The sequence below is a fragment of the Halogeometricum rufum genome, from assembly GCF_900112175.1.
Classification (GTDB): Archaea; Halobacteriota; Halobacteria; order Halobacteriales; family Haloferacaceae; genus Halogeometricum; species Halogeometricum rufum.
In genome coordinates this window covers 990,394-1,043,412 of sequence record NZ_FOYT01000002.1, presented here as the reverse complement: position 1 = coordinate 1,043,412, position 53,019 = coordinate 990,394, and the positions used below count along the sequence as shown (strand labels likewise).

Annotated in this window: 60 protein-coding genes and 2 tRNA genes (2 of these 62 cut by a window edge); 24 read left to right on the top strand and 38 right to left on the bottom strand. The window is 69.6% G+C overall.

Features of this window, described 5'->3' with window-relative positions; all coding sequences use genetic code 11:
* On the top strand, positions 1 to 1,312 hold the 3' portion of the coding sequence (locus BM310_RS15055; protein ID WP_089809094.1) for a M28 family peptidase. It extends 32 nt beyond the left edge of the window; 1,312 of the gene's 1,344 nt are visible here — the last part of the coding sequence; the start codon falls outside the window, past its left edge; the stop codon is at positions 1,310 to 1,312.
* Positions 1,313 to 1,325: 13 nt separating this feature from the next.
* Here BM310_RS15055 and BM310_RS15050 read toward each other — a convergent pair whose 3' ends face one another.
* From BM310_RS15050 to truA, 4 genes are all read right to left on the bottom strand, one after another.
* Positions 1,326 to 1,628: a hypothetical protein gene (locus BM310_RS15050; RefSeq protein ID WP_177232642.1), complete on the bottom strand. Its 303-nt coding sequence runs from the start codon at positions 1,626 to 1,628 to the stop codon at positions 1,326 to 1,328.
* A complete protein-coding gene (locus tag BM310_RS15045) occupies positions 1,625 to 1,858 on the bottom strand; it encodes a hypothetical protein (RefSeq protein WP_089809092.1) in 234 nt (77 codons plus the stop codon). Before BM310_RS15045 ends, BM310_RS15050 begins: the two co-directional genes overlap by 4 nt.
* 67 nt (positions 1,859 to 1,925) lie before the next feature.
* The gene (locus BM310_RS15040) at positions 1,926 to 2,573 is read right to left on the bottom strand and encodes an HAD family hydrolase (RefSeq protein ID WP_089809090.1); all 648 of its coding nucleotides are present in this window, start codon (positions 2,571 to 2,573) and stop codon (positions 1,926 to 1,928) included.
* A gap of 75 nt (positions 2,574 to 2,648) precedes the next feature.
* Positions 2,649 to 3,509 carry a tRNA pseudouridine(38-40) synthase TruA gene (gene truA / locus BM310_RS15035; RefSeq protein WP_089809088.1) on the bottom strand — a complete coding sequence of 287 codons (861 nt, stop codon included), beginning with the start codon at positions 3,507 to 3,509 and terminating at the stop codon, positions 2,649 to 2,651.
* A gap of 171 nt (positions 3,510 to 3,680) precedes the next feature.
* Between truA and BM310_RS15030 the strand changes: the two genes are divergently transcribed.
* Positions 3,681 to 5,129, top strand: a complete 1,449-nt coding sequence (locus BM310_RS15030; protein ID WP_089809086.1) for a sulfatase — start codon at positions 3,681 to 3,683, stop codon at positions 5,127 to 5,129.
* A 28-nt stretch (positions 5,130 to 5,157) separates the two neighbouring features.
* Here the strand turns inward: BM310_RS15030 and BM310_RS15025 are convergent, their stop codons facing one another.
* Positions 5,158 to 6,588, bottom strand: coding sequence for a sulfatase-like hydrolase/transferase (locus BM310_RS15025; RefSeq protein WP_089809084.1), 1,431 nt, complete (start codon positions 6,586 to 6,588; stop codon positions 5,158 to 5,160).
* Positions 6,589 to 6,695: 107 nt separating this feature from the next.
* On the opposite strand from BM310_RS15025, the gene BM310_RS15020 reads away from it, so the two are divergent.
* The gene (locus tag BM310_RS15020; RefSeq protein ID WP_089809082.1) at positions 6,696 to 7,127 is read left to right on the top strand and encodes a universal stress protein; all 432 of its coding nucleotides are present in this window, start codon (positions 6,696 to 6,698) and stop codon (positions 7,125 to 7,127) included.
* Between the two features lie 3 nt (positions 7,128 to 7,130).
* Here BM310_RS15020 and BM310_RS15015 read toward each other — a convergent pair whose 3' ends face one another.
* From BM310_RS15015 to BM310_RS15000, 4 genes are all read right to left on the bottom strand, one after another.
* Positions 7,131 to 8,333: an inorganic phosphate transporter gene (locus BM310_RS15015; protein WP_089809080.1), complete on the bottom strand. Its 1,203-nt coding sequence runs from the start codon at positions 8,331 to 8,333 to the stop codon at positions 7,131 to 7,133.
* Positions 8,334 to 8,528: 195 nt separating this feature from the next.
* Positions 8,529 to 9,824, bottom strand: a complete 1,296-nt coding sequence (gene hisS, locus BM310_RS15010; protein WP_089809078.1) for a histidine--tRNA ligase — start codon at positions 9,822 to 9,824, stop codon at positions 8,529 to 8,531.
* 76 nt (positions 9,825 to 9,900) lie between these two features.
* Positions 9,901 to 11,103: an outer membrane protein assembly factor BamB family protein gene (locus BM310_RS15005; RefSeq protein WP_089809076.1), complete on the bottom strand. Its 1,203-nt coding sequence runs from the start codon at positions 11,101 to 11,103 to the stop codon at positions 9,901 to 9,903.
* Positions 11,104 to 11,154: 51 nt separating this feature from the next.
* On the bottom strand, positions 11,155 to 12,075 hold the full coding sequence (locus BM310_RS15000) for an EamA family transporter (RefSeq protein ID WP_089809074.1): 921 nt from the start codon (positions 12,073 to 12,075) through the stop codon (positions 11,155 to 11,157).
* Positions 12,076 to 12,199: 124 nt separating this feature from the next.
* Between BM310_RS15000 and BM310_RS14995 the strand changes: the two genes are divergently transcribed.
* Positions 12,200 to 12,643, top strand: a complete 444-nt coding sequence (locus BM310_RS14995; RefSeq protein ID WP_089809072.1) for an NUDIX domain-containing protein — start codon at positions 12,200 to 12,202, stop codon at positions 12,641 to 12,643.
* 34 nt (positions 12,644 to 12,677) lie between these two features.
* Here BM310_RS14995 and BM310_RS14990 read toward each other — a convergent pair whose 3' ends face one another.
* The 4 genes from BM310_RS14990 to BM310_RS14975 all read right to left on the bottom strand — a co-directional run bounded on the left by BM310_RS14990 (position 12,678) and on the right by BM310_RS14975 (position 15,328).
* A complete protein-coding gene (locus BM310_RS14990) occupies positions 12,678 to 13,268 on the bottom strand; it encodes a DUF7411 family protein (protein WP_089809070.1) in 591 nt (196 codons plus the stop codon).
* Between the two features lie 5 nt (positions 13,269 to 13,273).
* On the bottom strand, positions 13,274 to 13,633 hold the full coding sequence (locus tag BM310_RS14985) for a DNA-binding protein (protein WP_089809068.1): 360 nt from the start codon (positions 13,631 to 13,633) through the stop codon (positions 13,274 to 13,276).
* 100 nt (positions 13,634 to 13,733) lie between these two features.
* Positions 13,734 to 14,189: a 30S ribosomal protein S19e gene (locus BM310_RS14980; RefSeq protein WP_089809066.1), complete on the bottom strand. Its 456-nt coding sequence runs from the start codon at positions 14,187 to 14,189 to the stop codon at positions 13,734 to 13,736.
* A gap of 101 nt (positions 14,190 to 14,290) precedes the next feature.
* A complete protein-coding gene (locus tag BM310_RS14975; protein ID WP_089809064.1) occupies positions 14,291 to 15,328 on the bottom strand; it encodes a lysylphosphatidylglycerol synthase transmembrane domain-containing protein in 1,038 nt (345 codons plus the stop codon).
* Between the two features lie 120 nt (positions 15,329 to 15,448).
* On the opposite strand from BM310_RS14975, the gene thiL reads away from it, so the two are divergent.
* A complete protein-coding gene (thiL, locus tag BM310_RS14970) occupies positions 15,449 to 16,327 on the top strand; it encodes a thiamine-phosphate kinase (protein WP_089809062.1) in 879 nt (292 codons plus the stop codon).
* Positions 16,328 to 16,374: 47 nt separating this feature from the next.
* Here the strand turns inward: thiL and BM310_RS14965 are convergent, their stop codons facing one another.
* From BM310_RS14965 to BM310_RS14955, 3 genes are all read right to left on the bottom strand, one after another.
* Complete coding sequence (locus tag BM310_RS14965) at positions 16,375 to 17,514, bottom strand: site-2 protease family protein (protein WP_089809060.1); 1,140 nt, start codon at positions 17,512 to 17,514, stop codon at positions 16,375 to 16,377.
* A gap of 185 nt (positions 17,515 to 17,699) precedes the next feature.
* On the bottom strand, positions 17,700 to 17,960 hold the full coding sequence (locus BM310_RS14960) for a DUF7123 family protein (RefSeq protein ID WP_089809058.1): 261 nt from the start codon (positions 17,958 to 17,960) through the stop codon (positions 17,700 to 17,702).
* A 310-nt stretch (positions 17,961 to 18,270) separates the two neighbouring features.
* Entirely contained in the window at positions 18,271 to 19,056 is a 786-nt protein-coding gene (locus BM310_RS14955; protein WP_089809055.1) for a molybdopterin synthase, read from the bottom strand.
* A 126-nt stretch (positions 19,057 to 19,182) separates the two neighbouring features.
* On the opposite strand from BM310_RS14955, the gene pyrH reads away from it, so the two are divergent.
* Together pyrH and lysS are read left to right on the top strand one after the other, a co-directional pair.
* A complete protein-coding gene (gene pyrH / locus BM310_RS14950; protein ID WP_089809053.1) occupies positions 19,183 to 19,902 on the top strand; it encodes a UMP kinase in 720 nt (239 codons plus the stop codon).
* Positions 19,903 to 21,558, top strand: a complete 1,656-nt coding sequence (gene lysS, locus BM310_RS14945) for a lysine--tRNA ligase (protein WP_089809051.1) — start codon at positions 19,903 to 19,905, stop codon at positions 21,556 to 21,558.
* 37 nt (positions 21,559 to 21,595) lie between these two features.
* On the opposite strand, the gene BM310_RS14940 is transcribed toward lysS, so the two are convergent.
* On the bottom strand, positions 21,596 to 22,132 hold the full coding sequence (locus tag BM310_RS14940) for an LURP-one-related/scramblase family protein (RefSeq protein ID WP_089809050.1): 537 nt from the start codon (positions 22,130 to 22,132) through the stop codon (positions 21,596 to 21,598).
* Between the two features lie 159 nt (positions 22,133 to 22,291).
* Here BM310_RS14940 and BM310_RS14935 point away from each other — a divergent pair, with 159 nt between their 5' ends.
* Positions 22,292 to 22,561 carry a hypothetical protein gene (locus BM310_RS14935; protein ID WP_089809048.1) on the top strand — a complete coding sequence of 90 codons (270 nt, stop codon included), beginning with the start codon at positions 22,292 to 22,294 and terminating at the stop codon, positions 22,559 to 22,561.
* 69 nt (positions 22,562 to 22,630) lie between these two features.
* Positions 22,631 to 24,445: a site-2 protease family protein gene (locus tag BM310_RS14930; protein ID WP_089809046.1), complete on the top strand. Its 1,815-nt coding sequence runs from the start codon at positions 22,631 to 22,633 to the stop codon at positions 24,443 to 24,445.
* A gap of 48 nt (positions 24,446 to 24,493) precedes the next feature.
* On the opposite strand, the gene BM310_RS14925 is transcribed toward BM310_RS14930, so the two are convergent.
* Positions 24,494 to 25,018, bottom strand: a complete 525-nt coding sequence (locus tag BM310_RS14925) for a PadR family transcriptional regulator (RefSeq protein WP_089809044.1) — start codon at positions 25,016 to 25,018, stop codon at positions 24,494 to 24,496.
* 249 nt (positions 25,019 to 25,267) lie between these two features.
* On the opposite strand from BM310_RS14925, the gene BM310_RS14920 reads away from it, so the two are divergent.
* On the top strand, positions 25,268 to 26,812 hold the full coding sequence (locus BM310_RS14920) for a heme-binding protein (RefSeq protein ID WP_089809042.1): 1,545 nt from the start codon (positions 25,268 to 25,270) through the stop codon (positions 26,810 to 26,812).
* 115 nt (positions 26,813 to 26,927) lie between these two features.
* Here the strand turns inward: BM310_RS14920 and BM310_RS14915 are convergent, their stop codons facing one another.
* From BM310_RS14915 to BM310_RS14900, 4 genes are all read right to left on the bottom strand, one after another.
* The gene (locus tag BM310_RS14915) at positions 26,928 to 27,368 is read right to left on the bottom strand and encodes an SHOCT domain-containing protein (protein WP_089809040.1); all 441 of its coding nucleotides are present in this window, start codon (positions 27,366 to 27,368) and stop codon (positions 26,928 to 26,930) included.
* A 41-nt stretch (positions 27,369 to 27,409) separates the two neighbouring features.
* Positions 27,410 to 28,195: a GHMP family kinase ATP-binding protein gene (locus BM310_RS14910; protein WP_089809289.1), complete on the bottom strand. Its 786-nt coding sequence runs from the start codon at positions 28,193 to 28,195 to the stop codon at positions 27,410 to 27,412.
* A 111-nt stretch (positions 28,196 to 28,306) separates the two neighbouring features.
* A complete protein-coding gene (locus tag BM310_RS14905) occupies positions 28,307 to 28,513 on the bottom strand; it encodes a hypothetical protein (protein ID WP_089809038.1) in 207 nt (68 codons plus the stop codon).
* A gap of 5 nt (positions 28,514 to 28,518) precedes the next feature.
* Complete coding sequence (locus BM310_RS14900) at positions 28,519 to 29,613, bottom strand: aldo/keto reductase (RefSeq protein ID WP_089809036.1); 1,095 nt, start codon at positions 29,611 to 29,613, stop codon at positions 28,519 to 28,521.
* A gap of 153 nt (positions 29,614 to 29,766) precedes the next feature.
* Here BM310_RS14900 and BM310_RS14895 point away from each other — a divergent pair, with 153 nt between their 5' ends.
* Positions 29,767 to 32,016: a GH32 C-terminal domain-containing protein gene (locus tag BM310_RS14895; RefSeq protein ID WP_089809034.1), complete on the top strand. Its 2,250-nt coding sequence runs from the start codon at positions 29,767 to 29,769 to the stop codon at positions 32,014 to 32,016.
* 24 nt (positions 32,017 to 32,040) lie between these two features.
* Here BM310_RS14895 and BM310_RS14890 read toward each other — a convergent pair whose 3' ends face one another.
* Complete coding sequence (locus tag BM310_RS14890) at positions 32,041 to 33,339, bottom strand: glycoside hydrolase family 68 protein (protein WP_089809032.1); 1,299 nt, start codon at positions 33,337 to 33,339, stop codon at positions 32,041 to 32,043.
* Positions 33,340 to 33,500: 161 nt separating this feature from the next.
* Between BM310_RS14890 and BM310_RS14885 the strand changes: the two genes are divergently transcribed.
* The 4 genes from BM310_RS14885 (at position 33,501) to BM310_RS14870 (ending at position 36,306) form a co-directional block, all read left to right on the top strand.
* Entirely contained in the window at positions 33,501 to 34,460 is a 960-nt protein-coding gene (locus BM310_RS14885; RefSeq protein WP_089809030.1) for an acyltransferase, read from the top strand.
* Between the two features lie 89 nt (positions 34,461 to 34,549).
* The gene (locus tag BM310_RS14880; protein ID WP_089809029.1) at positions 34,550 to 34,876 is read left to right on the top strand and encodes a DUF7577 domain-containing protein; all 327 of its coding nucleotides are present in this window, start codon (positions 34,550 to 34,552) and stop codon (positions 34,874 to 34,876) included.
* A gap of 90 nt (positions 34,877 to 34,966) precedes the next feature.
* Complete coding sequence (locus BM310_RS14875) at positions 34,967 to 35,770, top strand: Nmad3 family putative nucleotide modification protein (protein WP_089809027.1); 804 nt, start codon at positions 34,967 to 34,969, stop codon at positions 35,768 to 35,770.
* 65 nt (positions 35,771 to 35,835) lie between these two features.
* The gene (locus tag BM310_RS14870) at positions 35,836 to 36,306 is read left to right on the top strand and encodes a hypothetical protein (protein WP_089809025.1); all 471 of its coding nucleotides are present in this window, start codon (positions 35,836 to 35,838) and stop codon (positions 36,304 to 36,306) included.
* Positions 36,307 to 36,412: 106 nt separating this feature from the next.
* On the opposite strand, the gene BM310_RS14865 is transcribed toward BM310_RS14870, so the two are convergent.
* Positions 36,413 to 36,913, bottom strand: coding sequence for an MOSC domain-containing protein (locus tag BM310_RS14865; RefSeq protein ID WP_089809023.1), 501 nt, complete (start codon positions 36,911 to 36,913; stop codon positions 36,413 to 36,415).
* A gap of 284 nt (positions 36,914 to 37,197) precedes the next feature.
* Positions 37,198 to 37,268: transfer RNA gene (locus tag BM310_RS14860), tRNA-Gly, on the bottom strand.
* A 193-nt stretch (positions 37,269 to 37,461) separates the two neighbouring features.
* Between BM310_RS14860 and BM310_RS14855 the strand changes: the two genes are divergently transcribed.
* On the top strand, positions 37,462 to 38,295 hold the full coding sequence (locus BM310_RS14855) for an NAD+ synthase (protein ID WP_089809021.1): 834 nt from the start codon (positions 37,462 to 37,464) through the stop codon (positions 38,293 to 38,295).
* Between the two features lie 20 nt (positions 38,296 to 38,315).
* Here BM310_RS14855 and BM310_RS14850 read toward each other — a convergent pair whose 3' ends face one another.
* On the bottom strand, positions 38,316 to 39,050 hold the full coding sequence (locus tag BM310_RS14850; protein ID WP_089809019.1) for an enoyl-CoA hydratase/isomerase family protein: 735 nt from the start codon (positions 39,048 to 39,050) through the stop codon (positions 38,316 to 38,318).
* A gap of 60 nt (positions 39,051 to 39,110) precedes the next feature.
* Between BM310_RS14850 and BM310_RS14845 the strand changes: the two genes are divergently transcribed.
* On the top strand, positions 39,111 to 39,791 hold the full coding sequence (locus tag BM310_RS14845; RefSeq protein WP_089809018.1) for a DUF7114 family protein: 681 nt from the start codon (positions 39,111 to 39,113) through the stop codon (positions 39,789 to 39,791).
* Between the two features lie 79 nt (positions 39,792 to 39,870).
* Positions 39,871 to 39,942 (top strand) — tRNA-Thr (locus tag BM310_RS14840).
* Between the two features lie 205 nt (positions 39,943 to 40,147).
* On the opposite strand, the gene BM310_RS14835 is transcribed toward BM310_RS14840, so the two are convergent.
* Positions 40,148 to 40,771 carry a hypothetical protein gene (locus tag BM310_RS14835; protein ID WP_089809016.1) on the bottom strand — a complete coding sequence of 208 codons (624 nt, stop codon included), beginning with the start codon at positions 40,769 to 40,771 and terminating at the stop codon, positions 40,148 to 40,150.
* A gap of 167 nt (positions 40,772 to 40,938) precedes the next feature.
* Between BM310_RS14835 and BM310_RS14830 the strand changes: the two genes are divergently transcribed.
* The 3 genes from BM310_RS14830 (at position 40,939) to BM310_RS14820 (ending at position 43,421) form a co-directional block, all read left to right on the top strand.
* Positions 40,939 to 41,544, top strand: a complete 606-nt coding sequence (locus BM310_RS14830; protein WP_089809014.1) for a hypothetical protein — start codon at positions 40,939 to 40,941, stop codon at positions 41,542 to 41,544.
* Between the two features lie 110 nt (positions 41,545 to 41,654).
* A complete protein-coding gene (locus BM310_RS14825) occupies positions 41,655 to 42,320 on the top strand; it encodes a potassium channel family protein (protein WP_089809012.1) in 666 nt (221 codons plus the stop codon).
* Between the two features lie 240 nt (positions 42,321 to 42,560).
* Positions 42,561 to 43,421 carry a dihydrodipicolinate synthase family protein gene (locus BM310_RS14820; protein WP_089809010.1) on the top strand — a complete coding sequence of 287 codons (861 nt, stop codon included), beginning with the start codon at positions 42,561 to 42,563 and terminating at the stop codon, positions 43,419 to 43,421.
* Between the two features lie 40 nt (positions 43,422 to 43,461).
* Here the strand turns inward: BM310_RS14820 and BM310_RS14815 are convergent, their stop codons facing one another.
* The 4 genes from BM310_RS14815 to BM310_RS14800 are packed head-to-tail and all read right to left on the bottom strand — an operon-like array spanning position 43,462 to position 46,850.
* Entirely contained in the window at positions 43,462 to 44,169 is a 708-nt protein-coding gene (locus BM310_RS14815) for a TOBE domain-containing protein (RefSeq protein WP_089809008.1), read from the bottom strand.
* Positions 44,170 to 44,214: 45 nt separating this feature from the next.
* Positions 44,215 to 45,048 (bottom strand): amino acid ABC transporter ATP-binding protein, encoded by an 834-nt coding sequence (locus BM310_RS14810; RefSeq protein WP_089809006.1) that lies wholly within the window; start codon positions 45,046 to 45,048, stop codon positions 44,215 to 44,217.
* Positions 45,045 to 45,797, bottom strand: a complete 753-nt coding sequence (locus tag BM310_RS14805; RefSeq protein WP_394328062.1) for an ABC transporter permease — start codon at positions 45,795 to 45,797, stop codon at positions 45,045 to 45,047. The genes BM310_RS14810 and BM310_RS14805 overlap by 4 nt, the downstream gene beginning before the upstream one ends.
* Before the next feature lie 24 nt (positions 45,798 to 45,821).
* Positions 45,822 to 46,850 carry a substrate-binding domain-containing protein gene (locus BM310_RS14800; protein WP_089809004.1) on the bottom strand — a complete coding sequence of 343 codons (1,029 nt, stop codon included), beginning with the start codon at positions 46,848 to 46,850 and terminating at the stop codon, positions 45,822 to 45,824.
* Between the two features lie 258 nt (positions 46,851 to 47,108).
* On the opposite strand from BM310_RS14800, the gene BM310_RS14795 reads away from it, so the two are divergent.
* Positions 47,109 to 47,585: a DUF7384 family protein gene (locus BM310_RS14795; RefSeq protein WP_089809002.1), complete on the top strand. Its 477-nt coding sequence runs from the start codon at positions 47,109 to 47,111 to the stop codon at positions 47,583 to 47,585.
* Positions 47,586 to 47,637: 52 nt separating this feature from the next.
* Positions 47,638 to 47,889 (top strand): hypothetical protein, encoded by a 252-nt coding sequence (locus BM310_RS14790; protein WP_089809000.1) that lies wholly within the window; start codon positions 47,638 to 47,640, stop codon positions 47,887 to 47,889.
* Positions 47,890 to 48,010: 121 nt separating this feature from the next.
* Here BM310_RS14790 and BM310_RS14785 read toward each other — a convergent pair whose 3' ends face one another.
* Both BM310_RS14785 and BM310_RS14780 read right to left on the bottom strand, forming a co-directional pair.
* Positions 48,011 to 48,649, bottom strand: coding sequence for a non-canonical purine NTP pyrophosphatase (locus tag BM310_RS14785; protein WP_089808998.1), 639 nt, complete (start codon positions 48,647 to 48,649; stop codon positions 48,011 to 48,013).
* A 122-nt stretch (positions 48,650 to 48,771) separates the two neighbouring features.
* On the bottom strand, positions 48,772 to 49,056 hold the full coding sequence (locus tag BM310_RS14780) for a DUF5808 domain-containing protein (protein ID WP_089808996.1): 285 nt from the start codon (positions 49,054 to 49,056) through the stop codon (positions 48,772 to 48,774).
* 120 nt (positions 49,057 to 49,176) lie between these two features.
* On the opposite strand from BM310_RS14780, the gene BM310_RS14775 reads away from it, so the two are divergent.
* On the top strand, positions 49,177 to 49,722 hold the full coding sequence (locus tag BM310_RS14775; RefSeq protein ID WP_089808995.1) for a hypothetical protein: 546 nt from the start codon (positions 49,177 to 49,179) through the stop codon (positions 49,720 to 49,722).
* Between the two features lie 37 nt (positions 49,723 to 49,759).
* Here BM310_RS14775 and BM310_RS14770 read toward each other — a convergent pair whose 3' ends face one another.
* The 5 genes from BM310_RS14770 to BM310_RS14750 all read right to left on the bottom strand — a co-directional run.
* The gene (locus BM310_RS14770) at positions 49,760 to 51,385 is read right to left on the bottom strand and encodes a bifunctional N(6)-L-threonylcarbamoyladenine synthase/serine/threonine protein kinase (RefSeq protein WP_089808993.1); all 1,626 of its coding nucleotides are present in this window, start codon (positions 51,383 to 51,385) and stop codon (positions 49,760 to 49,762) included.
* Between the two features lie 34 nt (positions 51,386 to 51,419).
* Entirely contained in the window at positions 51,420 to 51,737 is a 318-nt protein-coding gene (locus BM310_RS14765; protein WP_089808991.1) for a 30S ribosomal protein S24e, read from the bottom strand.
* Between the two features lie 108 nt (positions 51,738 to 51,845).
* The gene (locus BM310_RS14760; protein WP_089808989.1) at positions 51,846 to 52,373 is read right to left on the bottom strand and encodes a GTP-dependent dephospho-CoA kinase family protein; all 528 of its coding nucleotides are present in this window, start codon (positions 52,371 to 52,373) and stop codon (positions 51,846 to 51,848) included.
* A gap of 4 nt (positions 52,374 to 52,377) precedes the next feature.
* Positions 52,378 to 52,575, bottom strand: coding sequence for a transcription elongation factor subunit Spt4 (gene spt4, locus BM310_RS14755; protein ID WP_089808987.1), 198 nt, complete (start codon positions 52,573 to 52,575; stop codon positions 52,378 to 52,380).
* Positions 52,576 to 53,019, bottom strand: the 3' portion of a protein-coding gene (locus BM310_RS14750) for a DNA-directed RNA polymerase (RefSeq protein WP_089808985.1). Its footprint extends 135 nt past the window's final position; the window shows 444 of its 579 coding nt (coding positions 136-579); its start codon lies beyond the right edge, outside the window — the gene reads right to left on this strand; its stop codon occupies positions 52,576 to 52,578.

Below are 53,019 nucleotides of genomic sequence, written 5' to 3'. Positions count from 1 at the left end.
CGGACGGATGGACGCCGCACTCGGACGAGTGTGGACCGACGACGAACCGTGGGAGTTTCTGACGCGACTGACGCGCATCGGCAATCGGATGGGCGGTAGCGACGGCGAACGCCGCGCGGCCGAACTCGTCGCCGACGCCTTCGGCGACGCCGGCGTCCGCGACGTGCGCGAGGAGTCGTTCGAGATGCAGGCGTGGACCCGCGGGTCGTCGGAACTCACCGTCGAAGCCGACGACAGGGCGTTCGAAACCGTCGCGCTCCCGTACTCGCCGGCCGGCGACGCGACGGGGGAACTCGTCTCCGTGGGCCACGGGACGCCGGACGAGATAGACGACCACGACGTGGCGGGCAAGATAGCCGTCGCCTCCACGACGACGCCGCCGGGCGGGCGGTTCGTCCACCGGATGGAGAAGTTCGGCTACGCCGTCGACGCCGGCGCGGAGGCGTTCGTCTTCGTCAACCACGTCCCCGGGCAACTCCCGCCCACGGGGTCGCTGAAGTTCGGCGAGGAGGCCGCCGCCCCCGCCGTCGGCGTGAGCAAGGAGGCCGGCGCGTGGTTGACCGACTACGCCGACGAGGGAGTGGAGGCGCATCTGACGGTGGACGCCGAGACGACGCCCGGCGAGAGCCAGAACGTCGTCGGCCGCCTCGGCCCCGACACCGACGAGGAGATTCTCCTCCTCGCCCACTACGACGCCCACGACATCGCGGAGGGAGCCCTCGACAACGGGTGCGGCATCGCCGTCGTCGTCACCGCGGCGCGCATCCTCTCGCAGGTGGACCTGCCCGTCGGCGTCCGCGTCGCGGGCGTCGGTTGCGAGGAGACGGGACTGACCGGGGCCGAACGCCTCGCCGAGGAACTCGACCACGACCGACTGAAGGCCGTCGTGAACGTGGACGGCGCGGGACGATACCGGGACTTGGTCGCGATGGCGCACACCTCCGAGGCGACGGCGGCGGCGGCCGAACGCGTCGCCGACGAGACGCGACACCCAATCCAGACGGAGACGGAACCGCACCCGTTCAGCGACCAGTGGCCGTTCGTCCGCGCGGGCGTCCCCGCCGTGCAACTGCACAGCGACAGCGGCGAACGCGGGCGCGGGTGGGGACACACTCACGCCGACACGCGGGACAAGGTGGACGACCGGAACGTCCGCGAACACGCGATGCTGACCGCGCTTCTCGTCCGCGAACTCGCCGAGACTGAGGAGATTCCGCGCCTCGCGGCCGACGAACTCGCCGCCGCGTTCCGCGCGGCCGACTTCGAGACGGGGATGCGCGCGGCGGACCTCTGGCCCGGCGCGTGGGAGTGACTCGCCGGGACGGCTACCGAACGTCGGCGACGACGAGAGCGACGCCGCGGAGGAACTGCCGCGCGGCGAGGTAGACGGCCGGGACGAGGACGAGGGCGTACGCGAGGACGCCCAAATCGAGGATGCTCACGGCCTCGGCGATTCGGCCGGCGACGAACTGACCGACCGCGAACACGACGAACGCGGCGGTGAGGTGGTACGCGCCGCCCCTGACGGCCGACTCCGAGACGACCGGTTCGCGGGCGGCGGCTCCTGTCGGCGCGTCTCCTGTCGGTGCGTCTCCTGTCGGCGCGTCCGCGGGCGAGTCGTCGCTCACCGCGCCTCACCCGCGGCTTCGACGACGAGTTCGACGGCGACGGCGACTTCCAGACTGCCGAGGTAGACGCCGAGCAGCGTCGCGACGAGGGCGACGACGATTCCGCCCCCACCGAGCGACGCGCCGACGACCGACCCCACGCCGGAGACGAGCGCGAAGATGCCGGCGCCGACGGTGACGTGGTACGCGAAGTCGCGGTGCGTCCGCGTGGCGGATTCGAGGAGGGCCATACCGCCCGGTTCGCCGACGGCCGACAAAAGTGTAGCCGATTCTGTACGTCTTGGTCGGGGGGACGGCTCAGCAGAGCGAGGCGACGTCGGCGAGCGACTGCACCTCGTACGTCGGGTCGCCGGCCAGTCGGTAGTCCTCTCGGTGGGGGCGACGGACGAACGCGGAGTCGGCACCGGCGCGACTCGCGGCGAGCACGTCCACGTTACTGTCGCCGACGTAGAGGACGCGTTCCGCGTCGAGTTCGTCGATGGCGCGTTCGAGGTAGTGCGGCGACGGCTTGCGGTTCCGGTAGCCCTCCACCGTCGGGTCGCGGCCGTACGCCACCTCGAACAGGCTGTCCAGTTCGAACGCCTCCAGAATCGTCTCGACCGTCTCGTGCTGGTTGTTGCTCACCAGCGCCAGCGTCCGGTCGAGGTCCACGAGGGCGGAGACGTCGTCGTACAGGGTCTTCTCGCCGCGTTCGATGGCGGCGGCCTGCGCGGCGGCGGCGTTCGCCTCGTGGCGGGGCCAGAACTCCTCGTAGTCGACGCCGTGCACCTCGCAGACGCGCCGGACGTGCGTGAGACTCCCGTGGACGACGCCGTCGACGCCCTCCGTGGTCGGTTCGACCCCGAACTCGGAGAACGCGGCGCGCACCGCGGCCCGGTGGACGTTCGTCGGCGTCGGTTTCGTCAGGACGCCGTCGTTGTCGACGATGACCGCGTCGTAGCTCATACCCGCCCGTCCCGTCCGCGGCGACCAAGAGGTTGCTATGAGGGCTGTGTTCGCCTCCGTTCGGCTACCGAGAGTCTATAGCTCGCCGGTCCCGCCGGCCGCGCTCTCGCCGCCACCGCTCCCGTCGGACGCCCCCTCGACGCCGCGCCGGACGCGCCCGGCCACGCGGGCGCGGACGAGGCCGTTCCGTCGCCGTCGCTCGAAGACGTTCGCCGCGCTCTCGACGGCTTGCGGGTCGCGTTCGAACGTCACCTCGGGGTAGACGACGCCTTCGAGGACGAGTGGCTCCGGCGGGGCCGCCGGGACGCCCTCGGGGCCCGTCACCGGGTCGGGGCCGAGAATCGTCTCCACGTCCGAGAGCGACCGGTCGCCGGCGGCGACGGCGTGGACGAGGCTGGCGAGGCGACGGACCAGGTTGTACGGGAAGCCACCGGCCGAGACGGAGAGGACGAGGAACTCGCCGTCGGGTTCGACGCGCACGGAGAGGTCTCTGACCGTCCCGCGGTCGTCGCTCGTGAGGTTGTGGAAGTCGTGTTCGCCCGAGAGGGCGTCGGCGGCCGCCCGCGCCAGCGACGCGTCCGCCGCCGGCGCGTACAGGTCGTAGACGTAGGCGCGTTCGACGGCGTGGTGCGTCGCGTGGAACGCCTCGGACACGTCGGCGGCGGCCCACGCCCGGACGCTCGCGGGCAACTCGGCGTTCAGTGCCCGCGGCGTACACCAGTCGGGACAGTCGAACGCGACGGTCTGCGCGACGGCGGACACCCCGGCGTCGGTCCGTCCGGCGGCGGCGTAGCCCGCGGGCTTTCGCGCCTCCTCGTCGAGGACGCCGAGGGCGCGGAGGCCGTCGAACAGGGCGTCTTCGACCGTCGGAACCGACGGCTGGCGCTGGTAGCCGTAGAACGGCCGGCCGTCGTAGGCGAGTCGGAAGGCGCGCACGAGTGGCCCTCGTCGCCGTTCGGACTTATCGCCCGCGGTTCGACGCGCCGCGGTATATACAGCCCGAACCATGAAACGATGCGGGCGTAATTTTCTCACTATGAGTGCTTGGAAGATACGCCCCGGTCGTCGCGATGCGGCCGGAACGACGCGTCGGACGGAGGTGCGGCGATGAGTCGTCCGAACGTCGTCCTCACCGTCCTCGACACGGTTCGCGCCCGCGACACGGTTCCCGCCTCTTCGTCGCCGATGCCGACGCTGGCCGACGTCGCCGCCGACGGGACGGAGTTCACGAACGCGTTCTCGCCCGCGCCGTGGACGCTCCCCTCGCACGCCTCGCTGTTCACCGGCACGTACCCCTCACAGCACGGTGCGCACGGCGACCACACGTATCTCGACGACTCGCCCCGCACGCTGGCGGAGGCGTTCTCCGCCGCCGGCTACGAGACGGTCGGCGTCTCGAACAACACGTGGGTGACCGAGGAGTTCGGCTTCGGCCGCGGGTTCGACACGCTCCGGAAGGGCTGGCAGTACGTCCAGTCGGACACCGACCTCGGGACCGTCACCCGGGCCGAGCATCCGATGGAGAAACTGCGCGCCGCGGGCGACAGACTGTTCGACGGCAACCCACTCGTCAACGCGGCGAACCTGGTCTACGACGAGTTCGCGGCCGGCGACGGCGCCGAACGGGCGACGTCGTGGGTGGACTCGTGGCTCTCCGACCGCGACGACGAGACGCCGTTCTTCTGCTTTCTGAACTTCATCGAACCCCACGCCGAGTACCGCCCGCCGCGGGAGTACGCCGAACCGTACCTCCCGCCCGACACCTCCTACGACGAGGCGACGACGCTCCGACAGGACCCCAGAGCGTACGACGTGGGCGAGTACGCGCTGAACGACCGCGAGTTCGAGGCGCTCCGCGGACTCTATCGCGGGTCGCTCGCCTACCTCGACGACCAACTGGCCCGCCTCCGCGAGTCGCTCGTCGCCGCCGGCGAGTGGGAGGACACCGTGTTCGTCGCCCTCGGCGACCACGGCGAGAACATCGGCGACCACGGCTTCTTCGGCCACCAGTACAACCTGTACGACACGCTGTTGCACGTGCCGATGGTCGCCCGCGGCGGCCCGTTCGACGGCGGTCGGCGCGACGACCTCGTTCAGACGCTCGACCTCGCGCCGACGCTTCTCGACGCGGCCGGCATCGACGACCCGGCGTTCGAGCGACAGATGCACGCCCGGTCGCTCCACCCCGACGCCGACGCCGACCCGCGCGACGCCGTCTTCGCGGAGTACCTCGGCCCGCAACCGTCGCCCGACTCGCTGGCGTCGCGGTTCGGCGAGGTACCCGAACGCGTCCGGGCGTTCGACCGGTCGCTCCGCGCGGTCCGGACGGCCGACGAGAAGTACGTCACCGCCTCCGACGGCAGCGAGTGGTTCTACCGCGTCGGCGCGGACCCCGACGAGACGTGGAACCGCGCGGGCGACCACCCCGAGCGGACGAGTCTGCTCTCGGACCGCCTCGACCAGTGGGTCGACTCCTTCGAACACGCCGAGTCGGGCGGCGAGGTGTCGATGACGGACTCGACGAAGGCCCGACTCTCGGACCTCGGCTACCTCTGAGCGTCGACAGTCGGCGGCCGGCCGTCGACTAGAGCGTCTTCGGCACCCACCCGGCCAGCGTGTCGTCCACGTCGTCCATCCACGCGGCCAGTCGCTCCCCCATCGCCTCCCGCACGTCCTCGTAGTGCGGATGTTCCGCGAGGTTCCGCAGTTCGTGCGGGTCCTCGCGCAGGTCGTACAGTTCGTTCCGGTCGGGACCGTTGTAGACGAACTTGTAGCGGTCGGTGCGGACCATCCGCTGGGAGTAGAGGCCGAACTCGTCGCCGTGGTACTGCGCGTACACCGAGTCCGGCCAGTCGTCGGGTTCGTCGCCGGAGAGCAGGGGCCGAAGGCTCCGCGCGTGCGTCTCCGCCGCCGTCTCCGCGCCGGCCCAGTCGAGGAACGTCGGCATCAGGTCGTGCAGGCGGACGAAGGCGTCGCTCTCCTCGACGGTGTCGGTCCGCGGGTCGCGGACCACCAGCGGAATCCGGTACGTCTGCTCGTACATCAGCGGCCCCTTGTTGAACTGGCGGTGCGACCCCGTGAAGTCGCCGTGGTCGGCGGCGTGGACGACCACCGTCTCGTCGGCCAGCCCCGTCCGTTCCAGCGCGTCCAGTATCCGCCCGAACTGGTCGTCGATGAACGTGACGAAGCCGAAGTAGTTCGCCACGAGTTCCGCCCACGTCTCCCAGTCGAAGTCGTCGACGCCGCGGTAGTGGCGGTAGCGGTCGTGGGCCCGCGGTTTCCCGTCGAACGTCTCGGCGTACGACGGCCACGGTTCGACGTCGTCGGGGTCGTACATCGAGGCGTACGGTTCGGGGACGACGTAGGGGTGGTGCGGGCCGAGGAAGTCCGTCCGGTGGAAGAACGGGGCGTCGCCGTTCGCCGCCCGACGCTCGACGGCGTCGACGGTGAGTTCCGCGAGGAAGTACGTCCGCGTCGCCTCCGGCGGGAGCGACGTGGTGCCGGAGACGAGCATCTCCTCGTCGCCGTCGTCGGCGTAGACGGCGTCGGTGACCGTCTCCGAGTCGGCGTCCACGTCCAGCGACTCCAGGTAGCGACGGTAGCGTTCGTCCAAATCGTCGTGGTGGTCGTCGCTCCCGCCGAAGTACTCGAAGCCGTACGCCTCGGGCCCGCGCGTCCGACCGACGTGCCACTTGCCGACGTAGCCGTTCTCGTAGCCCGCGTCGGCGAGCAACTCGCCGAACGTGGGCAGGCCCTCGGGCAACTCCGTCCGGATGGCGTCGGCCTCGTGGCTGTTGTTTATCATCCCGTGGGCGTGGGGGTACAGTCCGGTCAGCAGGGAGGCCCGCGCACTCGTGCAGATGCTCGTCGGCGTGTACGCGCGGTCGAACCACGTCCCCGACTCGCGCAGGCGGTCGATGTTGGGCGTCTCGACCGGCAGTCCGCCGGGTTCCACGAGGTCGGCGCGCTCTTGGTCGGTGAGCAGGAAGAGGACGTTCGGTCTGGCGTCGGTCATGACCGAGAGGCGACGCGGGCGTCTGTTGGCTCTGACGGCCGCCGGGCCGTCGCACCCGGCCCGGGGACTCGGCGTGGTTACTTGTGCCCCGGCCTCCGAGAGCGTGTATGCCACCCACGCACGTCCTCGTTCCGCTGGACGGGTCGCCGCTGGCGGACGAGGCGCTGACCCACGCCCTCGACACGTTCGACTGCCCGGTGACGGTGCTGAACGTCGTGACCCCGCTCGACAGTTCGATGAGCGAGGGCGGCATCGTCGGCAGCGACGAGTCCCGGCGGGAGGCCGCGCTCGAACGGGCGAACGAACTCGTCGCTGCCGCGGAGCGACGGACCGCCGAGACGGACCGGACGCTGGAGACGGCCGTCGACCGCGGCGACCCGGCGGAGACCATCCTCGCGTACGTCGACGACCACGACGTCGACCACGTCGTCATGGGCGGTCACGGCGGGTCGCGGAGCGAACTCGTCAGTCGCCTCCTCGGGACCGTCGCCACGAAAGTCGTCAGCGAAGCGCCGGTGACCGTGACGGTCGTTCGGTGACGGTCACACGCCGAGCAGCGTCGCGAACGCCCGGTAGACCCCGAACCCGATGGCGACCGACGTGACGAGCGTCAGGAGCCAGAACGCCAGCGTGACCCCGATTTTCCGCCGGGACACGCCCGCGGACCCCCCGGCGAGTCCGCCGCCGATGACGCCCGAGATGATGATGTTGTTGAACGAGATGGGGATACCGAGTTCGATGGCGAGTTGCGCGATGATGAACCCCGGCACGAGCGCCGCGATGGAGCGACGGATGCCGAGTTGGGCGTACTCCCGCGAGGTCGCCTGCAGCAGTCGCGGAGCGCCCATCCACGCGCCGCCGAGGATGCCGACCGCCCCCAGCACCGACAGGACGATGCCCGGCAGTCCGAGTTCGGTCCCGTAGAGGTTCTCCAGTGGCCCCGTCGCCAACCCCACCTGACTCCCGCCGCTGGAGAAGGCGACGACGCTCCCGAGTACGACCAGGAACGTCTTGACTCCCTTGTCGACGGACTGCTGCGTCCGTCGCCGGATGTACTGGAAGCTGACGACGCCGAACAGGAGAGTCACGACGACCACCGCGGGGTCGACGCCGGCGACGGGAGGCGCTCCCGCGACGCCCGCGACGAACCCGGCGACGGAGTTCTGCGCACCCGACGGCGCGGGGATGACGCTCAGTCGGACGTTCGCGACGATGGCTCCGACGACGCCGGCCAGCAGGGGGACGCTGACCGTCTCGGGGATGTCGTCCCGGCGGAGCACCGTGGCGGTGAGGTACGCGAGCGTCCCGGAGACCGGCGGCACGAGCGCCCAGAACGTCGCGATGCGGCGGTAGGTGTCCAGCGCCGGCGCGCCGCCGAGCGACAGCCCCACGCCGACCATCGCGCCCGTCGTCGCGAACGCCGCCGGGACCGGATAGCCGGTGTACACGCCGAAGGCCATGAACGCCGTCGCGGTCAGGAGTCCCGCAGTCGCCGCCAGCGAGGTGATGGCGACGCCGTCGATGAGCCCAGCGCCCACCGTCTCCGAGATGCTCCCCCCCTGCGCGAGCGCACCCAGCGCGGCGAGGATACCGATGAGGAACGCGGCCCGCATCGTCGAAATCGCGTTCGCGCCGATGGCCGGTGCGAACGGGGGCGAGTTGCTGTTGGCTCCGAGCGCCCACGCCGTGCCCAGACTCGTGACCGTCGCGAGCAACACCAGAATCCAGAACACGCTCCCGGTCATCGGCATCGTCGTCCTCCGAGTCGGCGACGCGTCCGCGCGCGTCGTCGGTCGGCCGGACTCCGTGGGGGGCCGCTCCGGTTCCCGGTCGGGACTGCTTCGTCGCCGACGGTCCTCTCGGGCATCGTCTGGTCCTCACGCCGCGCTGGCAAAAGTACTCGGACGGCCCGCGACCCGCCGCCGGCGCGACGCTCTCGACTACGCGAAGTCGTCGTACGTCGGGCGGTCCCGGTCGCCGGGGAAGTCGTCGACGGGCGCGGTGGTCTGGTCGCCGCTGGCCATCTCCTTGACCGTCACCTCGTCGTTCTCTAAGTCCTGTTCGCCGACGATGACCACCGTCTCGGCGTTCACGGAGTCGGCGTACCCCATCTGCGCGCCGAAACTGCGACCGGCGACGTCCGTCTCGACGACGTGACCGCGGTCGCGCAGGTCGCGGGCGACGCGCGAGGCGACGCTCCGGGTGTCGCCGACGGTGAGGACGTAGTAGTCGGTGCTGAGTTCCTCGTCGGGCCAGACGCCCGCGCGTTGGCAGAGCAGTTGGAGGGTCGCGTCGCCGAGGGCGACGCCGACGGCGGGCGTCGGTTGGCCGCCGAACTCCTCGATGAGGTCGTCGTACCGGCCGCCGCCGAACGCCGCGCGCGACACGTCGCCGGTGGAGTCGAAGCACTCGAAGACGACGCCCGTGTAGTAGTCCAGGCCGCGGGCGGTCGTCAGCGAGATGTCGCAGTATCGCCGCGCGCCGAAGTCCTCGGCGGCGTCGAGGACGGCCCGCAGGTTCGCCACGGCGTCGGCCACGTCGTCGCCGCCGAACTCCGCGATGGCGTCCAAGTCACCCGCGGCGATGAGGTCGTCGAACTCGCGGGCCTGGTCGTAGGAGAGTCCGGCGTCGGACAGCAGTCCGAGGTACTCCTCGTCCTCGACCTTGGCGCGCTTGTCGACGGCGCGGATGGCGTCTCGCGTGTCCACGTCGGCGTCGAACGAGTCCAGCAGACCGCCGAGGATGTCGCGGTGGGAGACGCGGAACTCGAAGTCCTCGGCCGTCAGGCCGAGGCTGGTGAGGGCGTCGGCGGCGACGGCGAGAACCTCGGCGTCGGCCTCGGGTTCCGAGGAGCCGAAGATGTCCACGTTCGTCTGGTAGAACTCCCGGAAGCGACCCTGCTGTACCTGCTCGAAGCGCCAGAACGGCCGCGTCGAGACCCACTTGATGGGCTTCGATAGCTCCTGTTGCTTCTCGACGACCATCCGGGCGACGGTCGGCGTCAACTCCGGCGTCAGCGACACCTCGCGGCCGCCCTTGTCCTCGAAGGCGTACAGTTCCTCGACGATCTCCTCGCCGCTCTTGTCCACGTACATCTGGGTCCGTTCGAGGGCGGGCGTCGCTATCTCCCGGAAGCCGTACCGCGCGGCGGCGTCCTCGACGGTGTCGAACACCTGCCGCCGGGCGGCCATCTCCTCGGCGTAGAAGTCACGAAATCCCTTGAGTCGGTCGTACATGTGGCGGGATTCGCGGCTAGCGCGCTTGAAAGTGTTGAAGGCCGTCCCAGGCGGTGACGCGTCCGACCGCCGCGTGTCAAGACACCAGCTCGGACGCGGAGAACCGACGAACCCACCACATCGAGGAGACGTACAACCCCCCGTCGTCGAGGACGGCGGCCCGAAGCATCTCGTGGTCGGGCAGCCACCCGCACCGGTTCTCGTAGTCGCTCTCGACCAGCGGAACCCGCGCCCCGCGTTCGCCACCGTCGGTCACCCGGTGGAGCGTGCCGGACTGGTCGACGACCAACGTACCCGACTCATCCGCGGCCAGCGCACCGACTCGGACTCCGGCCTCGTACGTCCACCGACGCGTCCAGGACCCTCCCGTCTCGACCGGCGCGGAGAGAGCGACAACGCGCCCGGACTCCCCGCCGAGGTAGAGCGTGCCGGCGTCGAAGGCGGCGGCGGTCACGTCCGCTATCGGTTCCCGTCGACCGCTCACCGACCCGTCCGCGGGGTCCACCGCCGCGACCACGCCGTCCGTCGTGACGACGCGAACCGTCTCGCCGGCGACGGTGGGCCGCCAGTCGGGTTCGCCGGGGAGGGAGACGGACCACCGGACCGCGCCCGTCGCGGGGTCGAACCCCCGGACGATACCGTCTTCGGACGCGGCGACGACCACGTCCGCGGCGCGAACCGCGCCCGTCCGAACCATCGTCGTCACCTCGGTGGCCCACAGTTCGGTGCCGTCCGACGGGTCGAGGGCGACGACGCGGTGGGTGTAGTCGCCGCCGTCCGACGGGTCGGCGTCCGGGTCCTCCGAGTGAGAGACGCCGACGTAGACGCGGCCGTCGGCGACCAGCGGTCGCCCCCACGCCCCGCCGCCGAACTCCTCCGCGCCGTCCGCGTCGTACTCCCACCGGAGGCGACCCGTCTCGGCGTCGTGGGCGCGGACGGTGTCGACGCCGGTGCCGACGTAGACGGTGTCGTCGCGGAGGGCGGGGACACCGAATCCGCCGCCCACCGACACCGTCGTCCAGTTGGCCTGTCCGCGGTACGGGTCGAGGACGGCGAGGCGGTACCGGTCGCCCCCGGTGACGCCGTGCCCTTCAGGGACGAGGAGGCCGCGTTCCGTCGGGACGACCGGCCCCCAGTACTCGCCGTGGTACGTCCACAGCGGTTCCGTCGGGGGGCGACAGTGCGGTCGCTCCGCGAGGTACCACCCGCCGCCGAGGACGCCGGCCGCGCCGGCGACGCCGAGGCCGCGGAGGACGTCTCTGCGGGACCACTCGGGCATCGTTCCGGAGACGCGTCAGCGTCGGTAAATGTCTTCCCCAGCACCGAACCGTCACAGCGCGATGAGGCCGACGCCGGTGACGGCGAGTGCGGCGGCGACGAGGCGCGTCCCGAACGCGCGTTCCCGGAGGACGACGCCGCCGAGGAGGACGGCGACGACGGCCTGCGTGTTGATGACCGGCGAGGCGATGCTCGCCGGGGCGGCGGCGAACGCCAGCGACGTGACGTGTTCGCCGAGGGCGACGCCCGCGCCCGCGAGGGCGAACTTCGGCAGGTCCCCGCGCACGGGCACCCAGTCGCGGACGACGAGGGGGAGGAGGACGACGACGACGCCGCCGAGGAGCGTCGGCACCCACAGCGTCGTCGGGACGCTCATCTCTTGGAGGACGAGGCGCTTGCCCACGTCGCTGACGGCGTAGCAGGCGGCGCTGAGCAGGGCCAACTGCGCGGGCCGGGCGGTGACCGCCTTCCGCAACGGGTCGAGGAGGTAGCCGCGGCGGTAGTTCGCGACGTACACCGCGAGGGTGGCGACGACGACGCCCGCAATCTGAATCGGTTCGAGCCGTTCCTGCAGGAACAGCACCTCGATAGGGAGGACGAACACCGGCACCACCTTGTTGATGGGGGCGACGTAGGACACTTCGCCCGCGTCGAGGGCCGCGAGGAAGACGAGGAAGGCGGCCGCCGTCGTGACGACGGTCAGGAGGAGGATTCCCGCGTCTGCGACGCCGATGGTCCCCGCGTCGGGGACCGCGGACGGCGGCGTCGACAGCGTGAGCGGGAGGTACCACAGGATGGCGGCCACGTTGACGCAGACGGTCAGGACGGTGCCCGGGTAGTCGAAGTAGCGTTTGAGCGCGAAGATGTACGTCCCCCAGACGAACGCGGCGACGACGGCGTAGCCGACGCCCGGCGGGAGCGAGAGCGAGAGACCGCCCGACTGGAGGGCGACGGCGGCGAGCGAGGCGTCCATCTGGTCTGTCGCTGTCGCCGCCGCCACGAAAACCGTTCGATTGCGGCGTCGCCGGCGCCCCTTGGCGTGCGAGACGGTACCGTGGCTCAGAAAAAACGATGCTTCGGCGTCGACACCGTCGACCATGGAAGACTACGGGTACGTCGTCAACGTCGACGGCGCCGTCGTTCGGGACGGCGAGTACCTCTTCGTCGAACGCGGTGCGGACGAGTCGCACGCCGCCGGGTCGCTCGCGTTCCCGGGCGGGAAACTGGAGCGTCCGCCCGGCGGAGAGGAGGCGATAGAGCGGGCGGTCGAACGCGAACTCGCGGAGGAGGTCGGCGTCGAAGTCGGCTCCGTGGAGTACGTCTGCAGTCGGACGTTCGAGGCCGACGACGGGACTCCCTGTCTCAACGTCGTCACCCTGTGCGAACACGTCGGCGGCGAGGCCCACCGCGGCGCCCCGGAGGAAGTCGCGGCGGTCCGATGGCTCACGCCCGCGTCGCTCGCCGAACGGGACCGCGCCCCCGACTATCTCCGCCGCGACGTCGAACGAATCGAGCGGTTCCGCGAGTCCCGGACCGCCTGAGGCGCGTCAGGGTCGACCGCGGCGACCGCCCGCCCTACTTCAGACCGCGCACGTACGTCTGCTCGTGTTCGGGGAACACCGTCTCGACGGTGTCCGGCCCGTGTTCCTCGGCGATGAGCGCGCGGAGTTCGGTCTCGTAGTCGCCCTTCGTGATTCGTTCGGAGGGACCGCTCTCGACCTCCAAGTTGGCGTCCACGAGTCGGTCCACGGCCCGACGGCCGAAGCCGGACAGCGGTGCCAGGTAGTCCACGTCGTGCCGGTCTTCGAGGCTCTGCGCCTGCGCGCGCGAGACGGTGGGCACCCGGTCGTCGCGGCGCGTCCCGTCGGCGATGGCGTCCACGTCCAACTCGGCCACGCGTTCGAGGGCGTGTTCGTGGACCTGTTGGATGCCGTTGCGCGGGTAGCCGTCCTCGACCATCCGCGCGGCGGCCGACTCGGCCACCTCCCGGTCGAGTTCGACCACGTCGAAGTCGTAGCCGAGTCTGTCGGCGGCGTCGCGGGCGTGTTCCCAGTCTCCCGTGACGTCGAAGTGAGCCGTCACGAGCGTCACCTCGTAGAACGAATCGAGCAGGAGGGCGGCCAGCGTCGAGTCCTTGCCGCCGCTGTAGAGGAGCGCGAGGTCCACGCCGTCTATCGCCGCCGGATGTTGAAGCTCTTCGAGTCGGGCTGAAGCTCTCGAAGCAGGTCCTTCATCTGGTCCTCGTCGATGCGGTCCTGAATGCGGCCGCTCTGCGCGAGTGCGACGAGCTGTTGTTTCACCTTCTCGGCGAAGTCGGGCTTCGACATCTCGACGGCGTTCAGTCGCTGGCGGGCGCCGTCGGTGAGGTACTGCTTGAGGAGCGCGTCCTGTTGCGCCTCGGCCTGTTCGCGGGCGGCCTCCTGTGCGGCCTCGTCCTGCTGGCCGCCCTGCCCCTGCGCCTGTTCCTGCAGTTTCTCCATCTTCTCCTGTCGAAGCTTCTCCAGTCGGTCGTCGTCGGGATTCCCACTCATACCTACAGATTCTCTCGCATTCTGAAAACGATTACGGACGTCCCGGCGCGTCGCCGACGCTGTCCGAGGGCGACGTCCGGAAAACTTCGCGGCGAATCGGTTACGCGTAGCGCTCGAGGTCCGGTCGGTCGAGCGACTCGAAGACGTCGGCGGCGGCGTTGTCGAGGAAGCTCCGCCCCTCGTCGGTGATGACGCGTCCCTCACCCTGCGCCGTGCGGACGAGACCCTCTTCTTCCAACTGCTGGAGGATGGTACGGATGATGTTCTTGCTACCGGTGTCGGAGTGCTTGCCCGAGACGACGTAGCGGTTGGAACCGCGCTTGCGGCCGCCGTACTCCGTCGAGAGTCGGTCCACGCCGACGGGACCGTTCATCGCCACCTTCCGCAGGAGCGACGCCGCACGGACGAACCAGAAGTCGTCCTGCTGGGGCGGGAGTTCGCGGGTCTGCCCCGTCTTCGCGAAGGCTATCCACTCCGGCTGTTCGATGCGGTCCTCGAGTCGCTCGGCGACGTCCTCGATGAGGGCGTCCGCCGGAACGTCGTAGAGGGTTACCATGTTGAGTCGATATTCTGGATGGCGTCGTTTAAAGCCATCGTATCGGGTCTACGGCGCGAGAGCGGCTCTCACGGCTTCGAACTGCGACGCGCGACCGCTCGTCAGGCCGTCGAGTCGCGGAAGCTCACCCACGCCATCACGCCGCCGCCGAGGAGCGTCGGCACCCAGTACACCGCCCCGCGGAAGATGACGATGGCGGCGACGGCGATGGACTTCGTGACGGCGGGCAACGGCGCGGCCAACAGGAGGACGACGAGGACGCTCTCGATGCCGCCCGCGCCCCCCGGAAGCGGCGTCACGCCCGCGATGGCCCCGATGGGGACGACCAGCATCGCTATCGACAGGGGTATCTGGATGCCGATGGCGCGAAAGGAGAGCCAGAGGCCGAGCATCTGGCAGAACCAGCCGAACGCCGAGGCGCCGAGGGCGAGTGCGAGTCCGCGCGGGTTCGTCGCCACGCGTTCGATGGCGCGGAAGAAGCCGTTGATGCGCCGTTCGATGCCGCCCTCTGTCGGCACCGGGATGCGCGGCGCGCGCGCGGCGACCCAGCGGATGGCCGGCGTGAACGCGGAGACGACGCGCTCTTCGAGGCGGTAGCGGCGCTGCCACGCCACGTACCCGAGCGACGGCACCGTCACCGCGAGGACGACGACGGCGACGAGTGCCAACACGAGGTCCCGGTTCGTCCCGAGGGTGATTTCGGTGGCGTAGTAGAGCGCACCGACGAGGGCGATGGTGATGGAGGGGACGAAGTTCAGCGTGTCGACGCTGGCGATGGCCGCGAGACTCGTCTCGTACTCGGCGTCGGCCGACTGGGAGATGAGGTACGCGGTCACCGGTTCGCCGCCCGCCTGCCCGAACGGGGTGATGTTGTTCGAGAACATCGCGCCCGAGAAGACGAAGAAGGACTTCGGGAACGAGAGATCGACGCCGAGGACGCCGAGGACGGTTCTGAGCGCGAGACTCCACGCCGCCAACCACGCCAGCGTCGCGAGGACGACCAGCCCCACGGTGCCGGCGTCGGCCATCCGGAGCGTGTCGACCAACTCGCCGACGCCGGCGAAGTAGAACAGAACGGCGAACACCGCGAACGCGCCGAGGAAGCCGAGGACCGTGGCGCGGAGGTTCTCGCGGGCCATGTGCCGCATCTCGGCCGTGGACGCAATCAACCCATCGAAACCGCACGGTAGCGTGCGGGTCGCTATCGTACGGCGTCGCGGACGACGAGGTTTTTGTCCGTCGGGTGGTCAGGGAGTGGCATGGACGAACGCTCGGCGCTTCGCCTCCTCGCCGCGGACCTGCCGGCCGCGGGCGACGACGCCGCCGTCGTGAACGGACTGGTGGTGACGACGGACATGCTCCACGAGACCACCGACTTCCCGACGGGGACGACGCGGTACACCGCCGGGTGGCGCGCCGTCGCGGCGTCGCTCTCGGACGTGGCTGCGATGGGCGCCGACGCGACGGCCGCCGTCGCCGCCTACGGCGCGCCCACCCTCGACGAGACGGAACTGCGAGACTTCGTCCGCGGCGCGCGCGAGGCGTGCGAAGCGGCCGGTGCCGACTACGTCGGCGGTGACCTCGACACCCACGGGGAGTTCACCGTCGCCACGACCGCCCTCGGAGAGACGGACGCCCCCATCCTGCGGTCGGGCGCGACGCCGGGCGACGTGGTGTGCGTCACCGGCGCTCTCGGCCGAAGCGCCGCCGCCCTCCGCGCGTTCGACGCCGGCGACCACGACAGGGCGAACGACCTGTTCCGGTTCACGCCGCGCGTCGCCGCCGGCGTCGCCCTCCGACCGCACGCGACGGCGGCGATGGACTCCTCGGACGGCCTCGCCCGGTCGCTCCACCAACTGGCCGACGCCTCCGACTGCGGCTTCGAGGTCGAGTGGGACGCGGTGCCCGTCCACGACGCGGTGACCGACTACGCCCGGGACCCCGACGACGAACGCGCGATGATCGCGTACTTCGGCGAGGACTTCGAACTCGTGTTCACGCTCCCCGCGGGCGCCGTGTCCGCCGTCCGCGACGCCTTGTCGGTTCCGCTCACCGTCGTCGGCGACGTGACGCGGGAGGGAGTGCTCGCCGACGATGTCCCACTCCCCGACGAGGGCTACACGCACGCGGACGACTGAGTGGAGCGCGAGCGCTCGAAATCGGTTCTCTCCCGTTGTCACCGCGCTCAGAGCGTCATGACTTCGATGGGGACGAGGAGGAAACAGAGCGCGCCGAGCGCGAACGTGAGGACGCCGACGGCCATCCGCGCGGGGCCGATGGGCGAGTCGTCCACGGGGTTGGCGGGGCCGCGGTAGGCGATGAAGATGGCGAGAAAGCCCCAGAACACCCACAGACCGACCGACTCGTTGAACGAGTAGCCGAGGACGTAGTGGAGGTAGGCGGCGAGTCCGAACAGGGCGACGGGGACGAACGCCGCGAGTCGCTCCTGCGCCTCGCCGAGCATCGCGCGGACGATGTGGCCGCCGTCCAGTTGGCCGACGGGCAGGAGGTTCAGCACGGTGAAGAACATCCCCACCCACCCGCCGATGATGACCGGGTGGACGGTCACCGTCGGGTCGGCGTAGTTCGTCGGTTGGCCCAGCACCGTCGCGATGAGGTTCAACAGCGGCGGGTTGTTGAAGACGATGACCTGTCCGCTGCCGCGAATCACCGACTCGGGGACGGTCATCGGCGGCAGCGAGAGCCCGATTGCGGTGACGACGACGGTGGCCGCCAGTCCCGCCAACGGGCCGGCGACGCCGATGTCGAACAGCGCTCGTCGGTCCGGCATCTGCCCGCGCATCTGGATGATGGCTCCGAGCGTCCCGAACGGGACGAAGAAGGGGATGAGATACGGCAACGACACGTCCACCCCGTGATACCGGCTGAGCGCGTAGTGGCCGAGTTCGTGCGTCGTCAGGACGCCCAGAACCGCGGCGGTGAACGGCCACGCTCGCAGGACCGAGAGCGGTTCGGCTCGAATCTCCGCGAACGGGATGTGGTACCACGCGAGTGCACCGACGACCATCGTCGAGACGACGGTGGCGAGGAACAGACCGAGGTTCTTCCACGGGATACCCTCGGTGCCGTTCGTCACCGGACGCGCCACGATGACGTCCTCGCGCCCCGAGGGCGTCGTTGCGACCTGTATCTCGTAGCCGGCCTGTCGGAACGAGGGCCACACCTCGCGGACGAGCATCTGCTCCGGGACCAGCGACTCCCCGTAGTAGAGGATACGGTCGCCGTCGCGCCTCGTCTCGTGGAGGCTGAAGACGGATTGGAGGGCTTCGACCGGCGGCATTCCCGCCGAATCGCCTGCGTCCATCACCGCGTCGTAGGGTACACGCGGCTATAAAACTCGTGTCGCGAAGAGAGAGCGGGTGACGGGGGTCCGTCGCGCGGGACGCGACCGACGGGGGACGGTCGGTCGCGCCGGGAACGGGTTCGGATGCTGGAGCGTCGTTCGAACGACGGGTGGCTATCTGCGGGTCGTTTCAGGGCGGTACGGGGTTACGCCGACGGTTCGACGCGCCACGTGGTCGCACTCGTGTACGACCACTTCTCGATGGTCAGTTCCGTGGCCGACTCGCGGAGTTTCACCATCAGGGCGCCGATCTCCTTCGGCGAGAGTCCGACCTCGTCCGCGATGAACTTCGACTTGAAGTACATCTCGCCGTCCTGTGCCTTCTCCTGAAGGTACTGCTTCAGACGGTCTTCCTTCGAGAGTTCCTTCGCGGCGGGTTCGGTGGAGGGGTTTACGGTTGCGCTCATCTGTGTCACCTCGATTCACCCTATGCCGTCGGGGGAGAATATAAAGGGGTGAACGTTAGGGGTAATTCGGCCGCTTTCAACCGTGAATCGACCAAAACGGTGTATTTCAAAACCCGCTCAGAAACAGTTAGATGTTTTATAACCCATTTTGATTCTTTATTTCTTGTATCCTTCTAAGGAATCTACTCTGGTCGAAATCCGCTCACGACTCCCCCTCGGCGCCGCGTCGGGTCGCGGAAACAGACCGATTAAGCGAGCGAACCGTCTCCACCGGGCCGTTTCGTCCGCCGCGCGTCAGACGCAGACGCGGTCACTCCCGGTCGTGAACCCAGAAGTCCTCCTCGACGGTGGTCTCCTTCTTGAAGATGGGAACCTCGTCTTTCAGGCGGTCGATTCCGTCCTCGACGGCGCGGAACGACTCCCGCCGGTGTCCGGCGAGGACGACGACGAACACGATGTCCTCGCCGTCCTCGACGACGCCCGTCCGGTGGAACATCGCCACCTCCTCGACGCCGTCGCGGTCGGTGAGTTCGGACTCGATGGCGCGCATCTTCTCCTCGGCGACGCCCTCGTACTTCTCGAACGTCAACTGGGTCGTTCGCGCGTCGTCCTCGTGTTCCTTCGCGCGGACGCGCCCGGTGAACGTGGCGATGGCCCCGGCGTGGTCCGCCCGCGGCGACTGCTTGACCCGTTCGACCAGCGTCGAGAGCGTCACGTGCGGTTCGCCCTCGCGGACCGCGGCGACCACGTCGTCGTCGTCGAGTTCGTCGGCGTCGGCCGCTTCGAGGACGACGTTCGCGGCGTCCGCACCGCCGAGGGCGACGGTGGGGACGGTGGCCTCGGGGAACCCCGAGAGCAACGCGTAGTCGTGTCGGGCGGACAGGTCGTCGAGCAGTCGGTCCAGCGAACGGCCGGTCCCGGACCCGCGCCACGACCCGTCTCCGCCGAGCGTGTGGGTGGCTTCGACTCCGTCGGGACGCGATTCGCTCTTCCTCCCGTCTCCCGATTCCACGGTGGCGACGCGCCCGTCGAGACGCGGGGCGACGCGTTCCAGAACGGCCGTCGCCCCCGGCCCGACGGCTCCGAGTACGTGCATGTAGAAAAACCGGGCGTGCGACCGGCTTTATACTGTCGGCTGTACTCCCTCGCTGGCGACGTTTCGGACGGGCGACACCGCCGTGGTTGATAACTCTTAAGCCCGGTTCGCGGCAACCACGGTCCAATGAGAGTCGTCGTTTCTATCGGAGGGAGTGTGCTCGCGCCGGACTTAGACGCTCGGCGCGTAGAGGGCCACGCGGCCGTCATCGAACGCCTCGCGCGCGAAGGGGTCGAACTCGGGGCCGTCGTCGGCGGCGGCGGCGTCGCCCGCGACTACATCAACGCGGCGCGTGACCTCGGCGCGAACGAGGTCCAACTCGACCAGATCGGCATCGACGTGACGCGCATCAACGCGCGCCTCCTCATCGCCGCCCTCGGTCCGAAGGTCGACCCGAAGGTGGCGCACGACTACGAGGAGGCGGGCGACTCCATCCGCCGCGGCGACATCTCCGTGATGGGCGGCGTGATGCCCGGCCAGACGACGGACGCCGTCGCCGCCGCCCTCGCCGAGTACGTCGACGCCGACCTGCTCGTGTACGCCACGAGCGCGGACGGCGTCTTCGACGCGGACCCGAACGTGGACGACAGCGCGCAACGCTACGAAGAACTCTCCGCGTCGGACCTCGTGGACGTCATCGCGCCCATGAGCCGCGACGCCGGCGCCTCCGCGCCCGTGGACCTGCTCGCCGCCAAACTCATCGAGCGGTCGGGCATGCGCACCATCGTCCTCGACGGGACGGACCCCGAACGAATCGAACGCGCCGTCATGCGCGGCGAGCACTCGGGCACCGACATCATCCCCGACGGCACCGACGACGAACCGAGCTACTGGGCCCAGCGATAGATGACAGACGAGACGACCGACGACTCCGAATCCGCCGACGAGACCGCCGAGAACGCCGGCCACCGCGCGTTCTGGGCCGACAGCGTGGCCGACGAGATAGCGGCGCGCGACCCCGAGGAGCCCATCGTCATCAAGGGCGGCGTCTCCCCGTCCGGCGTCGCCCACCTCGGCAACTTCAACGAGATAATGCGCGGCTACTTCGTCGCCGAAGTGCTCCGCGAACGCGGCCACGAGGTCCGGCAGGTGTTCACCAGCGACGACAAAGACCCGCTCCGAAAACTCCCCCGGAAACTCGCCGACGCCGACGGTAACATCGTCGGTCTGGGCGACGTCGACGCCGGCGCACTCGGGCGCAACCTCGGCAAGCCGTACACGTCGATTCCCGATCCGTTCGGCGAGGCGGAGTCGTACGCGGCCCACTTCGCGAACCTCCTGAAGGCCGACGCCGACCGACTCGGCGTCCCCGTCGAGATGCTGTCGAACACCGAACTGTACGAGGAGGGCGCGTTCGACCCCGTCGTCGAACGGGTGCTGTCGGACGTCGACGACGCCCGCGCGGTGCTCTCGAAGTACCAGCGGAAGGTCGACGAGGAGTACGTCCCGTTCAACCCCGTCTGCGAGGCCTGCGGGAAGATTACCGAGACGGTGACCGACATCGACCTCGACGCGAAGACGGTCGACTACGTCTGCACCGACATGACCGTCGGCGACGAGACCATCGACGGGTGCGGTCACGAGGGAACCGCGACGTTCAGAGAGGGCAAACTCCCGTGGCGGTTCGAGTGGCCCGGCCAGTGGCAGGTGCTGGGCGTCGACTTCGAACCGTTCGGCAAGGACCACGCCGAGGGGTCGTGGCCCTCCGGCGAGGACATCGCTCGGAACGTCCTCGGCATCGAACCGCCGGTGCCGATGACGTACGAGTGGTTCACGCTGAACGGCGAGGCGCTCTCCTCTTCGGCCGGGAACGTCGTCACCGTCCCCGAGATTCTCGAACTGCTGGAGCCCGAAGTCCTCCGGTACTTCTTCGTTCTCGACCCGAAGAAGGCGCGCAACCTCGACCTCTCGCGACTCGACCAACTCGTCGACGACTTCGACCGGTTCGAACGCGCCTACTTCGGCGAGGTGGACGACGAGAACCTGACGGCGTTCGCCGAACGCGCCTACCCGTTCGTCGTCGACGAGGTGCGCGAGGACCGGGTCCGACTGCCCTACACGTTCGCGGCCGTTCTCGGCATGACCGACGACCGGGAGGTGCGCGTGCAGATGGCCCGCAACGAGGGGCACTTCACCGACGAGACGCCCGAGTGGGCCGTCGAGGAGGCACTCGAACGCGTCGAGAAGGCGCGGGCGTGGGCCGAGCGGATGGACAACGCGTACAACTACCGCCTGCAGGTCGAGTTGCCCGACGCCGACTTCGACGCCGACGTGGCGGCGGCGCTGGACGACCTGGCTGACTTCGTCGCCGCCGGCCACGACGGCGAGGAGATTCAGGGCGAGATATACGAGACCGCCCGACGGCACGACGTGGAGGTGAGCGACCTGTTCGGCGCGGGCTACCGCCTGTTCTTCGACCAACCGCAGGGGCCGCGCCTCGGCGAGTTCCTCGGCGACTTGGACCGGACGTTCGTCGTGAAGCGACTGCGGCGCGAGGAGTAGCCGCTCTCTCCTCGGTCCCGCCGCGGACCGACGCCGCTCAGTTCTCCTCGATGGCGTCGATGACGACCATCCCGACGACGGCGAGTCGCGGGTCGACGCCGCCGTACAGGTCGATTTCGTACTTGTCGCGGACCGCGAACGCCTCCGAGGCTTCGCCCAGCGTCTCCCCCGTCGGCGAGACGATGTCGTAACTGAACGGGATGAGCGTCGAGAGGAAGCGTCTGGCGAGGGCCATCGGAACGTTGTCCTCGACGACGGTGGCAACCGTCTCCCCGTCCGGGCCGAGCAGTTCGTACTCGTGCTTGAAGAACGAGAACGCGCTCCGCTTCACGGAGCCGACGCGTTCGCCCGTCTCGACGTCCTCGATGTCGTACGCCGAGGCGATGTCGAGGACGCTGTCGGCCTTCACGCGGAACCGTTCGTCGCCCGTGTCCGGGTCGGTGAAGCGGAAGTCCTCCTTCAGTCGGAGCTTCTTCTGTGCGGACTCCAGAATCGGCGTGTCGCCCTCGTAGACGCGGTACTTGTTGCCGAGGCGAATCTTCTGTCTGACTTCGTAGTGGTCGCCGTCGAACATTCGTTCGTCGAGAGATTCCTCGCTCTCCGGGATAGGGTTTCGGGCGACGCGGGCAGATTTATGCCGTTCTCTCGCGTACCTCTCTCCCTGCGTCGGACTCACTGGACGACGAGCGTTTCGACTCCGCTCCGGCGTCCGCGCGCCGACGCGGAGGTCACAATGGCACTCATCGAACTCAACTTCGGACGCGAAGGAACCGACGACACCGACTCCGACCGGGTCGAGATACCCATCGACGACGACGCGACGGCGTCGACGGCGTCCTCGACCGGTCGCCGACTGCTCCGGACGATGGTCGTCCTCGCACTCGTCGCGGCCGCGGGCTACCTCCTGTACCGTCGCGTCACGGCGGGCGACGACGCGGAGTTCGCGGAGATTGCGTTCGAAGACGAGGTGGCCGAAGCGGGCACCGAATCGCCCGACGAGTGACGGGTCGCGGCTGACTGTGCGGCGGTAGCAATCCGAACGTCTTTCAGCGCTCATCCCCTTGTCCCGACGATGAACACCCTACTGTGGGTACTCGTCGGTCTGCTGGCGTACTCTCTCGTCGCCCTCCTCTTGCGCCGCCGCGGTCTGCTGCCCTCGTCGGTCCGCATTCAGGGGCCGTTCACGACCGTCCACACGAAGCGCGGGCGCGACTTCATCGACTGGGTCGCCACGCCGAAGCGGTTCTGGCGGGCGTGGACCAACTTCGGCCTCGGGACGGCCATCGTCATCATGGTCGGGATGTTCCTGTTCCTCCTCGTGCAGGGCATCCTCATCCTCCAGAACCCGCCCGCGCCCTCCGCGGTGAACCAACCGCAGAACTTCCTCGTCATCCCGGGCGTCAACGACTTCCTCCCCCTGTCGGTCGCCCCCGAGATAATCTTCGGCCTCCTCGTCGGCCTCGTCGTCCACGAGGGCGGCCACGGCATCCTCTGCCGCGTCGAGGACATCGAAATCGAGTCGATGGGCCTCTTCCTGTTCACGATTCTGCCCCTCGGCGCGTTCGTCGAACCCGACGAGGAGAGCCAGCGGAAGGCCGACCGCGGCGGCAAGTCCCGGATGTTCGCCGCCGGCGTGACGAACAACTTCGCCGTCACCATCGTCGCGTTCGCCCTCCTGTTCGGCCCCGTCATCGGCTCTATCGCCGTCGCACCCGGCATGGCCGTCGCCGGGTCGTACGACGGGTCGCCCGCCGCCGCGGCCGGCATCGGACAGGGCGACCGCATCACCGCCGTCGCCGGCGCGCCCGTCGACAACGAGACGACGCTCCAGTCGGCGCTCCGTTCGACGGACGCCGCGCAGGTCGAGGTCGAACTCGACGGCGGCGAGAGCGCCGCGGACCGCGAGACGCGGACGGTGACGGTCCAGCGGTCGCTCATCGTCGCCGGCTCCGTCGCGGGCAACCCCGCGAACCTCTCGGTGTCCGACCAGCCGATAACCGTCACGCAGGTGAACGGCACCCCCGTCTACACCCAGCGCGGGTTCTCCGAAGCGGTCGGCGACGACAGGTTCGCCAGCGTCACCACCTCGCGCGGGACGGTCACCATCCCCGTCGGCGCGTACGTCACGGGGGCGACGGCCGACGGCCCTCTCGGAAGCGCGGGTGCGCCGACCGGTGAGAGCGTCATCGTCACCGCCATCGACGGCGAACGCGTCACCTCCTCCTCCGACCTCGACCGGGTGCTGGACGGCATCGACCCCGGCACGACGGTGCCCGTCGAACTCCACGCCGACGGCGGGTTCGAGACGTACCAGGTGACGCTGGGCGAGAACCCGCGCGACGGCGGCGCGTTCCTCGGCGTCAACCTGTTCCCCGGGTCGAGCGGACTCCTGCTCACCGACTTCGGCGTGCAGTCGTACCCCGCGGGCACGTACGTCGCCCTCCTCGGCGGCGACGGCGGCCCCGACGCCCTCGGCATCTCGGGGGCCATCGCGGACTCGCCGCTCAGCGCGGTGTACGTCGCGCTCATCCTCCCGCTTGCCTCCCTCGTCCTCGGCATCCCCAACTTCCCGGGGTTCACGAGCAACGTCGCCAACTTCTACGCCGTGACCGGACCGCTCGCGTTCCTCGGGTCGGGGGTGTTCCTCCTCGCCAACGTCTGCTTCTGGATGGCGTGGATAAACCTCCAGCTCGGCATGTTCAACTGCATCCCGGGCTACCCGCTCGACGGCGGGCGCATCCTGCGGACCAGCGCGGAGGCCGTCGTCTCGCGGCTCCCCGTCTCGCAGCCGTACACCGTCGTCCGCACCATCACGACGGGCGTCGGCGTGACGATGCTGCTGTCGCTGCTCCTCCTCGTGTTCGGGCCGACGGTGCTGAGCGGCTGACGCCGCGACCGTTTCGGAGTCGCCTCCGCCGGCGACGCCGGCGGCGGGTCAGTCCTCGTCGTACTCGACGCCCTCTCGCTCGTAGAACTCCTCGGGCGTCGCGTCGATTCGCTCGAACGTGCCGAAGTCGCGTTCGTGGTGGCGAATCAACTGTTCGATGATCCACGAACTGAACGTCTCGTCGAACCGCCAGAGACCGTCGGCCGTCTCCACCTCGAACCGGTCGTCGGTGGCGAAGGCGACGTAGACGTGGTAGAAGCCGAGGATGATGTCGCCGAAGTCGGCCGCCTTCCCGCCGGACTCCCGACGCTTCTCGGTGAGTTCCTCCCGGCCGGCGTCGGTGAGTTCGAAGTACTTCCGGTCGGACTCCTCCTCGCGTTCGATTCGGGTGGCCCAGCCCTTGTCCTCGAACTTGTACAGGATGGGGTAGACGGACCCGTACGAGGGCTCCCAGTGGCCGCCGCTGATGTCGTTTATCTCCTTCAGTATCTCGTAGCCGTACCGCGGCTTCTCGTCCAAGAGTTCGAGCACGAGGTACGAGATGAGTCCCTTCGGGGGGCCACTCTTCCGCATCGGGCGAAGGTTCCGACCCTCTCTGTGAAAGGGTTTCGGTCGTCGCGGGAATTTCCGGTCCGCGATACGTCGGCCAGCGCGCGCCGTCGCGGCCGGTTCAGCGTCCGAGTCGGGTGACGCTCGCCCGTTCACGACTCGTCGGTCCGCGGCGGGGGTTCGCGACGCGCGTGCCCGGTCAGAGAGGTACGCGCGTCGTATCCGCGGGGACGACTCGCAACTCCCATACGGGAGAAACGCTAACGTGCGGACATGCCAGAAGCCCCACCGACCGACGAGGGTTGGTTCGTCCTGCACGACTTCCGAACCGTGGACTGGGACGCGTGGCGCGACGCGCCCGAACACGAACGCGAACGCGCCGTCGGCGAGGGCGTCGAGTACCTCCGCGCGCACGAGGCCGTCGAGGACGCCGACGAGGGAACGTCGGCCGTCTTCTCCGTCCTCGGCCACAAGGCGGACCTGCTCGTCGTCCACTTCCGCCCGACGCTCGACGACCTCTCGCGGGCCGAACGGCAGTTCGAGCGCACGTCGCTCGCGAACTTCACCGAACAGGCCACCTCGTACGTCTCCGTCACCGAGGTGTCGGGGTACGTCTCGCAGGAGTACTTCGAGGACGAGGACGCCGACATCGACGAGGGTCTGCGCCGCTACATCGAGGGGAAACTCGAACCCGACGTCCCCGACGACCAGTACGTCGCCTTCTATCCGATGTCGAAGCGCCGCGGCGAGAAACACAACTGGTACGACCTGCCGTTCGACGAACGCGCCGAGATGATGTCCGTCCACGGCGACACCGGCCGCGAGTACGCCGGGAAGATAAAGCAGGTCATCGCCTCCTCCGTCGGCTTCGACGACTTCGAGTGGGGCGTGACGCTGTTCGCCGAGGACCCCACGGACATCAAGGACATCGTCTACGACATGCGCTTCGACGACGTCTCCTCGAAGTACGGCGAGTTCGGCCAGTTCTACGTCGGCCGCCGGTTCCCGCCCGCCGACCTGGGCGCGTACCTCGACGGGGAGTCGGTCCCCACGGCCGAACACGACGAGGCGGCCGCCCACGCCGAACACGGCGCGCACGGGTCGGCGCACGGCCACGCCCACGGTGACTCCCCCCACGGGGGCGACGACCACGGCGGCGCACACGGCGGCGGCGGCGGACACACGCACGGCGACTCCCCGCACGGCGAGTCCGCCGAGAGCGACGAGACGGAGGCGGACGACATCCGCGGCGAACTCGAGGACCTGAACATCTACGCGGGCAAACCCCACGGCGAGGACGTGTACGCCACGGTGCTCTACTCGGAGGCCGACACCGACGAACTGTTCGAGGAGGTGGAGGGTCTCCGCGGCAACTTCGACCACTACGGGACGCACGTCAAGACGGCCGTCTACGAGGCTCTCGAACGCGAACGGACCGCCGTCGTCTCCATCTGGGAGACGCAGTCGGCGGCGGAGACGGCCGCCGGGTTCCTCTCGGAACTGCCCGGCATCGTCTCGCGCGCCGGCGAGGAGTCCGGGTTCGGCACGATGGGGATGTTCTACACCGTCAAGCCCGACTACCGCGAGGACTTCGTCGAGAAGTTCGACACCGTCGGCGACGCACTCGCCGACATCGACGGCCACCAGGACACCGACCTGATGGTCAACCGCGAGGACGAGAACGACATGTTCATCGCCAGCCAGTGGGACTCCCGCGAGGACGCGATGGGCTTCTTCCGGTCGGACGACTTCCGCGACACCGTCCAGTGGGGCCGCGACGTCCTCGCGGACCGCCCGCGACACGTCTTCCTCGCGTAACCGAGTCGCGCCGAGACGGGCGACTGTCTCTCTTTCTGTCCGTCGCCGAGACGGTTGCGACTGCGCGCCGACGGCGGCGCAGTCGCTCGGTTTCGAACGGAAACGAGGGGGTGCGCTACCGGTTCACTTCCCGTCGTTCGAGCGTCCGCGTTCGCGCCTGTGACCCCGCATCGTCGCGCGCGACGCTCTCAGTCTCGACGAGTGCGTCCAGTCGTCGCTCGAACTCCGCGTGGTCCACGTCGCCGGCAGCGTAGCGTTCGCGGAGGCGGGCGATGGCCGACTCCTCGTCGGCCGGTTCGTACGGCGCGGCGGACTCGCTCGACTGCCGCGTCTCGGCGCCGTCGCCGCGGAGGTAGCCGAGCACCCAGTCGACGGCGTACATCCCGAGCATCACGAGCGGTGCCACCGTGAGAAACGCCATCAGCGGGTTGCCGCCGCTGGCGAGGACGACGAGAAACAGCCACAGTCCGGCGACGACGCCCGCGAGTGGCGGGCTGTCCCGGACGGCGCGGGCGTTGGCGGCGAGCCAGTCGCCGATTCGTTCGAGGAGGGTCATACGCGGCGATTCGACAACCAGATGAAAGTTACTTTCGGTGCCTACAGCACGCGAGCGCCCTCGTTCGTGACGCGCGTCTCCGAGTCGAGGACGCCGTCGACGCCCGTCGCCAGCACCGTCTCGCCCACCATCGCCATCGTCGCCGCGCCGCCGGCGTCGACGACGCGTTCGACCGTCCGTTCGACGGACGCCGTCGGCAGTTCGGTTCGCTGCGCGAACGCCCACGACGCCTCGAACCACGCCTGCATGGAGTCGCCGGGGTGGAACGCCGAGAGCGTCTCGGTGCCCGCGTCGGCGACGTTCGCCACAGCGGACTCGTCGTCGAGAACCTCCCGCGTGGCGATGTCGCCCATCGAACTGTACTCGATGCGGTCGGTGCGTTCGGCCCGGTCGCGGCCGTCGCCGGTGCTCCACACGAACCCGCCCACGTCCTGCACGAACACGTCTCCGAGACCCGTCCCGGCGGTGACTTCGGCGCGGTGGGCCGCCTCGAGGGCGTCCTCGCGGTCCGCGTCGAGCTCGAACTCCGCGACGGCGGCGAGAGCGGTGGCGAGCGTCGCCGCACCACTCGCGCCGAAGCCGCGTCCGACCGGCGCGTCGGCCGAGAGCGAGACGGCGGCCGTGACGCCGAGACGGTCGAGCACGCCCGCGACGGGTTCGAACGCTGTGGTCGACCCGTCCAGTCGAACGGTGGTCTCATCGGCCGGTTCGACGGTGGCTCGCACGCCGTCCTCGACGGCGAAACTGACGCCCAGCGAGCCCTCCGCCGGGTCGGAACGCGGCACGAAGACGGTGGTGACGCTGCCGGGTGCGTACGCTGTCGTCATGTCTCGGCGGTCGGTCGCCACGCTCCTAAGCGTTGTCGCAGGCGGTGAACGGGGTCGGGAGGAGGGTCACGCATCGCCGACGGCGTCGGCGCGGCGGCGGGGGCCGCGAGGCTACTCGGCGTCGACGGCGGCCGACTCGGCCTCGTCGGCCCGCGACCGGAGGTAGCCGAGGACGCCGAACAGGCCGCCGAGGAGCGTCAGCGTGTCCCACGGCGCGGCGTCGACGCCGCGGGACCGGGCGTCCCGTCGAATCCACGCGGCGAGCGTCAGGTGGACGGCGGCGGTCAGTCCGAGGAACGCCTTGGTGCGTCGGCGCACGGCGCTCAGTCGGCGGAGTTGCGCGGGCCGGTGGAGGGGCGCTTGTCGATGCCCGCGGCGTCGATGTCGTCGCCGCCCACCGAGGAGCGGAGTTCGTCCATCCCGTCGTCGCGGTCGATGCCGAAGTTGTCGGCGTACAGGTCGCTCACGCGGGCCATCTCCTCGTCAGAGAGCTTGGGAACGTCGCTGGCGGCGGCCCACTCGGTGATGTCCTCCTTCGTGTGGAACGTCGGCGTCACCGACGCGACGGGGTCGTGGCTCAGGAGGTAGGCGATGGCGGCCTGCCCCATCGTCCGGGAGCCAGACGAGGTCCCCTCGTCGCCGCGTTCGAGGAAGCGGAGCGTCTCCAGTTTCTCCCAGCCCGTCTCGTACCACGCGTCGGGGCGGAACCCGCGGTGGTCGTCCAAGTCGTGGCCCGTCTCGGGCGTCACCTGCTCGTTCAGGAGGCCCGAGGAGTGGGGGACGCGCGGGACGAGACTGGTCGACGACCCCGTGCGCTCGATGGTGTCGAGGAAGTGGTTGCCCACCTCCTGTTCGAAGAGGTTCCAGACGAGTTGCAGGGAGTCGAACTCCTCCTCGATGGCCATGTCGCCCTCGGCCAGCCAGCCGATGGACGGGCCGAGCGCCCAGCCGACGGCGTCGACGAGTCCCTCCTCTCTCAGTTCGTCGAGGGCTTCGAGGACGTCCGCGTCCACCTCGTCGACGTTCGCGTTGTGGAGTTGCAGCACCTCGACGTGGTCGACGCCGAGTCGGTCGAGGCTCTTCTCGGTCGCGGTGCGGACCCACTCGCCCGTCATCTCCTTCGGGAGTTCGCCGTGGCCCGCCTGCGGGTTGTTGTAGAAGTCGTAGCCCACCTTCGTCGCGAGGGTGACCTCGTCGCGGTAGTCGGCGATGGCCTCGCCGACGACTTTCTCGCTCTCGCCGTGGCCGTACACGTCGCCGGTGTCGAAGTAGGTGATTCCCTCCTCGATGGCGTGGTGGATCATCTCGATGGAGTCGGCCCTCGTCCGGTCGCCCCACCAGTCGGTGCCGACGACCCACGCGCCGAACCCGACTTCGCTGACCTCGACGTCCGAGTCGCCCAGCGTCCGGTATTGCATATCCCGGCCTTGGCGGTGCGGACACTTAGCCCCACCTTTTTCGGCCTCGGGTTCGCTTCGCTCACCTCCCCGCGGGGAACGCGCCCTCGACCGACGGTCGACGAACGTACTAAACAACGAGTTAATGACGCACCCTCTCGAACCTCGTCGGCAATGGACGACCTTTCGGCCAGCGTCGCGTTCCTCTCTGCGACCGACTACACCGACGAACAGCGTGCGGCCCGCGAGTGGTGCGCCGGCGTCGCCGACGTGGACGACGTTCCGCTGTCGGCCGTCGCCGACGGCACCGTCTCGCTCGCCGACTACGACGCCGCGTGGTGGCACCGCGACGACCCGGTGGACGAGACGACCCGCGCCCTCGCCGCCGACTGTGCGGACGCCGTCTCCGACTTCCTCGCCGCCGACGGCGGACTCCTCCTCTCGCTCCACGCGCTCTCGGCCGTCGTGCCGTTCGGCGTCGACGAGGTGGCTCCCGACGCCGTCGGCGCGGAGACGCCCGCCGAACCGAGCGGGTTCGTCAAGAAGCGGATGTACGACGACCACCCCCTGTTCGAGGGGTTCCCGCTCCGCGAACTCCACACCCAACCGGCCGACGTGACGCGTCCGTACGCCCGCTACGAGGGCGTCCTCCCCGCGTCGGGCGACGTCGTCGCCTCGACCATCCGCGGCGACGAGTTCCACGTCGCCCAGAAGGCGGCGTTCGCGTGGCGCGTCGGTCGGGGCGCGGTGTACGGCCTGGGCTCCGAAGTCGCGTTCCTCCCGACGTGGGACTTCGAGACGGCGGAGGCGCAGCGACGAATCGTCCGCAACGCCCTCGCCCTCCTCGCGGGCGCGCCGCAGCGACGTCCGGACTTCACCGACAGACCCGACGACGCCGAGGGGTTCGCGGCGATGCGCGCGGAACTCGCCGACGACCACCGCCGCCCGCGGTACCACCTCGCCCCGCCCGCCGGGTGGCTGAACGACCCGAACGGCGTCGTCCAGTACGACGGGACGTACCACGTGTTCTACCAGTACAACCCCGGCGGGCCGTTCCACGGCACCATCCACTGGGGCCACGCGACGAGCGAGGACCTGCTTCACTGGGAGGACCGTCCGGTCGCCCTCGCGCCCGACGCCGACGGCCCGGACCGCGACGGCGTCTGGTCGGGGTGCGCCGTCGTGGACGACGACGGCACGCCGACGCTGGTCTACACCGGCGGCCGCGGCCGGGACCAACTGCCGTGTCTGGCGACGACGGACGACCCGTCGCTCGACACGTGGGAGAAACACGGCGACAACCCCATCTTCCCCGCGCCCTCGGCCGGCATCGACCTGCTGGAGACGGACGACTGGCGCGCGGAGTTCCGCGACCACTGCGTCTGGCGACAGGACGGGACGTGGTATCACCTCATCGGCGCGGGCGTCGCGGACACCGGCGGCGCGGCCCTCCTCTACCGCGGCGACGGCCTGCGGGAGTGGGAGTACGTCGGCCCCCTCCTCGTCGGCGACTGGGAGGGCCACGGCGTCGTCTGGGAGTGCCCCGAACTGCTCGACTTCGGGGACACCCAGGTGCTGCACGTCTCGAACTACAGCCACGTCGAGTACTTCCTCGGCACCGCGTCGCTCTCGGAGCCCTCGTTCGACGTCGACCACCGCGAGCGGATGGACTACGGCGACTACTACGCCCCGCAGTCGACCCGGACGGACGACGGCCGCGTCCTCACGTGGGGGTGGGTGCCGGAGGCGCGCGGCGCGGAGGCGCAGTGGCACGCCGGGTGGTCGGGAGTGCTCACCGTCCCCCGCGAACTGTCCGTCGAGGACGGCGAACTCCGCCAGCGACCCGCCCGGGAACTGCGGGACCTGCGCGGGAAGCGCCGCCGCGAAGAGCGTCTCACGCTCGAACCCGGCGCGTCGCGGACGCTGGACCTGTCGGGCAACGCCTACGAACTCGCGTTCGAGGTCAGCGTCGGCGACGGCGACGAAGACAGCGTCGGCGACGGCGACGAAGACAGCGTCGGCGACGGCGACGAAGACAGCGTCGGCAACAGACACGGAGACGACGCCGACGCGACGTTCGAACTCGGCCTGTTCGAGTCGCCGGCGCGGAACGAACGGACCGTCGTCCGGTACGGCGGCGACGAGGTGGTCGTCGACCGGTCGCGGAGCGCCCTCGACGGCGTGCCCGACACCGAACCCCAGCGGATGCCCGTGGCGGACGGGACGCTGTCGCTCCGGGCGTTCGTCGACGGGTCGGTGCTGGAACTGTACGCGAACGAACGTCGGTGTCTGACGAGTCGGGTCTACCCCACCCGCGCGGACGCGGACGGCGTGTCGCTCCGGGCCGTCGGCGGGACCGTCGAACTCGCGTCGATGGACGCGTGGGAACTCGACGCGACGTTCCCGGCGCGTTCGCGCGACTGAGTGAGTGGGGCGCGGTCGGTGCGGTCAGTAGCGGTACGGGTCGCGTTCCGCGCCGACGTCGCCCTCGAACGGGTCCGCCGGTAACGACTCGCGCGCGAGGGGGAGGTGGCCGTGTCCGAGCGTTCCGCGGACGCGCGTCTCGGACCCCTCAAGCGCCACCCTCACCGTCGGCGCGAGGGTGCCGCCGAAGCGGCGCATCTGCTCGTCCTCGGGGAGGAGGGCGACGTCGTCCATCGACGGCCGGTCGTAGTCGAAGTAGTTGAAGAAGGAGGTGACGAGCAGTTCGTCGCCGTGGTCGTACGCCAGCCACGAGTACGCCTGAAACGGCGCGTTCGCGGGGTTCGTCAGGATCATCCCGTGCCCGTTCAGCGGTTCGTAGTCGCCGCGCAGGCCGTCGGCGACGAACCCGTACAGGGCGTCGTAGCCCTCGATATCCGGCGCGAACGTGTGGTGGTGGCTGGAGACGAACAGGTAGTACGTCCCGTCGCGGACGACGAGGTGGGGGCGTTCGAGTTCCTGATTCACGCAGACGGCGTCCAGAAGCGGCGGCCGCAACTCGAACTCGGTGGGGTCGCCCGTCGGCGAGTGGGCGATGCCGACGCTCCCGTTGAACGCCTGTCGCGCGGCGTCCCCGTCGCAGGCGTCGGACCCCTCGGGGACGGGCGTGTTCGCCTCGAACAGCAGGTACGTCTCGCCGGAGGCGGGGTCCTCGAAGAACCACGGGTCGCGGAACGTGTACGTCATCCCGCGGCTCTGCGCCTCGCGTTCGTACCACTCGCCGTCGGGTTCGAGGAGGACCGAGTGGTCCCACGGCCCCTCGATACTGACCCCGCCGTCGTCGGCGTCGATGGTGCCGCCCGTCGCGAGGGCGATGCGCTGCGAGTAGGTGAGTTCGGGTTCGTCGCTCAGACCCGCGGCGGTGTAGTAGAGGTACACGTCGCCGTCGTCGTGCAGGGCCGACCCGGCCCACTGCCGGGACCCGAGCGTCCCCTCGGGTTCGAAGACGCGGCCGCCCGTCTCCCAGGACTCGCCGTCCGCCGAGTGGAAGTACCGAATCGTCGCCACGTCGTGTCGCTTCCCCGGCAGCAGTTTCGACGACGCCGTGAGGGCGAAGACGACGCGGCGGCCGTTCACCTCCGCGGGCGACCCGTCTCGGTCGCGGAGCCACCACGTGTCCCAGACGTGCAGGTCCTCGTCCAGATTCGCCTCGGGCGGGTAGATTATCGGTGTGACGTTCGTCTCGTCGCGGCGCAACCGCGCCGCGTGGTCGCGGGTCCACGCCGGTCGGTCCGTCGGGACCGCCGGACGCTCCTCGTCGGTCATACCCGTCCGTTCCCCGAACTGCGTAAAGTGCCCGTCGGTATCCGATTGTTTACTACCGCGGTAGTCAATCGTGTGCCCCGGCTCGCGCGGCGACGGTCGCGGTTCGCCGACGGCGCTACACAACCGAACGGATTAGTTCGGCGGGAGCGAACCCGGAGTCGATGACGAAAGTCCACGTCTCTCTCCCCGCGGAGGCGGAACGGAACGTGCAGGCGTTCATCGACGAGGTGGACGAACGGCTCTCCTCGGCGGAGGACACGTGCGAGGTCGTCACAGAGACGCTCGTGGACCTCCACGGCGACCGGGCGGCGTACGAACGGTGGCAGGCGGGCGAGGACCTCTCGGCGGCCGAACGGGTCCGCCTGCAGGGGTACGACCCGTGCAACGCCACGCTGGAGTCGGAGTACTACGCCGAGAAGGACGAGTCCCGATACACGGAGTCGAAGTACCTGCAGTGGCTGTGGCGACAGTTCGACGCGACGCCGATGGCCGACAACGTCGACTTCGCCCTCCGGTTCCGACAGATGCTGGCCGACCACCTGTTCGAGGAGTGCGGGGACGACTGCCGGTTCTTCAAGGGTATCACCTTCACCTACGGTCACAACATCTCCGTCGGCGACAACACCGTCGTCCACGACGACGTCCACCTCGACGACCGCGGGCGACTCACCATCGGCGACCGGGTCTCCATCTCCGACGGCGTTCACCTCTACAGCCACGACCACGACGTGGTGGACCAGACCGCAGTCGAGAACTACCACACCGTCGTCGAGGACGACGCCCGCGTCACCTACGACGCGATGGTCCGCGCCGGCATCCGAATCGGCACCAACAGCGTCGTCGGCGCGCGGTCGGTCGTGCAGGGCGACGTCCCCGCCCACCACGTCGTCGCCGGCACGCCCGCCGAGAGCATCCGCGTCAAACCCGGCTGGGAGTCGGTCGCCGACCCCGTCGCGGACCGCCTCGTCAACCGACAGGAGGAGCGGCGGATTCCGTACGACCTCCCCGACGGACTCGACACGTTCGACGAGTTCGGACGCACGCTCTCGCCGCCGGACGCGCCCGACGCCCCAGACGCCGTCGAGTCCGACTCCGGGTCCGACCCCGGGTCCGACGACTGAGCCGTTCTCCACCCTCCTCGCCGCGCCGCGTCCGAGAGCGACGGCGCTCCCCCCGAACGATAAAGTACCTTGCTAACCGATACCACAGTATGGACCCGTGGGGTTGGATCGTCGTCTACGCCATCGGGCTCACGGTACTCCAGCTACTGGTGTATCGGTACCTCCTGAACAACGGCGACGAGACGGGGTACGACGGCGTGTTCGGGGACTCCGAGGACCGTCCCGACGGGACGGTTGCACAGGGGACCGAACGCGGCGGCCTCGCGCGGACGCCGCGTCTCGCCGCGTCGCCGAACTCGCCCGCCGACAGGCCGGACAGTCGGTCCGACGGCCGCTACTGCCCGCACTGCGGGACGGAGAACGAACCGGACCGCACGTTCGACCGGTGCTGGAACTGCGCGAACCGACTCGCCTGAGTCGCCGCGCCGGTGCGCCGGCGCACCCCGAGAGGCGCACCTCCACGACTCACGAGTGGGAGCTAAGTCCCCGCCCCGCCTACGTCCGGCGTGCCCCGCGCCATCGCCATCAACATCGCCGCCAACACCACGCTTCCGGGCGTCCGCGGCCCCGTCTACCCCGACGGCACGTTCGCCTACGTCCCCATCCCCGAGCGAGAACCCACGCGCTCGGACGCGACGGTACCGACGTACGCCGACATCGACCCGCCCGTCGAACTGCCCGCCGACGTCCGCGACGCGCGGGTCCACCTGGACCCCGAGTTCGCCGGCTACCCGTTCTGCGAGCGCTACACCTACGGCGACGAACACGGCGTGAAGGCCGGGCCGCTCTCGGGTCTGGACACGGGCGACTGGCTACTGTTCTACGCGACGCTGGACCGGCACGAGACGGTGGGCGGCGACGCCGACGGGAATCCCGGAGTCGACGCCGCAGACGGCCCAGAGACGGACGCCGCGGACGGCCCGGAGACGGACGCCGCGGACTACCTCGCGCCCGAGTGGGGCGCGTACCTCGTCGGCGCGTTCGAAGTCGACGTCGCCGTCACGGGCGAGGGGTACGAGTCGCTCCCGGCGACCGACCGCGCCCGATTCGCCAACAACGCGCACGTCAAGCGCGAGACGTTCGACGCCGAAGTTCTCGTCGCCGGCACCGACCGCTCGCGCCTGTTCGACCGCGTGGTTCCGCTCTCCTCGCCCGACGCGGGCGCCGACGCGAACCGCATCGTCACCGACCTCTCGAACGACTCGGGGCGGGGGCCGTGGTGGCGGCGCGTCCTCCGGTTCGACGCCGACGCGACGGCCGACCTGTTGGCCCTCTTCGACTCGCGCGCGTTCGGGCCGTACCTCGACTGAACGCGTCCGGAAAACAGACTCTCTCCGACGCGAATGCTTTTCACCTCCGACGAATAGTCGCAGGCATGAACGGATGGGAGTCCACGCTCTCGCGACGCCGACTCCTCGCCGCGACTGCGGCGGGCGTCTCCGCGCTCGCGGGGTGTGGTGGGGTGAACGCGCAGAACGACCGGCCCGAGGGGACCGCCAGTCTCGGCTACGTCCGGGTGGTGAACCGCCACGACGCCGACCACACGGTCCACGTGCTGGTCGAACGCGGCGGCGAAGTCGCCTTCTGGTCGTCGTACGACCTCTCGGCCGCCGGTGAGGACGCCGCCGCCGTCGCCGTCGAGGGCCCGTGGGCCGACGACGCCGCCGAGGCGGCGTACGAGGTGTACTTCCGCGTCGACGACCGGAGCGAGTGGAAGACGTTCGGCACGGCCGAGAGCGACCTCGACTGCTACGGACTCGAAGCCCGCGTGAACGACGACGCCGGACTCGGTCTGTGGGTCGAACACGAACCCGACGTGTGCGGGACGGGGACGCCGGCGGAGTAGACGCCTGTCGCTCGACGTCCCGGTCGGCGTCGTAATCGGCGAACCGCTCGGACTCGGTCGGCGTCGCAGACCGGCGAACCGCTCGGACCCGGTCGGCGCTCGTCGCTCACCAGTTCACGTCGTCTCCGACGGCGATGCGCCCCGACTCGACGATGCGAGCGTCGAGGCCGCCGCGGTGTTCGAGCGCCGCCGCCGCGTCCGGTTCGTTCGCGAGCGACTCCATGTAGCCGCAGGGTTCACAGAGGCCCACTCCTTCGAGGACGGCCTCACCGACGCGGAAGCGCTCGCCGACGAGGTGGTTGAGTGCCACCCCTCGTGTCGTGACGTTCCGACGGTGCGCGCCCGGTTCGAACTCCACGTCGTAGTCCGCGGCGGCGGCCGCCAGCGCTTCGGCCTCGACGAGCGTGACGTCACTCGGCTCCAAGTCGTCCCGGTCGTTGTAGATGCCGTCGCCGTCGAAGTATCGGTCCCCTTCGAGGCCGCGGCCCGCGACGGCCCTGACGGACTCTCGCGACTCCGGGTCGCCGCCCGTCCCCGACGCGACGTGGATGCGCTCGACCGAACCGACCCGCGTCTCACCCCTCGAATCGCCCTCGTTTCGGCTCATACCTCTCTCATCTCGTCGAGAGAGAAAAATCAGTGTGCCGACCGGGAGTTCCACCGAGGGAAACGAGGTGAACGTCGGTCGGCGAACGGCGGCAGGGAGTGCGCCGACCGGGAATTGAACCGGAACCAGACGGTCCGACTCGCTCCGCTCGTCGGCTGCGACTGGTAGGGTTCGATTCCGGTGCGGTGATTTCACTCCTCACTTCGTTCGGAGTAGAACTGCGCCGACCGGGAGTCTCGGGAGCGAAACGACCGAAACGTCGGTCGACGAACGGCGGCAGGGAGTGCGCCGACCGGGAATTGAACCCGGACTATTAGCTTGGGAAGCTAATGTCCTACCATTGGACCATCGGCGCTCACTTCGTTCGCACCGGGCGTCACCTCACTTCCTTCGGTGACCCGTCGGCGCGCATCTTCACCTAATCGCCCCGCCGCACTTGAACGTAGCGTTTCGCCGACCCGGCAGTTCGGCCCCTCGAAACTGGACGGGCGTCCACGGAACCGCGCCGACGGGTGTCTATTAGTTCTCTGAGGTGCTATCGTAGACTGATGAGCACGGACCAGACGGTTCTGAGCGACACCGCTCCCCTCGACCTTCGCCTGTCGGACGACGAACTCGAAGCGACGCACGAGCACATCCTGCAGTTCATCCGCGACGTGGTCGACGACGCCGGCGCCGAGGGGGCCGTTCTCGGCCTCTCGGGCGGCATCGACAGCACGACCACGGCCTATCTCGCCGTCGAAGCGCTCGGGACGGAGAACCTGCACGGACTGGTGATGCCGAGCGTCGTCAACACCGACGAGAACATGAGCGACGCCGAACGCGTCGCCCAGGAGTTGGGAATCGAGTACGACGTCGTCGAGATTCAGCCCATCGCCGAGACGTTCTTCGACACGTTCCCCGAGGCGGCCGACGACCGGATGGCCGCCGGGAACGTCTACGTCCGCGTCCGCGGCGTCCTGAACTACTTCGTCGCCAACCACGAGAACAAGGTGGTCCTCGGGACGGGCAACCGTTCGGAGGCGCTGGCGGGCTACTTCACGAAGTACGGCGACCAGGCGGTGGACTGCAACCCCATCGGCAACCTCTACAAGCAGCAGGTCCGGCAATTGGCCGCCCACGTCGGCGTCGCAGAGGACCTCGTGATGAAGACGCCCTCCGCGGAGATGTGGTCCGGCCAGACCGACGAGGAGGAGATGGGGATGGACTACGACACGCTGGACGCCATCCTCGCCCTGCACGTGGACGGTCCGCTCTCGAAGTCCGCGACGACGAAGCACCTCGACGTGACCGAGGCGCAGGTGGACCGCGTCGTCGAACTGTACGAGCGGAGCGAACACAAGCGCCACACCCCGCCCGCGCCGGACCCGCTCGACCTCTGAGCGACTTCATCTGAGCGACTTCAGCCGTCGGACGCCTCGTCCTCTGCTTCCTCTCCCGTTCGCGCCCGCCGGATGTCGTCGACGTATCGCTCGTGGAGGCGCGCGAAGGCCGCCGCTTCGGCCCGTTCGCGCGCCTCGTCGTCCGCGTCGTCCCGGAGTCGTTCCTTCACGACGCGGAGCGCGTCCGGTCGGTTGGCGGCTATCTCGTCGGCGACGGCCCGCGGGTTCTCGACGACGCGCGAGACGAGCCCCATCCGGCGGGCCTCCGCGGCGTCCACCACCCGCCCGGAGAGCGCGAAGTCCATCGCCTCGCCCTCGCCGACGACGCGGGGCAAGCGGACGGTGCCGCCCCACGCGCCGAACAGGCCGAACTCGACGCCCGGTTCGGCGAACGTCGCCTCCGGCGTCGCCACGCGCACGTCGCAGGCGAGGGCCATCTCGACGCCGCCGCCGCGGGCCGCGCCGTCGACGCCGGCGACGACGACGGCGGGCGCGTCGCTGATTTCGTTCGCCACGCGCTGCCCTCGTCGCGCGAACGCCTCGGGGTCCGAGAGGTCCGCGACGCTGTCGAGGTCCGCGCCCGCGCAGAACTGCCCGTCGGCACCGCGGAGGTAGACGACGGGTGTCTCCGCGGGGTCGACGCCGCTCACGGCGGCGGCTAGGTCGTCCAGGTCGGTGGGTCGGAGCGCGTTTCGTCGCTCCGGGCGGTCGATGGTCACGACGCGCACCGGTCCGTCCGCCGTCGTTCGAATCATGCGCGTCTGTCCTGCGCGTTTTCCAAAGGTCTTTGCCCTTGCCGCCGTAACTCTCGGCTAATGGACGACGCCGTGCGGGCCCGCGATGCCGCGCGTGAGGCGCTCGACGATATCGAGCCTGACCGCCTCCGTGAGGTGTTGTTCGACCGTCTCGACGAAACTTCGATGACCCCCGGGGTGCTCACCGTCCTGAGCGCCCGTGCGCTCGACCCGAGCGTGGACGCCGACGCCGACGGACTGGCCGAACGAGCCGCGGGCGTCCAACTCATCTACGAGGGTCTCCGACTCACCCGAACGCTGACACACGAGGAGCCGTGGCTCACCGCCGAGGAGGGCGACATCGACGGCGACATCGACATTCTCGCCGCCGACGTCCTCGTCTCTCGGGGATTCTACGTCCTCGCACGGACGGACGCCGCCAAGCGGGCGGTCGAAGTCGTCCGCGCGTTCGGTCGCGACCAGACGCTCCGGCAGGGACAGGACGACGCCGACACGCTCGACAGGAACCTCGAAGCGGACATCTTCACGCTCTCCGTCGTCGCCGGCACGACGGCCGTCGGCGGCGACGCCCCGCCCGCGCTCTTGGAGTACGCCGCCGAGTTGGCCCGCGAGTGCGACGCCGAGGGCAGTCTGCCGCCCGCCACCGCCGCCTTCTCGGACGCGACGGCCGAACGCATCGCGTCGCTATCGGTCGCGAGTCGCGGCGACGACCGGGTGCCGTCCTCGGCGACGGACCGATAAGGCGTGTCGTGAAACTCCGTGACGCGGCGTCCCCGAATCGAAACGCCTAAAGACGAATCAGGCCAACGAGCGTATGCGTGCCTGGGTAGCTTAGCGGTAAAGCGCGTCCTTGGTAAGGACGAGAGCCCGGGTTCAAATCCCGGCCTAGGCTTTCTGTGAACTCGAACCCCGAGCGACAGCGAGGGGTGCGGAGTGAACGAAAGCCGTACCCGTGATTTGAGCAGCGAGCAAATCTCCGATTTGTGAGTGAGTTCAAATTCCGGCGTAGACTTTCTCTGTAATCTCACTCTCACCGATGAGGTACGTCCGAAACCGCTCACGACCGCAAAAACCGAACAGAAACCGCGTTCTCGCCGTTACCGGAAGTCCTCGACGAACCGCTCGGGCATCCGTTCGACCACGTGTTCGGGCATCGCGTCGACGGCCGTCTGCGCGACGACGACCATCGGCTTCCGCAGCAGCACGTACACCGCGGAGACGCCCAGCGCGGCGTACACGCCGAGTTGAATCGGGCCGTCGAAGACGTACAGCGTCGGCAGGGCGAACAGGCCGGCGGCCAGCAGGTCCTCCGGCGCGCCGTCGTAGCGAATCCACCGGCGCGGCGGAATCCAGCGGCCGTGGTAGTGGCTGTAGACGGCGCGCTCGGAGGTGCCGAGCCACGGCTTCAGCTCCAGACCGCCCCCGAGGGCGTCCATCGCCGAGTGGAGCGCGGCGGCGGCGAGGAACAACGCCACCGAGACGGTGAGCGTCGAGGGGGCGACGGCGGCGACTGCGACGGCGGGGACGGCGAGCGCGCTGAAGTACACCGGGAAGTGCAGCGTCTTGCGGTGCCCCGCGTAGAGGTCGAAGTCGGGGAACAGTCCGCCGAGCGCGGCGGCGAGCACTGGTATCGGCGTCGCCGCCGCGGCGCTCTCGGGGAACACCACCGCGACGACGACGGCGAGCACGACCCCTGCGAGGGCGTGCGTAGTTGCCATCATCACCCTGACCTCTGTTATACAACGGAAAAACGGTTACGCGTCGTGTGCTAACATGTCAGACCGAACGCGCCGACGGGGGCGAACGGAGATTTATCCCCCTTCGACGCCTCTGCGAGGGTGTGAAGTGGCGTCTCCCTCCCAACGCGGGTTCGCTGGCGGCGGGAGGCATGCGACTGGCCATCGCCGGCATCCTCGGATTCGGTCTCGCCACGCTGAACGCGAGCATCGTCATCAACGCCGCGGCGGCCCTCTCCATCACGTACCTCCCCGCCGTTCTCTCCCGCGACTGGGGTATTCGGCTCTCGCCGGGACTCACGCTGTGGGTGACCACCGCCGTCCTGCTTCACGCCGTCGGGATGGTCGGCCTGTACGACGGCCTGTGGTGGTACGACCACCTGACGCACACGCTGTCGGCGATGCTCGTCGCCGCCGTCGGGTACGCGTCGGCCCGCGCCGTGGACAAGTACAGCGAGGCGGTGTACCTCCCGCCGCGGTTCATGTTCGTCTTCATCCTCACGTTCACGCTCGCTCTCGGCGTCGTCTGGGAGGTGCTGGAGTTCTTCGCCCGTCTCGCCGCGGACTATCTCGGCGTCGAAGCCATCCTCGTCCAGTACGGACTCGCCGACACCATCACGGACCTGGTGTTCGACACCGTCGGCGCGGTACTCGTGGCTCTGTTCGGGACGGAGACGCTCTCCGGCCTCGTGGACTCGCTCCACCAGCGGTTGGAGGAGGCTCGCCCGAACGCCGGGGACGGCGAACGGCAGTCGTAACGCGTGTTCGTCGCGCCGGACGATGGTCGTGCCGGGCGACGGTCGTGCCGACTGACCGGTCCCGGCGGCGACTGTGGGTTTTAATCCGTCCCGCGTCCACCACTGTGGGTATGAAGGTTGTTATCGTGGGGTACGGTCGCGTCGGTGCCCGAACCGCCCTCGTCCTCCGCGAGGAGGGTCACGACGTGACCGTCGTGGACAACGACGAGACGAAGGTCGAACGCGCCGAGGAGGAAGGGTTCGCGGTGGTGGCGGGCGACGGGAGCAACGAGTCCGTGCTTCGCCGCGCCGGCGTCGAGGACGCCGACGCCGTCGGCGGACTGACCGGCGACCCGAACGTGAACTTCGCGGCCTGCATGGTCGGCAAGGAGTTCGGCTGTCGCGCGGTCATGCGCGTGAGCGAGGACTACCGACAGGAGATATACGAACGCTACGCCGACGACGTCGACGAGGTCATCTACCCCGAACGTCTCGGCGCGGCGGGCGCGAAGACGGCCCTCCTCGGCGGTAACTTCGACGCCATCGGCGATTTGACGGAGGGGCTCCGCATCTCGACGGTGGTCGTCCCCGAGGGCGCGCCCGTCGTCGGCCGGAAAGTCGCGGACATCGACCTCGGGTCGGTCGGTCGCATCTACGCGCACGGTCGGTCGAGAGAGCCGATGACCATCCCGTTTCCCGGAACGACGGTGGAATCGGGCGACCAGATGGCGCTCCTCGTCGAGGAGGACGGACTGGCGGAGGTGCGAACAATCCTGCTCGGCGAGAACGGAGACTGAAGGGGGGAACGCGTAAACGGTGCGGCGTCACGGGGGAGCGACGCCGTCACCAAACGGCCGGAATGCCGAACCGGGGGTGGGTGTGCCGGGCGCGCGGGTGGGAGGATGGGAACTGAGGCCGTCAGTTAGCGCGCCCACCGAGACGGTACTCGTCGCGGAACTTAAATCCGTGTCAGACGGACGAGTGACCACGCGCTGACGCGGGAAAACTACATGACGCTGCCGGGTGACGTTCGCCCGATGCAAGGTATCGGACCCCCACTCGTGACGCCGTTCGCAGACGACGGAACCGTAGACGAGACTCGCCTCCGCGAACTGGTCGCGTGGGTGGAGGACCGCGGCGTCGACTTCCTCGTCCCGTGCGGGTCGAACAGCGAAGCAGAACTCATGACCGCCGAAGAGCGCGCTCGCGTCGTCGAAGTCGTCGTCGACGAGGCGAGCGTCCCCGTCCTCGCCGGCACCGGCTCCCCGGGCTACGAGGAGACCCGACGGGCGACGGCCGACGCCGCGGCCGCCGGGGCCGACGCCGCCCTCGTCGTCACGCCGTTCTACTACTCCCACGACGACGCCGCCTTGGAGGCCTACTACCGCGACTTGGCCGACGAGGCCGAGATTCCCGTCTACCTCTACAGCGTCCCCGCGTACACGGACGTGAAACTCCCCGTCTCCGTCGTCGGCGACCTGGCGACGCATCCGAACGTCGCGGGGATGAAAGACTCCAGCGGCGACGTGGCCACGTTCGTCCGAGAGCGCCGACTGACCCGCGACGCCGACTTCGACCTCATGGTCGGGTCCGGCGGCGTCCTCTCGCACGCCCTCGACGCGGGCGCCGCCGGCGGCGTCCTCGCCGTCGCCAACGTCGCCCCCGAAGCCGCCACGTCCGTCTACGAGGCCCACCGCGACGGCGACTCGGAGGCGGCGCGAGAGCGAAACGAGGCCATCGTCGAACTCAACCACGCGGTGACGGCCACGCACGGCGTCCCGGGCCTGAAGGCGGCCATGCGCGCCCGCGGCGCGCCCGCCGGGCAGGTCCGGCGGCCGTTCCGACCGGTGTCCGACGACGCTCGCCGGGAACTCGAACGGCTGGTCGAACCGCTCTGACCGGCCGTCCGGTCGGGTGCGCCGCGCTCCGCCCGCCGACTCACCGCGGTTCGACGGCCGCGGGCGTCGCTCGCGTCGCCGTGGCCTTCCACGAGGCGACGACGCGCGCGCCGGGAGCGAGCGACAGTCGGCGGACGCTCTCGACGGTGAGGAACGCCCGAAGCGGCGTGGTGAGTCCGGCGTCCACGGCGACGGTGGCGACGGCGTCGCCGCGTTCGACGCTCTCGACGGTCCCCGCGAGGCGGTTTCGCGCGCTCGTCGCGTCCTCGTCCGGCGCGTCGTCGGGTTCGTGCAGCGTCACCGCGTCGGCGCGCACGCTCACGGTCACCGACGTCCCCGCCGCGCGCGCGGGTTCGGTGGCGACGGCGCGAATCGTCCCCGCGGCCGTCTCGACCGCACACAGTTCCCCCTCGACGGTCTCGACGACGCCCGAGACGACCGTCTCCGGCACGTCCGCGGTCCCGGACAGCGCGGCCTGCAGGCGGTCGAATCGGCCCAACAGGTCGTGCGCCTCGTCGGTCAGTTCGCTGCCGCCGCCGCCGGACCCGCCACGTCGCCGTTCGACCAACGGACCCAGCGCGTCCTCCAGTTCGCGGAGCCGGGTCAGACACCGCGCGCGCGACCGACCGAGTTCCGCGGCGGCGGCGCTGACCGACCCCGCGTCGCCGATGGTCGCGAGGAGGCGCGCGTCCGACCCGTCGAAGGAGACGTCGCCGGCGTCGAGGTGCGCGTCGAACGAGTCGTCCATGAGCGTCTCAACGCGACGCAGCACAAAAAGCCCGCAGCCGCCGGCTCAGTAGACGAGTTCGCCGTCGAGGAACTCGCGGGTCCGCGAGTCCGTGGGGGCCTCGAACACCTTCGCCGTCGGGCCGCACTCGATTATCTCGCCGCCGAGGAGGACCGCCGTCCGGTCGGAGACGCGCCGCGCCTGTTGCATGTCGTGCGTGGCGAGACAGACGCCCATGCCCCGGTCTCTCGCGGCGCGAACCGCCTCCTCGACGATGGCCGTGTTCCGCGGGTCGAGGTTCGACGTGGGTTCGTCGAACAGCAACACGTCCGGTTCGGGGGCGAGGGCGCGCGCGATGGCGACGCGCTGGGCCTCGCCGCCCGACAGCGACGCCGCGTGTCGGTCCGCCTTCTCGGCCATGCCGACCGTCCGCAGGGCCTCCTCGGCCGCCCGCGGCGTCTCCGCGGAGCCGAGGAACCCGCGGACGGCGGCGCGAATCCGCTCGCCCCACGAGGCGCGGACGCGCAGGCCGTAGGCGGCGTTCGACGCCACGGTGGCCGAGAACAGGCTCCGGTGCTGGAACACCATCCCGAGGCGTCGACGGACGCGGAGGCGTTCCTCGTCCGTCATCGCCCACACCTCGCGGTCGTTCGCGGTGACGACGCCCGCGGCCGGCGGTTCGAAGCAGGCCAGGAGGCGGAGCAGCGTCGTCTTCCCGCTCCCCGAGGGGCCGACGACGGCCAGCACCTCGTTCGGTTCCACCGCGAGGTCCACGTCGGCGAAGACCGTCTCGCCCTCGAAGCCGTGCGTGACGCCGCGCGCGGCGAGGCGCAGGCCGCCGGTCGACCCGTCGTCGCTCCGCCCGTCTCCGGCGGCCGCCACCTCGCGGGCTTCGCTCATCGGCCGTCACCTCCGCCCAGCGACGTTCCGACCGAACTCGACCGGTCGCCGGCGGTTCGCTTGCCCGGCGTCCGGTCGCGGAGGTGCGACCCGACGGCGTTCACGCCGAGGACGAGGACGAGGAGGATGGCGCCGAGGGCCAGTCCCGTCTCGACGTTGCCCTTCCGCGCCTCGACGGTGATGGCCGTCGTGAGCGTCCGCGTGTAGGAGGTCTGGTCGGAGAAGACGATGTTGCCGCCGACGATGAGCACCGACCCGACTTCGCTGATGGCGCGGCCGTAGCCCGCGAGGACGGCCGTGACGATGCCGTACCGCGCCTCGCGCAGGACGACCAGTCCGACGTCCGTCGTCGTCCCGCCCGTCCCGAACGCCGCCTCGCGCAGGTCGTCGCCGACGGACTCGACGGCCGACAGCGAGACGCTGAGGACGACGGGCGTGGCGAGGATGGTCTGGGAGATGATCATCGCCCGCGGGGTGAACAGCAGTTCGAAGTCGCCCAGCGGTCCGGAGTTCGAGAGGGCGAGGAGCACGACGAGGCCGACGACGACGCTCGGAAAGCCCATCCCGGTCGAGATGACGGAGGTGAGCGCCGACTTACCGCGGAAGTCGCCGAACGCGACGGCGACGGCCACGGGGAGGCTGACGGCGGTGCTGACGGCGACGGCCACGGTGCTCACGTACAGCGAGACGAGCGTGATGCTGACGAGGTACTGCGTGTTCAGGTCGCCGAACAGCGTACCGACGAGCACGGGTGAGCCTCTGCCCCCGTCCGACTAAAAGTCCTCGGGGACGACGGCGTCGACCCAGTGCTCGAACCGGAGGTCCTCCTGCGACTGCGAGGAGCCGTCCCAGTCCTCGGGGACGTACTGGCCGAACTGCGGTTCCTCCGCCAGCGCGTTCGGGAAGAACAACTGCGACCCGTTGGCGGTGTAGCCGTCGATTATCTCCTGCCCCTGCGGTCCGGTGAGGAAGCCGGCGTACGCCATCGCCAGCGAGTAGTTCACGTCGCCGTACTTCGCGGGGTTGACCGGGATGACGCCGTAGGGGTTCTTCAGGATGGTCGGCCCGTCCTTCAGCGGTCCCTGCACGTGGATAGTGAGGTCGATGTTGTCCTTGGTCGCCAGATACGTCCCCCTGTCTGCGAGCGTGTACGCGCCGGACTGGTCGGCCTGCACCAGCGTGTCGCCCATCCCCTTGCCTATCGCGCGGTACCACTGGCCAGACGGGTCGACACCGGACGCCTCCCAGATGTTCAGCTCCTTCTTGTTCGTCCCCGAGTCGTCGCCGCGGGAGACGAACGTCGACTCCGTCTCCGCGATGGTGGCGAACGCCTCCGTCGCCGACGACATCCCGCCGACGCCGGCGGGGTCGTCCGGCGGGCCGACGACGACGAAGTCGTTGAACATCACGTCGCGACGGTTGACGCCGAAGCCGTCCTGCAGGAACTCGTCCTCCGCGCCGCGGGCGTGGACGAGGATGACGTCCGCGTCGCCGTTGCGGGCCGTCTCGATGGCCGCGCCCGTCCCCTGCGGGATGGTCTTGACCGTCGCGCCGAACTGCTCTTCGAACACGGGGTTGAGCGCGTCGAGCAGGCCGGTGTCGTACGTGCTCGTCGTCGTCGCCAGCGTCAACTCCGCGTCGCCCGACGGCTCCGACTGCCCCGCGGCGTCGGCCGTCGCGCTCCCGTCCGTCGACTCCGCCTGCGTCTGCGCGTTCTCGCCGTCCTCTCCGGTGCACCCCGCCAGCGCCGCGAGCGTCCCCGCCCCCGTCGCCTGCAGGAACCGTCGGCGTTGTATCGTCATGGACACATCGATGGGCGTAGTCGAAATAAAGCTATGGTAGTCGGCGTAATCGCGAGACGGTACGTGAGCGTCTCCGACCGACCGAGAGAAACCGTCCGAAGTTGCCACAGCGGTCGCTCACGGAACCGTCACGTTTCTTTCCCCACACGACCCTACCGGCAGATATGGAGACGTGGGCCACGCTGTTCGACCGGGCGGCGCCGTTCGAGACGGACGAGGAGACGATTCGCGAGACGCTCCGCCGGCGGCGCGAGGGCGATGACTGACCCCGACCCGAGTCCGGCGCGCGTCGTCGCCGACGCGGACGTCCTCGCCGCGGACCTCCTCGTCGATGGCGACGCCCGCGACGCCCTCGACCACCTCCGGGCGCACTCGTGGACGACGCTCGTGGCCAGCGACCCTCTCCTCGACGACGCCGAGTCCGTCGTCGCCGAACTCGCGGACGCCGAACTCGCGGCCGACTGGCGAACGCGCGTCGAGGCGTGGCGCGACCCCGTCTCCCACCCCGCGGGCGACCACCCGGCACTCGGGTCGGCCTACCGGGGCGGCGCGATGCACGTCCTCACGTTCGACGGCCGTCTCACCTCCGCCCGCGCGGCGACGACGCTCGGCGGTCGATTCCCCGTGAGCGTCCGCGAACCGCGGGCGTTCGCCACCCTGTTCGACGCGGCGAGCCTGTACGAGGAAGTCGTCGGCGGCGACTACCCGGGACCGGACGCCGACCCGCGGGAGTGACGCCGCTCCCAAAACTTGTTAACCACCGAGTCAGTCAGTATCGTATACAGTTATGCCAGCGAAGACGGGCGGTTCACACGCACTCGCGGGGTTCTCGACGCTCGTGGTGGGGTCGTTACTGTCGAAGTATCTCTGGGCCGTGGTCCCGTCGCTCGGCGAGGCGTCGCTTCTCGCCGTCGGCCTCCTCAGACGCGTCACCGGGGCGTCGCTGCCGGTCACGGAGCAGTTCGCCGGGTCGCTCGTCGTCATGGTCGGCCTGTCGTTCCTCTGGGGGGTCTTCTTCCATCTGGGCCGCCGCGCGTAACGAGTTCGGTTCGCCGGCGTACTCGTCGACTCACTGCGTTCGCCGTCTCCCGTTCACTCGCACTGCTCGCTCCGGGACCACCGATGGACTCGCTTCGCTCGTCCATCGAGGTTCGCCTCGCTCACTGCGTTCGCTCGGCGAACCACTCCCCGAACTTCGCCAACGCCCGCCCGCGGTGCGAAATCGCGTTCTTGGCCTCCGCGTCCATCTCCGCGAACGTCGTCCCCTCGTGTTCGAAGATGGGGTCGTAGCCGAACCCGCCCTCGCCGCGCGGGGCGACGATGCGCCCGCGGACGGTGCCCGTGAACAGTTTCACCGGCAGGGCCTCCGTCTCCTCGTCACCCTGTTCGGCACCGCGGGCGGCCGCGGCCGTCCGGTCGTCGCGGTCCACGGGGTCCGGCGACGCCTCGAACCCCGCGCCGTCGCAGTACGCGAGGACGCAGTCGAACGACGCCCGGCGGGGGTCCTCCAGTTCGCTCGCGACCAGTCGGGACACCGCCTCGACGCCGAGAGTGTCCTCGACGTACGACGAGTACGGGCCGGGGAAGCCGTCGAAACCGTCGACGAACAGGCCGGCGTCGTCCACGAGGACGGGTTCGTTCGCGTGGCGGTACGCCTCGCGCGCCCCGTGCGCCGCGATGGGGCCGAGTTCGGACGCCTGCACCTCCGTGTAGTCGTAGTCCAACTGCTCGACGCCGTCGTCGAGGTACTGCAGGGCCTCTCGCACCTTTCCCGGGTTCGTCGTGACGTAGCGAAGCATCTACTCGCCTGTCGCGCGGGTTCGGAGAAAGATGCGTCGGTCGGCGTCGCGTCCGCGACGCGGCGGGGTCGACGGCCGCGAGCGACGGTGCGGACGCGAGAGCAGGTGCGTCGCGTCGGTCCTCAGTCGACGATGACTTCGACGGGTCCGTCGTCCTCGTCCTCGTCTTCGAGGTCCGGTCCCGTGGCGGAGGAACTGCGCTCCTGCCAGAGGAGGGCACCGACGACGACGACGACGACCCACGACCGCCAGTTCGCGAGGTTCAGCGTGTAGCCGATACCGAACGGCTTCTTCACGAGCATCTTCTCGCCGGGCTTCCAGTACGACGAGAGCATCCGGCCGAGCGACGGGCGCTCGAAGTTGTACGGCACGCCGAGAATTTCTCCTTTCTGCGGTTTGTCTGCCATGTGGAGTCGGTACGCCCGCGCCGGATAAATCGTTTTGGTGTAGCTGCACCGTCTGGAGTCGCCGAGGCGGCGTCGTCCCGCAGAAAGCACTTATCGCTGTTGGCCGACCGGTCGCACGCGATGCCCTCCACGCGTTCGACTCTCGCCGTCGCCGCACTGTTCCTCCTCGCGGGGTGCCTCGGCGGCGCCGCGCCCGGCACCGACGCGCCCGACACCGACGCGCCCGACACCGGGTCGCCGTCGGAGACGACTGCCACCGCCGCGGCCGCGTACACGCCGCTCCCGGATCGGTCGACGCCGTTCCCCGAGGGGCCGAAGTCGCCGCCCGAACGACCCGCGGAACTGACCGCGGAGTCGCTTCGTCCCTACCTGACGACGTACGAACGCCGGTGGGTGTACAACGAGATGTACCCCGGCCCGAACAAGAACTACGAGGCGCACGTCTCCGACTGCGAGGTTCGCTGGCTGGACGAACGCGACGTCGGCTACGTCGCCGTCGTCGCCTGCACGGCGTACGCCGAGTACGAGGCGATGCCGGCGGAGAACGGGACGCCCGTCCGGACCCACGCCGACTGGTTCACCCAGTCGTTCACCTACCTCGTCGACGAGGACGCGGTGGTTCGCCGCCGCCCGACGGACGCCGAGGCGAGACGCGCGGACGACTGACCCGGCGACGAACGGACCCGACCGCTCCCCCCGAGCGCTACTGGTACCGACCGCGCCCCTCGACCTGCCGGAGGCGCGTCAGCGCGTCCGAGTCCGGGTCGAACGACTCGCCCTCGTCCGCGCGTGCGACGGCGGCGTACCCGTCCTCGAACGCGCGCAGGAGGGGTTCGGGGTCGTCCGCGGTGCCCTCGACGCTCTGGCCGAACACGTGCAGGTCCATCGCGTGGTCCTCGACGTGGCCCGTGTGGTAGCCCAGTCCGAAGTCGATGAGGTACGTCCGGTCGTCGTCCACCCGGACGTTGCGCGTCGTCGGGTCCCCGTGGACGAACCCGGCGTCGTGGATGGTGGCGAGGTGCTCGCCGACCCGCCGACACCGCGCCTCGGTCAACGCGCCCGCGAGGTCCGTCTCGCCGACCGCCTCGAAGACGATGACGCCCTCGGCTGGGTCCACGTCGCGTATCACCGGCGTCGGGACGCCGGCGCGACGGGCCAGACTCGTCAGGCGTGCCTCCGCGCGCGTTCGCTCCGTGCGCAGTCTGTTGTCCAGTTCCGGATGGCGGTACGTCTTCGGCACCCGGCGCTTGACGACGGTGCCGTCCTCGAACGTCACCGTCGCCTCCGCGCCGCGAATCTCGTCCGCGGCTGTCGGGTCGCGGGCGACGGACTCCTCGTCGTCGCGCCACGTCACCGGCACCTGGTCGGGGCGGAAGTTCGGGTCCACCGACGAGTCGGGGACGGCCAGGGTGTCGCCCGCGGCGAGCATCCGCGCGCCGAGGACGGCTATCATCCCGGCGTTGTCGCGGAGGAACCGCGGTTCGGGCGCGTAGAACGCCGCGCCGCGTTGCTCGCACATCTCCGCGAGCATCTCCCGCAACCGCTGGTTCTGGCCGACGCCGCCGCCGAGGACGAGTTCGTCCGTCCCGGTCAGCGACAGCGCACGCTCTGCGACTTCGGTCAGCATGGCGAATATCGTCTCCTGCAGGCCGAAACAGACGTCCTCGACGGGGACGCCGTCGTCGTAGGCGTCCTTCGCGGCTGACATGATGCCCGAGAACGAGAAGTCCATCCCCTTCACGACGTACGGCAGGTCGCAGTACTCGCCGTCCTCCGCGGCCGCCTCGACTTTCGGTCCTCCGGGGTGGGTCCAGCCGACGTGTCGGGTGAACTTGTCGATGGCGTTGCCGACGCCGGTGTCCATCGTCTCCCCGAGGACGCGGTACCGGCCGTTGTGGTAGCCGAGGAGGTGCGCGTTCGCTCCGGAGGCGTTCAGACAGACCGGGGAGTCGAACCCCGAGCCGTGGCGCCCGATTTCGAGGTGGGCGACCATGTGGTTGACGCCGACCAGCGGGACGTCCAGCGTCTGAGCGAGTGCGCGAGCGGCGGTGCCGACGATGCGGAGGCACGGGCCGAGTCCGGGGCCGCGCGAGAACGCGACGCCGTCGACGGCGGGGCCGTCGCCGTCGGCCGTCTCGGCGGCGCGGTCCAGCACCGTCTCGACGACGGCGGGGATGGCCTCGCCCATGTGCTCGGCGGCCTCGCGCGGGTGGATGCCGCCGCTGTCGGGCTGGTACGGGTCGGATTCGATGATTACCTCGTCGGTCGCCGTGTCGAAGAGCGCGGCGCTGGCGGCCCACGCGGTGCCTTCGATACCTACGATGCGCATCGAGAACGAAGTGACTGCGAGATGCGAGGCCGAGTCAGGCTTCCTCGGCTTCCGCCTCGGGTTCGCCGTCTTCGGCTTCGATCTTGTTCCGGTCGAGCATGTAGTCCTGTTCGACGTCGCGGGCGAACTCCGGCGACTCGTACACCTTCGCGTAGCCGGCCGTCTTGCGCATGCCGAACTTCGTGTCGAGCGCGTGGATGACGACTTCGTCGGAGTCCTTGTTCAGTTTCGCCGCGAGGCTGTCGCGGACGGACAGACGGGAGGGCGTGGCTTCCTCGTGGACGACTTCGAACCGAACGTCCGTTCGGTGCAACATGGGGTTCTCGTCTTCGGAGATGACTTCGATTTCCATAGTCAGTTGGGCTAATCTCCACTCGAAAGGAGTAAAAGGATTTCGAAGGGCCGAGACGACCCGAGAGCCGGACTCTCGTCTCCGTTTGCCGTTCGCCGGCGTCGGCACTCACGGTTCGAGACGCGAGAGCAACGCCGCCGCGTCCCCGTCCATCCGCCGGAGCAGCGACCGCATCTCGGCCTTCGCCTCGTCGGTCACTTCGACCAGCACCATTCCCTCGTCGGGTTGGCCGTAGACGACGCTGGCTCCGACGGGCGCGGCGACGACGGCCGGCGGCGTCGCCAGGTCCTCCTCGCCGTCGACGACGACGGTCACGGGGCCGTCCGCGGCGAGGGCGTCGACGAGGGCGTCGGCGAGCGCGCCGGTTATCTCGCCCGCGGGGTTCGCCACGTCCAGTCGCGACTCGGGGTCCGACAGCTCCCGCCGCACCGCCTCGTCGACGGCCGACCGCTTCGTCAGGCCGTCGACGACGGCGACGTCCGGCACCCGACCGGCCGTCCGCAGGTGGTAGGTGACCACGTCGCCGACGGCGACGAGCGGCGTTCCGGCGTCCGCCAGCAACGCCTCGGTGTCGGTGTAGAGCGAGCCGAACGGCTCCTTGAACTCGCCGCGCAGGTCCGCTGGAAGCCGGAGCATCCGCCTATCTGACCTTCAGCGCGTAGCCGCCGGCTTCGGTCACGTTCATCTCCGTCGCGATTTCGCTCTCCTCGGGGTGGGTGATGACCACGTACCCCGCCCAGTCCTCGGTGAGGCTGGACGACCCGCAACTCTCGCACGCCTGCGAGTCGGGCATGTTGATGTAGTGGCACTCGCGGCAGGCCAGACGCGGCTTGGCCATCTATCGACCCTCCGCTTCGGTCGCGGCCTCGCTGGCCTGTCGGTCCGACTCCAGCCAGCCGTGTTTGCCGAGGCCGGGCTGTTTCGCCGTGAGACCGATCTTCGAGTCGCGCGGGTTGCGTTCGTCGATGCTCTTGGTGACGACGCGAACGCGCACGGAGTCGCCGACGGCGAGCGTGCGGTTCGACTCCGTCGAGGCGAGCTGTTGGTTCTCGCCGTCGTAGGCGAGGTACTCGTCGGAGATCTGCGAGACGTGTAGCAGCCCGTCGACGGGGCCGATGCCGACGAAGGCACCGAACTCCACGACTTCGACGACCTGTCCGTCGATGACCTCCTGCATGTCGGGGTCGAAGGTGACCGCGTCGAACTCGGCCTCGTAGTAGACGCCCGCGCGCCCGGGGAGAACCGTCCCTTCGCCGATGTCGTGAACGTTGGTGACGCTCAC

Excerpts from the sequence above, each read along its gene's own strand:
- BM310_RS15045 (WP_089809092.1), bottom strand. The coding sequence starts at position 1,858 with ATGGCCCTCCTCGAATCCGCCACGCGGACGCACCGCGACTTCGCGTAC.
- BM310_RS15040 (WP_089809090.1), bottom strand. The coding sequence starts at position 2,573 with ATGAGCTACGACGCGGTCATCGTCGACAACGACGGCGTCCTGACGAAA.
- BM310_RS15030 (WP_089809086.1), top strand. The coding sequence starts at position 3,681 with ATGAGTCGTCCGAACGTCGTCCTCACCGTCCTCGACACGGTTCGCGCC.
- BM310_RS15025 (WP_089809084.1), bottom strand. The coding sequence starts at position 6,588 with ATGACCGACGCCAGACCGAACGTCCTCTTCCTGCTCACCGACCAAGAG.
- BM310_RS15020 (WP_089809082.1), top strand. The coding sequence starts at position 6,696 with ATGCCACCCACGCACGTCCTCGTTCCGCTGGACGGGTCGCCGCTGGCG.
- BM310_RS15015 (WP_089809080.1), bottom strand. The coding sequence starts at position 8,333 with ATGACCGGGAGCGTGTTCTGGATTCTGGTGTTGCTCGCGACGGTCACG.
- hisS (WP_089809078.1), bottom strand. The coding sequence starts at position 9,824 with ATGTACGACCGACTCAAGGGATTTCGTGACTTCTACGCCGAGGAGATG.
- BM310_RS15005 (WP_089809076.1), bottom strand. The coding sequence starts at position 11,103 with ATGCCCGAGTGGTCCCGCAGAGACGTCCTCCGCGGCCTCGGCGTCGCC.
- BM310_RS15000 (WP_089809074.1), bottom strand. The coding sequence starts at position 12,075 with ATGGACGCCTCGCTCGCCGCCGTCGCCCTCCAGTCGGGCGGTCTCTCG.
- BM310_RS14995 (WP_089809072.1), top strand. The coding sequence starts at position 12,200 with ATGGAAGACTACGGGTACGTCGTCAACGTCGACGGCGCCGTCGTTCGG.
- BM310_RS14985 (WP_089809068.1), bottom strand. The coding sequence starts at position 13,633 with ATGAGTGGGAATCCCGACGACGACCGACTGGAGAAGCTTCGACAGGAG.
- BM310_RS14980 (WP_089809066.1), bottom strand. The coding sequence starts at position 14,189 with ATGGTAACCCTCTACGACGTTCCGGCGGACGCCCTCATCGAGGACGTC.
- BM310_RS14975 (WP_089809064.1), bottom strand. The coding sequence starts at position 15,328 with ATGGCCCGCGAGAACCTCCGCGCCACGGTCCTCGGCTTCCTCGGCGCG.
- thiL (WP_089809062.1), top strand. The coding sequence starts at position 15,449 with ATGGACGAACGCTCGGCGCTTCGCCTCCTCGCCGCGGACCTGCCGGCC.
- BM310_RS14965 (WP_089809060.1), bottom strand. The coding sequence starts at position 17,514 with ATGGACGCAGGCGATTCGGCGGGAATGCCGCCGGTCGAAGCCCTCCAA.
- BM310_RS14960 (WP_089809058.1), bottom strand. The coding sequence starts at position 17,960 with ATGAGCGCAACCGTAAACCCCTCCACCGAACCCGCCGCGAAGGAACTC.
- BM310_RS14955 (WP_089809055.1), bottom strand. The coding sequence starts at position 19,056 with ATGCACGTACTCGGAGCCGTCGGGCCGGGGGCGACGGCCGTTCTGGAA.
- pyrH (WP_089809053.1), top strand. The coding sequence starts at position 19,183 with ATGAGAGTCGTCGTTTCTATCGGAGGGAGTGTGCTCGCGCCGGACTTA.
- lysS (WP_089809051.1), top strand. The coding sequence starts at position 19,903 with ATGACAGACGAGACGACCGACGACTCCGAATCCGCCGACGAGACCGCC.
- BM310_RS14940 (WP_089809050.1), bottom strand. The coding sequence starts at position 22,132 with ATGTTCGACGGCGACCACTACGAAGTCAGACAGAAGATTCGCCTCGGC.
- BM310_RS14935 (WP_089809048.1), top strand. The coding sequence starts at position 22,292 with ATGGCACTCATCGAACTCAACTTCGGACGCGAAGGAACCGACGACACC.
- BM310_RS14930 (WP_089809046.1), top strand. The coding sequence starts at position 22,631 with ATGAACACCCTACTGTGGGTACTCGTCGGTCTGCTGGCGTACTCTCTC.
- BM310_RS14925 (WP_089809044.1), bottom strand. The coding sequence starts at position 25,018 with ATGCGGAAGAGTGGCCCCCCGAAGGGACTCATCTCGTACCTCGTGCTC.
- BM310_RS14920 (WP_089809042.1), top strand. The coding sequence starts at position 25,268 with ATGCCAGAAGCCCCACCGACCGACGAGGGTTGGTTCGTCCTGCACGAC.
- BM310_RS14915 (WP_089809040.1), bottom strand. The coding sequence starts at position 27,368 with ATGACCCTCCTCGAACGAATCGGCGACTGGCTCGCCGCCAACGCCCGC.
- BM310_RS14910 (WP_089809289.1), bottom strand. The coding sequence starts at position 28,195 with ATGACGACAGCGTACGCACCCGGCAGCGTCACCACCGTCTTCGTGCCG.
- BM310_RS14900 (WP_089809036.1), bottom strand. The coding sequence starts at position 29,613 with ATGCAATACCGGACGCTGGGCGACTCGGACGTCGAGGTCAGCGAAGTC.
- BM310_RS14895 (WP_089809034.1), top strand. The coding sequence starts at position 29,767 with ATGGACGACCTTTCGGCCAGCGTCGCGTTCCTCTCTGCGACCGACTAC.
- BM310_RS14890 (WP_089809032.1), bottom strand. The coding sequence starts at position 33,339 with ATGACCGACGAGGAGCGTCCGGCGGTCCCGACGGACCGACCGGCGTGG.
- BM310_RS14885 (WP_089809030.1), top strand. The coding sequence starts at position 33,501 with ATGACGAAAGTCCACGTCTCTCTCCCCGCGGAGGCGGAACGGAACGTG.
- BM310_RS14880 (WP_089809029.1), top strand. The coding sequence starts at position 34,550 with ATGGACCCGTGGGGTTGGATCGTCGTCTACGCCATCGGGCTCACGGTA.
- BM310_RS14870 (WP_089809025.1), top strand. The coding sequence starts at position 35,836 with ATGAACGGATGGGAGTCCACGCTCTCGCGACGCCGACTCCTCGCCGCG.
- BM310_RS14865 (WP_089809023.1), bottom strand. The coding sequence starts at position 36,913 with ATGAGCCGAAACGAGGGCGATTCGAGGGGTGAGACGCGGGTCGGTTCG.
- BM310_RS14855 (WP_089809021.1), top strand. The coding sequence starts at position 37,462 with ATGAGCACGGACCAGACGGTTCTGAGCGACACCGCTCCCCTCGACCTT.
- BM310_RS14850 (WP_089809019.1), bottom strand. The coding sequence starts at position 39,050 with ATGATTCGAACGACGGCGGACGGACCGGTGCGCGTCGTGACCATCGAC.
- BM310_RS14845 (WP_089809018.1), top strand. The coding sequence starts at position 39,111 with ATGGACGACGCCGTGCGGGCCCGCGATGCCGCGCGTGAGGCGCTCGAC.
- BM310_RS14835 (WP_089809016.1), bottom strand. The coding sequence starts at position 40,771 with ATGATGGCAACTACGCACGCCCTCGCAGGGGTCGTGCTCGCCGTCGTC.
- BM310_RS14830 (WP_089809014.1), top strand. The coding sequence starts at position 40,939 with ATGCGACTGGCCATCGCCGGCATCCTCGGATTCGGTCTCGCCACGCTG.
- BM310_RS14825 (WP_089809012.1), top strand. The coding sequence starts at position 41,655 with ATGAAGGTTGTTATCGTGGGGTACGGTCGCGTCGGTGCCCGAACCGCC.
- BM310_RS14820 (WP_089809010.1), top strand. The coding sequence starts at position 42,561 with ATGCAAGGTATCGGACCCCCACTCGTGACGCCGTTCGCAGACGACGGA.
- BM310_RS14815 (WP_089809008.1), bottom strand. The coding sequence starts at position 44,169 with ATGGACGACTCGTTCGACGCGCACCTCGACGCCGGCGACGTCTCCTTC.
- BM310_RS14810 (WP_089809006.1), bottom strand. The coding sequence starts at position 45,048 with ATGAGCGAAGCCCGCGAGGTGGCGGCCGCCGGAGACGGGCGGAGCGAC.
- BM310_RS14800 (WP_089809004.1), bottom strand. The coding sequence starts at position 46,850 with ATGACGATACAACGCCGACGGTTCCTGCAGGCGACGGGGGCGGGGACG.
- BM310_RS14795 (WP_089809002.1), top strand. The coding sequence starts at position 47,109 with ATGACTGACCCCGACCCGAGTCCGGCGCGCGTCGTCGCCGACGCGGAC.
- BM310_RS14790 (WP_089809000.1), top strand. The coding sequence starts at position 47,638 with ATGCCAGCGAAGACGGGCGGTTCACACGCACTCGCGGGGTTCTCGACG.
- BM310_RS14785 (WP_089808998.1), bottom strand. The coding sequence starts at position 48,649 with ATGCTTCGCTACGTCACGACGAACCCGGGAAAGGTGCGAGAGGCCCTG.
- BM310_RS14780 (WP_089808996.1), bottom strand. The coding sequence starts at position 49,056 with ATGGCAGACAAACCGCAGAAAGGAGAAATTCTCGGCGTGCCGTACAAC.
- BM310_RS14775 (WP_089808995.1), top strand. The coding sequence starts at position 49,177 with ATGCCCTCCACGCGTTCGACTCTCGCCGTCGCCGCACTGTTCCTCCTC.
- BM310_RS14770 (WP_089808993.1), bottom strand. The coding sequence starts at position 51,385 with ATGCGCATCGTAGGTATCGAAGGCACCGCGTGGGCCGCCAGCGCCGCG.
- BM310_RS14765 (WP_089808991.1), bottom strand. The coding sequence starts at position 51,737 with ATGGAAATCGAAGTCATCTCCGAAGACGAGAACCCCATGTTGCACCGA.
- BM310_RS14760 (WP_089808989.1), bottom strand. The coding sequence starts at position 52,373 with ATGCTCCGGCTTCCAGCGGACCTGCGCGGCGAGTTCAAGGAGCCGTTC.
- spt4 (WP_089808987.1), bottom strand. The coding sequence starts at position 52,575 with ATGGCCAAGCCGCGTCTGGCCTGCCGCGAGTGCCACTACATCAACATG.